This is a genomic window from Butyrivibrio proteoclasticus B316, assembly GCF_000145035.1.
GTDB classification, from domain to species: Bacteria; Bacillota; Clostridia; order Lachnospirales; family Lachnospiraceae; genus Butyrivibrio; species Butyrivibrio proteoclasticus.
The window spans coordinates 1,038,089-1,095,759 of sequence record NC_014387.1 but is presented as its reverse complement, the minus strand read 5'-3'; the positions used below and the strand labels follow the sequence as shown (position 1 = coordinate 1,095,759).

Here is a 57,671-nt window from a genome sequence, read left to right as displayed (position 1 = left end):
AGTACCTGACCGTAAAATCAAATATTTCGTTTCCATCAGGTTCAACATCGTTGACATACTTATTAGCTTTGATCTCAAAAGGAACTATTTCCTCACAGCCCTTATTAGTTACAGTAACTGCAGCAGATGCATCAAGATAAGTTCTGATATCCATCTTATGAATTTCACAGGTCTTGATTACCTGATCGGCTATTACTGTTCCGCTATAGGATCCTGTAAGCTTGACATTTGTCAGCGGAGCAATAAGCGTTCCGGACATAATGTTTGCAGTAATGTCACCTTCATAAGGAACGTAATCACCTGCATAGTTCTTTTGCACAAGATTGACTATTACATGGTTGGCAGCCTGACTCCAATCTCCTGCTCCTTGTCCGTTATATGTGAACTTATCGAGTGTATAATTTGTAGCACCGGTAAGATCTACATTTATAACAAGAAGAGTATTATCATCAAGCTTAAAGCCTGTATTTACTGCATAGTTCCTGGGATCTTTTTCATTCTTGAAGTACTTGGTACTAAGGTCTGTCATCAAATTACCATATGACTTGGTACCAACTATATTAACTACCTGTACTCCATTAGATGATTTTGTATAAGCCAGCTTCTGTGAAGCAGTATAAGCAGCAAGACGCATATTCTGCACGCTTACCGGCATGGAACTATTACTGTAATCAGTTCTGACGTAGTTAGTCCATCCGTAACTTCCGTCAGGCTTCATTCCATAAACCTGATTCTGATAGTACGTAATTCCAACATATGAATTCCATCCTGTAGGATAGTAGATCGTCGCACCATCAACTTTTTCTATAATATCTTCTGCCTTATATCCGTTAAGGCCCACGCTCTCAACATAGTTATCAGCAAAAAATCCAACGGCATCAGCAGGAGCTTCTATAGAATCACCGCCATAGCTTACTGTATATGAACCACAGATTTCACCGTCCATAACAGCCTGCCCCTTCTCATCGAGCTCATAGATATATAATCTTGGATACTGACCGCCTTTTAAAAGATCAGTGTAATTACCAATGTATTTACCCGTACCGGTCTCATCAGTCTTTATGGTAAACTCTGTTCCGGCAATCTTATTTTTACCCTTAACATCTGAGAAGGCTGCGAAGTTAAATGTTCCAACCTTAGGAGATCCCTCAACCTTCTTTTCTACAGAAATAATAAACTCATCAAGACTCTGATAAACCTTAGTGGAAATACCAACTGTGTAATTCTGAATGTTAGAAATACTGCCTACAGCAATATTGGCTTCACTGTGATTATTCTGTCCATCGTAGTGGTTAGCAACAACGCCAAAGTAGGTCGAATCTCCAAGCCACTTTACAATTTCCTTGGCTGTATAAGTCTGATTTCCTTCCCAAGTCTCGTCAGTACTTCGCGTAATTGCTCCATACATTGAGAATGCCTGTGCTTCAAAAGAGATAGTATCTTTATTCTCACCAAGTTCAACGTTGCTATCTCCAAGAACTTCTACAGAAATATCACTGGCTGAAATCTCTGTTGCATCACTTGTAGCATTGACATCCTTCATTACTTCTTCTGAAACAGGAAGGTGTACCAGTGAAACGTCTTCTGAGTCTGTTGTTCCAAGTCCGTCAGAAATCTGATTATTCTTAAAGCTTATAGAAACTGAAACAGTGCCGTCTTTAGGCTCATATTCAATTTCTTTAAGCATAAATGCAATATCAAAAAGAACTACATTGTTCTCATCATATGTTGTCTTTGCTTCATCACCATTTGCCTTGGCGATTTCCTCTGCACTTTCATTAAGAGCATCGATATAAGCACTGTAATTGTATCCGTTTGTGCTCTTATCTACAGTCTTAACTGAAAGCTCTACTCCATCCGGAAGAATTCCCGGTTTGGAAAGCTTGACCATAACAGTCACTTCATCGTTTTGGTATGTAAAGCTCTCCTTGGTATTAGCTGCCGCATAACTAAATGTTATTTCCGCATCTTTTTTGATTTCTATTACTTCACCTTCAGATGTTGTAGCTTCATAATAGGTATAAGCTTTCTCCGTGCCTTCATCAGATGCATCATCGCTTGCAGCGAATGCAGAAGCATCATCTGTACTGCTCTCCTTAGCGCCGGCATCTTCTGAACTATCTTTTCCTGCCTGGTCGGAGACCTGAGCTATTCCGGTCTTTTCTACTATGCTGACAATCTTCTTGTCGTCAAGTCCGGCTTCTAAATAATAGTAGTTCTCAATTACCTTATAATCCTTGTTTAGATCAAGAGATTTCTTATCCTCTGTATTTTGTAAAAGAACTTCTTTTTCCGCTATTTCTTTTCCCTCAGCATCAACATATCTTGCTGTGAGAGTTACATTCTGTATATCATCAAGGCTATCAACCTTGTCCTTGACATTCTTGTCAGATGAGGCGCTTGATGCTGCATCTGCACTTTCTAATGAAGAAGCACTTGTTGAAGCATTGGAACTATCCTCTGATGAAGCACTTCCGGAAGCATTTGACTTATCTTCTGATGAAGCGTTTGAAGAGGCATCTGAAGCTTCCCCGGATGAAGCTGAGTTTGCTTTATCAGCGTTGGCCCCAGTTTCATCCTCCGGAATGACTTCAACAATTTCCTCCCATGTTTTAGATGTATCACTCTTATCCGGGTCCCCGTCACCCAGCTGTGTTACATCTACGGTAGTAACCCCGTCAGATGAATTTTCTACCGCTTTATCTGCTTGAGCATCAGACTCTTTAGTCTTCATCTGCTCAATAAGACCCATTTCATAATCAGAATCTGCTGTTTCCAGGACTAGACCTACCTTTTGGGCTCCATCTTCTGTCATCGCCGTAGCCGGCTTATTCAAAAGATAAAGTGTAACCGTTCCTGTAAAAAGAGAAAGGCACAGCGCAAAAGCAAGCCATCTTTTCTTGTTGCGGTGTTTCTTTATGTAGTTTTGTGCGCGATTCTCATCTGTTATGCGCATGTCAACTCACCTCTAATATTGAAAAATCTATAGACTGCCAAATGTGTCAAATGGAAATACTCTGAAAACAACTTTTCCAATGAGCTGTTCCCTGGTAACACAACCAACTACGCTTGATCTCGAATCAATGGATACACTTCTGTGATCTCCCAGAACGAACCATCTGTTCTCCGGAACCTGATATGGAAATTCTATATCTGTCGGTTCAAGGCTTAAATCAGATGCATATGTTTCTTCAAGTTCAATGCCGTTAACTGAAACTCTTCCATTTGCATCGATGTTAACCCAGTCTCCCGGCGAACCGATAACTCTTTTGACCAAAACCTTATTGTTATAGTAAAAAGCAAGCATCTCTCCAGCCTCAAACTCCTGGCTGTTCTGTGCGATGACTATCTGACCGGTTTCAAGAGTAGGTGTCATACTATCTCCGGTTACCTTGAGTACTGTCACGTAGAAGCTTGAAATCAGTACTGCCAGAGCTGCGACAGACACCACAACAATAAGTGTGTTACGGAGTACATTTCTATATTCTTTTTTCCTGTTCTCTCTCTTAAGTTCCTTCTTAAGTTCATCAACAGAAGGCTTGAAATTGGAAAGATCAGTTTGATTCCTGTTACTCATCTTTTTTCTTTCTGGTTGTGCGTTTCTTGGGTTCTGACTTTTCTACAGACTTATCTTTTTCCGGATCAGAAGTCTCTGAAATGGCTTCATTTCTCACCTGCTCTAAAGTCTTGCCGGATTTATCTGCAATAGCCTGCATTTGAAGCTTTTCAGCTCTCTGTACCCTGAGCTTACTCTTCTCTATGTAGAGCATTAGTTCCTTGTACTCAGCTTCTGCACTCTTCTTGAGTGTATTGACATATAGATCAGCCGCCTTCTGTGCAGATTCCATTATGCCACCAAGCTGTATGGAAGCTTCCGCAAGTGACTGTGAATTTTCTATCTTCATAAGAGAATCATCAACCTGCCGTTGCAGTTCATCTTTCTCTCTTGCAAGCCTTGCCTTGAGTCCCATGATATCCTTGTCAAATTTTTCCTGCATCTGAGCCTTCTGTTCATTGAACTTGGCTCTCATCTGAGCTTTCTCTTCATCAAAACTCTTTAGCATTGCTGCTCTCTCATCAGCAAATTCGTGCTGCATCTGAAGTTTTTCTTTTTCAAGCTCTTCCTTGAGTTCTTTTTCATGCTGTCTCGCTGCTTCAGCCTCTTCTGAAAAAGAGATCATCATTTCCAAAAGCTCCGCTCTGCTGAGCTTCTTGAGATTTATATCTGCCATATCTATTTCCTTATATAATAGAAAAAGTAAAACTATATATTATTGGTTTATCGTTAAACCAATCTCTCCAAAACAAAGGAGGTACTTTGCTCAGCAACCGTTCCTGCGCAAAATACCTCTCAAAATATGTCCAAAGGCAAACGCATAGCTCAGGTAGCAGTAATAATTAGTAATACTCCTTGTACTATGACCGCATAACCTATGCAGTCCGTTCATCCTTGAACTCTCATGTACTTCATTACCAAAAAAAATGACCGTCCGTACTACTCAATAACAGGGCGGCCATACATAGCACTCTCAGTAAGTGCCAGCAACTGGCTGTCTGTCGCATATGCGATTGAGACCCTATAGCTTTGCGTCACCATTTTCCAATGGCTTTGCCTTTATTTGATATGAATCTTAACTAAAATTAGTTAAAATTATTTTATTTAAGTTAAGATTATTATGCCGTGTAGTTATAATATACTTCATCATATATGGAATTACAACTACTTTTTCATAGAATCTTCATAGTTTTTTAATAAATAAGGCTGGACATCAGTCCAGCCATGTGATACAAAATTTCATTTTGAAATTAATTAAATTGGAGTTTCCATTTTTATTCGATAAACGCTATCACATTTTTTAGGATAATCCGTTTATCGCTTCAATCCCTTTAATACTTGTAATAGTTCATCAGATGTCGTAATTACGCGGCTATTTGCCTGAAAGCCTCTCTGGGTAGTGATCATGTCTGTGAACTCTTTGGCCAGGTCAACGTTACTGGCTTCCAGAACACCTGATGACATATAGCCGCCATCTTCAGTAATGTCCATATATATTGGCTCGCCAGAATTAAGAGATGCTTTGTAGACATTATCTCCTGCCTTTTCAAGACCCATAGCATTATTGAATTCAGCTACAACAATCTGTGCAAGCTTAACATCCTGGCCATTGCTATATTTAGCATATATAGAGCCATTGTCAGATATTGTTATTCCATTCATATCTCCATTTGGATATCCTTTGTTAAGGCCATATGTGTCTCCCCTGATAGCAGAGACTGAAGATGAATGAACTCCGTTTGAGCTGGCGTAATTGGATGTATTTGAGAAATCTACGTTTAATGAACCAAGAACATCTGCTTCTCCATTAAACTCAAATCTGTAGCTTGTTCCAGCTGCAACAGGAATTGTAGTATTGGAAATATCAAAGGTTATATCTCCGATTCCATCATAGATTTCAGAAAGGTCAACATTGATTTCTCCGGCATTCTCGCCATCAATTGTCAGAAGATTTCCGCTTTCACTGTCATAATCAATGACTGCCATTGTTTTATTTATATACTGCCTGGTTCCTTCACCTTTTCTTACGTATACTACATTGAAATCATAATCTGCAGTATCTGTCTCTTCCTCGCCTTCCTCAGGAACATGGTGATCGATGGAATAATAGATTGTGTACTGATTACCATCTTTACCTGTCAGTGTTCGGCTAAATTCTGCCTGTCCCATTCTTCCATCCATTGTATAGGTGGTAGATAATACGTTTCCGTCATCATCCAGTTCCTGAACACCATTATCAAGTGTATATATAGGATAAGGAGTAATGCCTGTAAGACGGCCATTAGCATGATCATATGTAAGTGTCAGCTTCTCATTAAGAGTGTTGCTGATTTTGTTACCGTTTTTATCCAATATCTTATCAATCTGAACGCTATAGGTATTGTCTTCATCATCCGCATTGTCTGTAAGCTTGAAGTTGATAGTGTAGACATTGCCATCATTTCCATAGACATCCATCTGAATAGTTCTGCCTTCTACAAGCTGCTTATCATCTCTGTCGATATTTCCCTTGAGGTAAGCTTCAGATGTAGCCTGTCCAGCCATAGTCTTGGTTCTGTCAGAAATAAGCGGCTCGCCGTTTCCAAGGATTCCTTCACCTTCAATAAAGTTCACATACAATCCGTTATTCTGTGTTACAAGACTTCCTTCCGCATCAATTGTAAAGCTACCGTCTCTGGTAAAATATTTTTCCTGATTTGGACTGTTCTGACTCTCAGATACCACAAAGAAAGAGTCTCCTGTGATCATAAGATCAAAAGGATTGTAGGTTGTCTGCGCAGAACCGGGTTTGGTTATATTGATATTAATAGAGCCCATCTTGGCACCGAGTCCGACCTGATCTGCGCTTGTGGAACCTTTAACTCCGTTTCCTGCAGTACCTGTTTTGATGGTCTGATAGAGAACATCCTGAAAACCTGTTGCCTGTGATTTATATGAAGTTGTATTGACATTGGCTATATTGTTACCAATGACGTCCATTTCTAACTGGTGTGTTTGAAGACCGGAAACTGCCGACCAAAGTGATCTCATCATAGGACACGTACCTCCAAGCTATATTCTGATAGCTGTTAGCATTTCTTTTATCTCGTACGTCCGTGTACCTGATGGCAATCCCTTTGCCAGAAAAAAGAATGATATATTACCTCATTCCATTTATCGGCAGAATATAGTACAAAAATTAGTATCCATGAAAACTTTTTTCAGGCTTTTTTTCGCATCCATAGCGGAGCGTTTTTGTTCAATAGAAATTGCAGAGCAATTTCCTATTGAATAAAAAATGCAACTGATTGTTGTCCAATCAGTTGCATTAGTCTTTATATATTCATTCTGCAAAAATCAGTGCCTATCAGTTTGAAGATGCAGCACTTGCGCCAGCATCAGCCTCTGAAGCTTCTGCAGCTCCATCCTCTGTAGATGTTTCTTCTGTGCTCTCAACAGCTGAATCCTCTGCGCCCGCCTCAACAGATACCTCTACAGATGAAGCATCGGCAGCTGCTGAACTAGATCCACCAAAATTGTTCCAAAGGATTCCGCCAACAATTGCTGCAACTATAGCAACAGCTACAATAATGCCTGAAATCTTAGCGATCTTAACTCTCTTTTTATGCTTGGCAATAGCCTGTTTACGTCCTGATTTTTCTTTTTTGTAAGCGTCAATTTTCTCCTGACTCATCCCTGTTCCCCATTTCCTTAGTGTAAAATGCTGCCACTATTCCCTCAGCGACATTACACTAATATTTCGTTTGTTTACTACACAAGAATATATTATACTCCAAATGTGTTGAAAGTGTGATAGATTATTGTGGAATGTTTCCTAATGTTATTTATTATAGTATGTTTTTGTATTTACATTAGGGATTGATTCTTGTATTTTACATTAGTGATTGTTTTTGTATCTTACATTAGTGATTATTTTTTGTGTTTTACATTAGTGATTGAATTCCGCAGTGTTTATATTTTTTGATAGACAAGGACTAATTAATATGAAGTATTACTTTGCACCAATGGAGGGGATTACCCTATATCCACTCAGAAATGTCCACCATGAGATTTTTGGTGGTATCGATAAATACTATACGCCGTTTCTGACTGCGCATCATAACATGCATTTTAAGAAACGCGAAAAAAGAGATGTAATGCCGGAGTTCATCAAGGGCTTCGAGGATTACGGAAATGAGATTGTTCCACAGATCATGTCAAATCGCGTAGATACCTTTGTGTGGGCTGCAAAAGAAATGTGGAATCTTGGGTACAATGAGGTCAATCTTAACCTTGGATGTCCTGCGGCCACAGTGACAAATTCCCACAAAGGATCAGGTCTTTTGACGGATACGGAGTATCTGGATTCTATGCTGGATGGGATATTTGAGGATCTTGGTAATAAGAGCATTTCTATCAAGACAAGGCTTGGATTTAGTGACGAATCCGAAGCTGACAGGCTGATGGAGATTTATGCCAAGTATCCTATCAGTGAGCTCACTATCCACGCAAGAGTCCGGGAAGATTTTTATAAAGGTGAGCCAAGGATTGATGCCTTCAAGAGAGCTGTCGAAGTATACAGAAATGCCGGCGGCAAGGCAGATATTGTATATAATGGGGATATTAATAGCATCGATGATTTGAAAAAGATAGAATCCTTCGATTCGATAGGTTCCTCCATTTCATGCACATCTGTCATGATAGGCCGCGGCCTCTTATCTAACCCTGCCCTAGCAAGGCAGCTTCAGGGTGGTAAGCCTTTGGAAGCAGGAGAACTCAGAGAATACTTGAAGCGTCTCTATGAAGAGTATTCTCTTTTCATCCCGGAAGATAGGAATGTAATCTTCAAGATGCTGGAGCACTGGGCATTTCTCCATGTTCATTTCAAAGATAATGAGAAGTATCTCAAGGCCATCCGTAAATCCCGCAGCAAAGGTGAGTACATGGCTGCAGTAAATAATATATTTGCTTCGTGTGAGTTTATTTAGCTCTAAAACACGAAAATGTTATTTCTCAGCCTATTTTTATCTACATCTCTGCATACTGATACGGCTTCCTGCGGGAACTGACTCTGTAATAAAGGCATTAGCTCCTATAACTGAGCCTTCTCCAATAACTGTTTCACCGCCGAGGATTGATGCACCTGCATAAATAGTGACATTGTCCTCGATTGTGGGATGTCTTTTAACACCCTTTAGGGACTGGCCGCCTCTTGTAGAGAGTCCGCCAATTGTAACGCCCTGATAAATCTTGACATGCTCACCAATTATTGAAGTTTCACCGATAACTATACCGGTTCCATGATCGATCATCAGGTATTTGCCTATAGTTGCACCCGGATGAATATCAATTCCCGTTCTGCTATGAGCATACTCAGTCATCATACGCGGTATAAGCGGCACCTTGAGAAGGTACAGTTCATGTGCAATCCTGTTGATGGTTGTGGCAAGAAGTCCGGGATAAGAAAGAATAATTTCTCCCTTACTGTAAGCCGCAGGATCTCCGTCATAGCAGGCCTGAAGATCAGTATCCACATACTCTCTTATCTTGGGAAGCTGTTTGAAGAATTCGTGAGTTATGCATCTGGCACCGCAGTCAAGTGTTTCATCAGATGCGTTGGCGTAATCCGGGCTATGATGAAATGCAATTGCAATCTGCTTCTGCATATTGTAGATGACATCCTCGATCACAATGGCAATTCTATTGCTGTCATTGTAACTCTTATAGATTTTGTCTCTGGAATAACCTGGATAAATAATTCGAAGAAGCTTGATCACTATGTCTTTTACCGCATCCCTGTCAGGCTGATTAAAGACATCCATCTGATCCACATCGCGACCATTGTCGTAGTCTGCAATTATCAGATCGACTATGTTCTTGATCTCACTCTTTAGCTCATCATTATTATTACGGCCCTTGAAATCCATTTTAGCGCCCTACCTGTTTTCATTAGATTTTAGTATATTCTACCACAAATCTATTTTATAAAAAATGATTGTTTGCGTTGTAATATCTGATATATTTCATTTTATCTTAGAATCTTAATATCACTTAGCCAAATTCCGTTTATCATCTATTTTTGCCTTGAGGGTGTCAAATATAACATGTGCCGCAAGCTTTGAACCTGCAGGTGATGCATGTCTCCTGTCTTCGAAATACAAATCCACAGATGGATCCTCATGTATTCTTTCCCACCACTTCTCACCTACAGGAGCAACCAGGCAGTTATGTCTTTCTCCCAACTTCCTGTATCTTGAGGCCATCTCTTGCTGAAACTGCTCATTATTTTCTTCTGTCCATGTCATGAAGTAGCATGGAATTGCAGATGTCTGTCCTACCCATGACATGATCTTGTCCGCAGCTTCCTGCATCACTTCAAACTCACCCATGGGATGAGCGACATGCTGTAATATTACAAAATCATAATCTCCGAACAATATATTGAACCTAGTTTGCTCATTCTCTGCATGGTAATCAAGGCCCATGCCGCCTTTTGTAAGCATAGTGACCTGCATATCAATCCCATTCTCAGAGCATATTTCCTTAAAAATCGCTGGCATGTCATTGTAATAAGTGTGGCTATTGCCTATAAATAGTGTTCTCATCAGGTATTCCTTTCATCTACTAAATTACGTATATATTACTTTCCTTAATGCCGCGCCAGAGTTTTCATTTGGCAAGATCTTAAAGCCCTGTTTAACGTAGAATCCTTCTTTTCCCAGAGCCGCAATCAGTTGGATACTTGTTCTGCCTCCTTTAGGAATCCCAGCATTTATCTGCTCAACAAGTTTATTGATTATTGCTGAGCCAATCTTCTGTCCCTGGTACTGTGGCTTCACCATAACATCTACTATGGTGTAGTACATACCATCTCCAACAACTCTTCCCATAGCTACAGTACTGTCTCCATCCTTGGCAACAACACAGTAGCAGCTATTATTAAGCGCTTTCTCAGACTGTTCACGGCAAAAAACAGCCCAATCAACAGCAGCTCTTAAATCATGATACGTTTCCACATTCGGTATTTCATCATGATAAGTGATATTCATTATTTACATTCTCCCTTAATCATCAAAAGTGCTCTCTATCAGCATACAATCAAAATCTTACAACAGCTTGTCTTAAAATCCAATTAGTATTTGACTTATTAATATGCTAAAAATCTCCACTTATATCAGAAATTGTTCGACATTTCTATTACTGCACAAATGCAAATACTAACATGGGTGCAGTATTATTTTTCTATTATTGAATTGTCCTGCCAGATTTATTACTGCAGAAAAAAGATATTTAGAGATCTACAGTAAATATTTTTTTCCATTTACTGTAGAAATATGAAAACTAAGATAATTGCAGTAAACACCTTACTGCATAAACATAGTTTTTTACAAGATACAGTATTAAAAGAAAACATCTACTGCACATTTCAGAAAAACATATAATATGCAGTAAAACTCTTACTCTCTACGCTGTTCCAATCGCGTTTTTTACGTTTTTTATAATATGAAATCCGAAGGAATTTCATATTATATAAAAAACCGCTCAGACTGAGCGGTTTTAATCAATCGGAGTGACGTGATTCGAACACGATTGTAAGAATGCCAAAGCCCGCATTGAAAGGAGGTTTGACAACACCGACTGACCTCTTGGTCAAACATTAGGTCAAACAGTTTCCTCGTCATCAATGAATAACTATATTCTTCAATAATCATTGCATCACATATTTAGCTGATCTGGTGAGAAATCTTTATACCTATACAAAACAGTTCTCTCGCCAGTCTCAAGATTTATCTTTTCTTTCCAAAGGGTAGTAAGCTTTACATGTCCTTGCGTTCTATCAAATTCAGGGTTAGCCACAAATGACCTACAGTAGTATTCTTCATCAGATTCTTCGACTCTATCAAGATATACAAAGAACTGTCCATTCTCCAACTCCGAAGTCAGAAACAACTCAGCTTCTATCTTACCACTGCCTTTCATCGATTTTCTGAATCTAAATACTATATTGTCTTCGTCAAATATCCGTTCTAGAAGATAAAGATAATCCACTTTATTCTGAACGCATCCACTTTGGTAAAAATGAGATTTTTTCAGTTCATCTTCTAAAACATCTCCTGCTAAAGCCATATCAAAGGTTCTATTTCCACTTTCACTGTGAATTTTCAAATCACGTAACTGACCAATTCCTTCAAGATGATGAAACTCTTCCTTAGAAAAATGAACTCTGACTTCAAATCCTTTTCCCTTATAACCAAGACAAAAATAATAATCTATACCAAGCAGATTATTGTATGCATCTGCGTTTTTCTTAATCTTATTTACTACTTCCACATATACCTCCATAATTAAAGCCCCGACAGTAACGTCGAGGCTTTAATTATAAGTGTTTTCTTTTCAGCTTACGCCTAACTGGCTCGCGGTTGTCACACTAAACCCGCCCATAGACTCCATGTATCCCCCTGCCAGTAGGGATTTACACTTCATAGTCAACAGATGCTCTAGTCATCTGTTTGTATCATCATAATACATATTTCCTGAGATAAAGTCAATTATTTAACTGCTATATTTTTCTTAAATTTCTGTGTCTACAATCTACTGCTCAGTTTCAATATCTCATTTACATCTTTGGATATAATATCGTCAATATCTGAATTCCTTTGCAAAGGATATTGAGTCGTGTATACAGGTCTCATTATTTCTTCATATTGTGCTTTATACTTATATACTGAGTCCTTATCGTTTATATCAAGTGATTTTATACTATCACGAAGTTTATTAATAAGATCATTGTTTGTAGCAATATCTGTGCTTGCATACTCATTAGTTGATTTTCTTACTTCATTTGGCACATGAACCTCAATGCCAAAGTACTTTCCGGATGCTGAATCATCTTTAGTCTTGGTTTGCTTATTTGCCAGTAGCCGCTCTTGCGTTCTGATTAGGTTATTATTATAGTCTTTCATGGCCTTGCTGATAGCTTTGGCCTGATCTTCATTAAAGCCTTCAGTAGCACATTTATCAACAACCTTCTGCGCAACTTCCATCTTTGCATAATCTCTGTAACTGAGATATCCGTTCTTCAGCTGACTTCCAACGCCTGTTATCAAATCTCTTGCGTCAGATAACTCCTCATCATTAAATGATGCTCCGCCAATTTTATATACACCTTCTGCATTTTTACTTAACGGTATGTCTTTTTCATATAAAGCGCTGACAGGATGATTATTCCAGGAATCTCTTACTTTTTCCAATTCTTCAGCGCCTAAAGCAGAAATAGACAAAGTAGCTGCCGTATCTGAGAAAGCAGTATTTATGTTAGATTTATCACTTAGTTTATCGGCGACAACGTTCTGTAAGCCACTGCTCTCATCCTTGTTCACAGACTTTGACTGCACCTCGTCACGCTGCAACTTTGCAGCATATATTTCCTGACTAATGTCTTTTACCTGTCTGTTCACTGAAGTTATATTGATTCCTGCCATAATCATCTACCTCCTTGTACATGATTTGTGAATATCACAAGGTTTTCTCTTTTTCCTTTCGGCATCAATCCTTTATCAGATAATACTAATGTCACCAATAGCATAATCCATGTCATGAATAGCGTTTTTCTTATATCTGACTGTCAACAGTGCTGCCCTTAACATCATTTGAAAGTAAGCTCAGCTTATTGAGGATATTCGTAATTTCAGAATTAACAGCATTCTGCGTATCCTCCATAGATGCACCCTCAGAAATAATAGTTCTCTGGGCATCCTCTGCTCCCATGCTATCAGCTTCTGCACGTTCTCTTCTTGCAATAGCCCGTTTGGTATCAGCACTGGTACGCAGGGTCTCTTCAGCGTGTTCCTTGATGTTCTCTATCATTTCCTGCTGCATTGCCTCTTTTTCAAGCTTCTTTGCTTCTTCCTTCTTCTCCTCTTTCTTCTTTTCCGCTGCCTCTTTGGCTTCTTCCTCGCGTTCCTTCTGCTCTTCGTCTACATGCTCAACCGCTTCCTGCGTCAAAAGAGCTATAGCCTCTTCGCCCGCTGCTTCCATAATATCTTCAGCTTCATCCTGAGCTTTCAGCATATCCTGTGACTTAGCTCGTTCTCTTTTCATATCTGCAAAACCCTGAACATTTCCCATCTGCTGAGCTTTTGCCCTGTCTATATCAAGAGAGTTCTGCTGATTTGCTGCCACATAATAAATTGCTTTCTGTTGATACTCCGACATTTTACTGATCTCTTCATCAGATAAACCATCTTTGGAATTATTCATCTTGAACGCAAGCTTTGAAAGCTCTTTGCTCTCTTCCCCTTCTGGATCAATACCATATTCTTCCTGAAGCTCTTTTAATTTGGCATCATTCTCCATCGTATCAGCAGTCTTTTCGCTTATCACATCCTGAAGACGCTTTATCTCATCTTTAATGCCCTGCATCTGAGCATCCAGCTTCTTCTCACCGCCAAATGCATCTGACACAACCTTAAGTGCCTGCTTTCTTGCAAAGCCCTGCCTCTGCTGAACAAGGCTTTCCCCTTTCAGATTAGCACCGGATACTGAGGACAGATTGCCACTCTTATGTGCAGACTGCCCTGCACCTGTGGCAGCCCGGGCATTATCCTGATTTTGAAAAGGATTAATTTGAACATCCGTGTTCTGTTGTATTTTCATAAAACACCTCCAAAATGGTCTCCAGTGACTGGGTTAGTGGTTCATTTCATACCAAAGCACTGATCATTTCCTTCATTTCTACATACTCATCCTTATCTATACATATATCGTCACAAAACAATTATCACTTAAGCCCTGACATCAAAAGTACTGCTTTTAGTTTTATTTGAAATTAGCTCTCCACTTATATCAAAAACTGTTCAACATTTCTTTTGATAAGTTCCATATCTAAAGGTCTTTCACGGGTTTCTAGTGTAATGATCAGATTGTCCCCCAGCAAAAGCCCACTCTTTTCATAATCCATCAGCTTGCCCATGTTCCTAATGACATATGCAGCTTCATCCACTTTTCCAAGATGTTCCCAGTATATTGTCTTATTGCTTCTGACATTGAGAAGTACAAAGTCAGGATATACATTTTTTCCTGAAAAAAGAGTAAACTTAGGCTCGCATTGATACGGAATCCCAGCTTCATAAAAATAATCAGCCAGTATTTTCTCAGATTTTGACCTGACAAAATCTCCCCGATTTGTTCTTATATCCGGTTCATCGTCAATTGTATTCATACCACCAGGATGCATTTCCATCCAGGTATTTATTATTGTCTCCTTGTCTGGTCTTATTGGGGTAACCAGTCTTTTACGACCTTCGCACATATTTTCATATATTGCATCTATACTGTTTTCATCATAGTTTTTTATAAAGCGGCTAAGCCTTGCCTTAGTAGTATTCAAATGCTCGTACATCTTTTCATCATATTCACGCTGAGCAAATAATCTCACTTTTTCCTTCTCTATAGCAGGCATATATTTGGGAGAGTTAGTTCCATTCTCCACAAATAGATACTGTATGTTTCCATGACTTGATGTAACTTGCAATTTGCCTTTTTCAAGCCCTTTATATTGCTTCAACCTGCTAGTTTCCTGGGCAATCAAGCTTTCTATTTCCAATAAATGTTGATTTAGTTCCTTTGTTATATTGTTCACTGTAATTCTCCTTTTGTCGTTTTTTCTATTAACTGTTTTCACATATAGGTTTTCACATATATTCCTTTTTGTATTTGCTTACTGCAAAGATTCATATTATTCGCTTTGTGCAGTAAAGAATAATTTCTATTACTGCACAAATGCAAATACTAACATGGGTGCAGTACTATTTTTCTATTATTGAATTGTCCTGCCAGATTTATTACTGCAGGAAAAAGATATTTAGAAATCTACAGTAAATATTTTTTCCATTTACTGTAGAAATATGAAAACTAAGATAATTGCAGTAAACACCTTACTGCATAAATATAGTTTTTTACAAGATACAGTATTAAAAGAAAACATCTACTGCACATTTCAGAAAAACATATAATATGCAGTAAAACTCTTACTCTCTACACTGTTCCAATAGCGTTTTTTATATTAGGAAATCCGAAGGAATTTCATAATACATAAAAAACCGCTCAACTGAGCGGTTTCTAGCAATCGGAGTGACGTGATTCGAACACGCGGCCCCTACCTCCCTAAGATAGTGCTCTACCAACTGAGCCACACCCCGACGACGTTCTCAATTATATAACGGTCAGATAATAAAATCAACCAAAATTTATTATCGTATATAAATCATCAAAATATAATATCTACTGGCTAATCCTTTAGCGCTCCCAAGCACTACCGCGCACAAAGCTGTTACTCTCTTGCCCAATAACACGATAGCTGTTCTATTGAACTAACTATTCTCCACCAAAAGCTCCAGGTCTATATCTTCTACTTAAACATTAGCCCAGACCCTATCTCCTTCTACTAATCATTAGTCCAAGACCTATCGTCCTCTATATAACATTAGTCCAGGCACTATCACCCTCTACTAATCATTAGCCCAAGACCTGTTGCCCTCTACATTACATTAGCCCAGACCATATCACCCTCTGCTACACATCAGGCCTGTTCAATCAATGTCTTCTTCGTCAGTATTAGTGAGACCTGCGATGCTCTCTGCATTATCAATATCTACCTTTACATAATCGCATCCAATGTAATGCTCATTGTCGATGCCCTTAAGGTAATTGATAACTGCATCTGCAGATTTGTGGGACTGAAGAACATAATCATTGTAAACAGTGCCTGCCAGTTTGCCGGCCTTTATCATTTCGATAGCTTCAGGTAACGCGTCAACGCCAACAATATAGACATCTTCGCCAGGAACCAGTCCTGACTTTTCTGCTGCCTTGATAGCTCCAAGTGCCATCGCATCATTGTTGCAAATGATCACCTCAGGTTTAAGCCCGTTCTGGATTCCCTTGCTCACAAGTAGTGAAGCTGTAGTTTCATCCCAGTTTCCAACTTCATCAAGAAGACAATCCATCTCCATTTCAGAATTCTGAAGCGCCGAAACTGAATAAAGGGTTCTATAACCTGCGTCAATATTCTCAGGAGCACCTTCGATCATAAAGTACTGGATCTTGCCATCGCCGTTGTGATCAAGCTTATTCTTGCCAAGAGATAAAAGAATTTCCCCCTGATATATACCGGATTGTCTTGCATCACATCCAACGTAGCAAACATTAAGCTGATACATCTCCCATCTGTTCTCTTCATCGCCGCTTGGTTCTCTATTAATATACACAAGCGGAATGTTCGATGCTGAAGCCATGTCGGTGATAGAATGCGCAACCGAAGAATTGACAGGATTGATAATAAGCGCATTGATCCCGGATGCAATCAGCTCCTCAACCTGAGACAACTGAACATTTTCATCGTTGTTACTGTCATAAAGTATTATATTGTCCTTGGAAAAGCCCCTTGAAACAAGGTATTTAACAAGTTCACTGCTAAATAGGGACATGAAATTGTCGGACTTCTGATAAATACAGACCCCTACTTTGGCATCACTATAAGAACTATATGCTACAGATTCCTGAACAGGTTCGCTCTCCTGTGTATTTGAACATCCTGCCATAAGAGAAAGCGCCAATGCCGCTATAATCATATAGCAGATCATTTTCTTTTTCATCGCATTGCCCCACACAATTATATTAAGTAAAATAAGCTAAATTTAGCAATAGAGTATATACTATCACAAAATCTCCTAAAAAAAAAGATAATATTACGCACAATTCTTGTGAAAATGATCCACTAAAAACCACAGTCCTATAAGGCAGAAAATCCCTGCTATAAGCACATACTGCAGACTTATTGTCGCACTCTTCTTGCTATGATCTATCAGACTCTCCATCCTATCCTGATATAGAATAAGCCCGGAGCTGATCGTATCTGTATTAACCGTCAGCACATCCGCGTCCGGAGTTGAATCCTCAAACAGCTCATATTTTCCCATCTTGTTAGTCAGATAGTAATAGGATCTATCCTCGTTTATCAGATAAAGAGGAATATCCACCTGAATATCTATATCTGACGAAATATCCGAAAGCGGAATGTCTTTTCCATCATCAAAAGACTTAACCGCATCTATATCCACATAAATGCCTTCGTTAAGGTTGCCGAAAATTGCCTCGTTTTCCTCGATGGCAGAGCTATATTCCCCCTGCATCAGCTCATCCTCTGCCTCATCAGAGACAACAAATGAAAAGATGATCTCCGCGTTCTCACCTTTACTGATCCTATCAAGTTCTTTCTGAGTAAAACATGAAGTAACAACCTTAGAATAGTCTCCGAACCTGAACTCCGGCGCCGAGACCTCATTGAGACTGGATGAATCCAGCACGATATCTACAGTTCCTTCTCCATAAGAAATATAGGTAACCTGATGCATATTAAACACCCCTGTGGCATCTATGAAAAGACATCCATTTCTTCACCATAATATTAACACCCTGCGGGCATTCATATATTAACAAAATCTTATAATTTTCTTTACATTTCTTAACATATTTCAGGGTAAAAGAAATAACGAAAAACAGGCATATTTAGTGAATTTACTATTCACTTTCACTCAACGCTTGTACTTCCATCAGAATAAGTGATAACCCAATATCCCTTGCCTGTTCCGCAGTCCTCATGATATTCCTTGTCAATGATCTGCTTCTGCGGTTGTTCCTGTTCCGCATCTTCCTTTACTTTAGCAGCTTTTTCTACAACTACATACTTATCATTTTCAATATTTGATGCCAGTGGTGTTTCTCTGTTTTCCTCATCCTCAAGGTCGACTATAGCTAATGCCCTTGGAGCCTTATCGGATCTCTCGTGGATCATAACATTGCCGGCTTCATCAACCGTAACCGTGGGAATGTCGCTGTTTCCTTCAACTGCAGCTTCAAGTGCATCATGATATGAAGGCACAAAACTGTACATCAAAAGATTTATTACAAATACTGATAAAATCAATCCTGCTATAGAAAATGTAATACCTATAAGTCTTTTCATCTTACCTCCCAAAAAATCATTTACAAAACTGCAAAGAATATTTCGGTCAGATACTTCATTTACCTTAGAGCTAAAATTATTAAATCAAAAGCTCACCTTATAAATCATCTCTGTTTCCAAAGGTCCTGCCGGGTAACTGTCATATGTCTGTTTGTAGTACCCATCTCCCTTGGCATCCTGCATCTCAGCATCAAAAACATACCACCTGCTGCCCACCTTGACTTCTGTCCAGGCGTGGGCTGTTCTTCCTCCAAGAGAAGAGGTAACTGTTCCTGTACATACTCTTGCTTCGTACCCCAGTCCGCTGGCTATATATGCAAAAGCGGCAGCATAGCCATAGCAGTTTGCCTTTCCGGTTAAAAGAGCTTTTTCTGCATATTCTCTGGTCCAGTCCCCTGAAGGAGTATCCATACTTCTTTCATAGGACAGAATCTCCGCCGTATAGTAAAAGCAGTTTTCAAGCTGGTTACTTCTTTTCATGTTGTAGGTTGTGCAATCATTCACAACTGACGCACACATTGCCATTAGGTCAGAATTAGGAACTATGACCGTTCCATCAGCGCATCTCCACTTAACCAAATTGTCTACATGAACGAAGTGAGCTCCCGGGAAATCCATATCTGTCCCATTTTCTGAAGCCTGGCTCTCGACCACGTCCACTATGCTTTTCTTTAGCTTATCAGGCACTCCATAAAGTGCGTATTTTCCAATTGATACAACACTTTCCGGGATATATGCACCTGAAAGATTAGCAGGAAAGCATAAAAGCTCAGTAAAGTCCTTGTCATAGAGGCATCCACTGTAAGAAGCATAGGAAGGATTATTGCTGCTAACAGTGATAGACCTGAGATTGATCAGGTTTCTGAAGGCAGACGAAGAAATCTTACTTACATTACTTCCTATATGGATTGTTGTAATACGATAGTCACTCCCAAAAGTGGACGCATCAATCGTCTCTCCGCCAAATCCGCCATATCCACTTGTAGCCTTTGACGAAACTGTGGTAGTGCAAAAGATAATCAGTATTAAGATTATTGAAATAAAGCCCAAACATCTTTTTCTCATTGTCATTTCCCGGTATTGCTGCTTATATCCCTATCCCATTATTACCATTTATAGTCGTTAGCTGTACCCGTCATAGGATTAGTATTCTTAGGAAGATCCTGAGTACTATAAAGTCCATCGTCAGTAAAAGGAGGTCTTGTATTGATGATCTGCGTCAAAGTAGCAACACTGACATAGGACTGAATATCTTTCTCAACTCCGCCCTGCGTAGGGTGCTTGCCATATCCGGCAATGCCATTTATAGCATCTGCATAGGCTTCATGATTATTACATGCAATCTGGCAGAACTGCAGATTCCAGGTATTTGCATTGACATGTACCCACTTAATTGGAGGTGCATCCGGATAATCCCTATGTATATCAGCATCAAGATAATCCAGGATAAGTCCCAAAGCTCTTGTAGCTCCAGCACTGGTAAACTCATGAGCACAGAAAACTCCATAGGATGTTCTATATACCTTGCTATTAGTGGCAGCAACTTCTTCTCTGGTCAGCTCTTTTCCAGCCTTGCAATAAGCCTGGACAACTCCCGTAGCATATGCCACCATCTGTATCTCATTAATAACCGGCTTCTTTTCTTCCTGGCTACTGCTACTGGAACTGCTGTTTTTATTACTATCTTCCGGGTTATTTGCCAGCATTACAATCTCATAAATGCTGTCTGCCAATTGCTTAGCCACACTTCTGGCCTCGACATCCTGTCGCTTGTTCATTCCGCCATTATTGTGAAGCTGTTCCGGAATAACCGTCATTCCATTACTTTGATTTGAGGTCAGCTGATTGGACGGAACTATATACTCATTACTGCTGCCCCAGGAATGAGCTCCCCTGGTGATCTGTCTATTGGCAACTCTGTTTTCCTTTATTCCAAACAAAGCATAGTGCTCCACAAGCTTGGCAGGATCAGCACCATAAGCAATTCTAAGGTCGTTATAATTCAGGAAATAGTACAGCGGATTGTAGCCATACTTGGCGCCATAGTCCACTCCGTTGTACACCCTGGTTCCCTTTGTAAGAGTATTATAGGTATCTTCAGATATAGAAACTGTATCATCATAAGCTCTGCTCACAACAGGAGAATTAAAAAGAATAACTGCCCCCAAGGCAACACATATAATAGTTTTCCCTATTCTTCTAAGTAATCTTCCAGACATAACCTGCCTCCGTCAAAATTGCACAATCGAGTAGGCTGATTCCTACTCGATTCTGCACACAGACATTCCGCACTTTGTGCTCCATGTCCTTGCGACCGGCAAATGAATTTGTATGCAAGCATCCATTCGCTTGCCGGTCTTGTGCACACAAAAAAGTGCCAACAAGATTTCATACATAAATCTTATCGACACTTTTTAGATAAAATATTATACTTTATTTCGTTTTATTTCTTTTTATTTCAATTATAGATATAAGCATCAGGCACAGCACTATCAGTGCCAGTCTCGCTCCAGCATTCACAGTATAGTCACCTGTATCTGCCCTTCTTGCGCCAAGAACCTGCCCGTCAGCAAAAGCTTTTTTGTCTGAATCAAGTTGTCCGTCCTTAACAGTCTTATCACTGTAAGACATTTTCTTAAAGGAAGCTGTAGCGGTTCCAGTCTTGATGCTATCATTATCATCTCTGCCTGAGCCAAGTGCATGCTGACTGTTACTGATCGTTGTTTCATTCTCATCCCTGACAAGAATTCTTGTCACTGCAGAACCGGTACTGTTATCATCTGCCGCTGATTCTTTACTGTCTACAAGAATGAGCTTTCCCTTCTTAAGAGTAACATCATAATAGGCTGTAGCTTCTCTGCCATTACTATCATAAATATGAATATCAGTTATCTCATTAACGCTCTCTCCGGGACCTGTCTGGCTTCCATTAAAAGTAGCCTCCATTCTATGTCCTTTCATGAGACTTCCATCGGAAACAATTGCTTCTGTATTAGTAAGCGTCTGACCATTATCATTCTGAACAGAAGTACCGGCAGTGACCGTTACCTTGTGTTTCTCTGCAACTCTTGGAACACTGGTCGCACTTGCGAGAGCATTTCCGGCAGCATCTGACACCATAATTTCACCAGGCTTAACTTCGCTTCCCGCAAATAGCAGAGGAATAACCTGAAACTCATCATTTGCCTTCTTAATGTAGGCTGCATCTACATTTACATGAAAAGCCAGGCCGTTATAAGAAAGACTCTTTCCTGCTCCCCAGCTAATTCCAATATCATTTTCCAAAGAAGCATCTATATTGCCGGAACCAGTCTGACTGGCTTCCAGAGGGCTATCCTCAGAAATAAGCTGTCCATTTATTCCAAATACATACTGCGTAAGAAGATTACTATTCTTATCAAGGATTTCTACAACAAATCCTCCTACATATTCTTCTCCATTTCTAACAATGCTCTCTACATTCTTGGAATAGACATTAAAAGAAATATCTTCAGCATCAAATACAGGCTCTTCTACAGGTTTATCACTTTCCGGCTCTCCATTTCCAGGTTCTGTGCTGCCTTCTGATCCTGGTGCCGGGTCAGGCTCATCCTCCTCTTCGCCAGAGCTATGGCATTGCCTGGTCCTGATCACGCCATCCACATGCAGAAAAACATCTGTATTAGGTTCTGCAGTAGAAGCCTTTTTAAACACATACCAAAAGACATACTGACTCTTCGGATCAAACTCCGGATAAACTGTCTTAATTTCGTCCTCTGTAGGAAATCTCATTACACGACTCAGAACTTCGCTCTTAACTGTAAAGCCATCAGATTCAAACTGGCCCGTACTTTCGTCGAAGTTCCGATCATAGACAAATTCGGCTTTCCTAGCGTCATTATTTATTCTGATTGCCGCCGAATAATCTGAAGACGGGTGACTAGCAGGTTCATTAGGAATGTCCGCGTCAGCTTTATTCTTAATAAAGAAACACACGTCGTATCCTAATGAAGCCTCTATGAAGTCCCCTATTATCTCATCTCCTGAATCCCCCTCGGATTCTTCATACACAGGTTGTTCCGGTTCAGCCACGAGCATATTGTCCCCGGCATACTCTTCCGCACGTGAAATGACACTGCTGCTCCCCATTGCAGCTATAAAACTAGCCATTGCACATATTAGTGCAAGAGATTTACCGATTCGCCCAGACATCGCCTTTTAACAACTCCCTAAAAAAAATTACCTACTTATAATACCAAAGAAAAAATCACATCATCAATCATATTAAAAATATTTTTTGTTTTTTAAAAGACAATTATGATCATTCCGCAAGAGTCTTTATATAAGCTTCATAGCATCGGAAACAGATGCTACTCCTATTATTTCTATGCCCTTTGAAGACTTCTTAAGTTTATCCTCAAGCGCTTTTGGCACAATACAGGTCTTAAATCCAAGCTTCTGAGCCTCCATTACTCTAGACTCGCCCATGCTGACAGACCTCACTTCTCCGGAAAGACCAACTTCACCAAAAGCAATCACATCATCGCTTATTGGCTTATTCTTGAAACTTGAAATAATAGCAAGACATATTCCAAGATCAAGCGATGGCTCAGCAACCTTCATTCCACCCGCAAGATTGACATACGCATCAAAATCCCCAAGCTGAAGGCCAATTCTCTTTTCCAGAACTGCCATCAAGAGATTTACTCTGTTGTAGTCAGTTCCATTTGCCTGTCTTCTGGGAAAACCAAAATTAGTATGTGTAACAAGTGCCTGAACTTCTATGAGTATAGGTCTTGTTCCTTCTACAGAGCAGGTAACTACAGAGCCGCTGGCATTTTCAGGTCTTCCATCAAGCATAAACTCAGAAGGATTGGTAACCTCTGCAAGTCCCTTCTCCTGCATTTCAAACACACCAATCTCGTTGGTAGAGCCAAATCTGTTCTTGACTGCTCTTAGAATCCTGTAGGATGCATGTCTATCGCCCTCAAAATAGAGAACAGTATCAACCATGTGCTCTAAAACTCTTGGTCCTGCAACCTGTCCCTCTTTGGTGACATGACCCACAATAAACACAGTAATATTCATGCTCTTGGCAATTCGCATGAGAACAGCTGTAGATTCTCTGACCTGAGAAACACTTCCCGGAGCCGAGGAAACAGATTCATTAGCCATAGTCTGGATTGAGTCGATTATGATAACCTCGGGCTTGGTTCTGACAATGGCCTCCTCAACATTTGACAGATTTGTTTCACACAAAAACTTAAGGCTCTCAGAAAACTTTCCAAGCCTGTTGGCTCTTAGCTTGATCTGTCTGAGTGATTCCTCACCTGATATATATAAAACATCTCTTTTATCACCGGAAAGATTACCTGCGACCTGCAAAAGAAGTGTAGACTTACCGATACCCGGATCTCCGCCCACAAGAATAAGTGATCCCCTTACAAGCCCTCCTCCAAGAACCCTGTTGAATTCGCCTATATGAGTATCCGCTCTTTCCTCATCCCTCATCTCAATCTCTGAGAGGCTCACAGGTTTATTATATTCTCCCGTAGAAAGAGCTGATGATTGCTTGCCCGAAGCCTTACTTGCAGGCTTAACAGTCTCCTCAACAAAGGTATTCCACTCTCTGCATCCAGGGCATTGGCCCATCCACTTGGATGATTCATAGCCACAGCTCTGGCAGAAAAAAACTGTCTTAATCTTAGTTGCCATTTTCCCTCCCAACATCTATATAGAACAATTTCCATTCGTATGCAAGCATCCATTAGCTTGCCGGTCCTGTACAACAAAAAGGAGCTTCCTGGCTCAGCAGAAAGCTCCTTGATAAACAAGATCAATTATTTCTCAACTCTTACTGTAGCTTTACCATTTGCAGAAAGCTCAACGCTGAGATTAAGCTTTCCTCCAAGATTAGTACTCATCTTGCCAATACTGCTACCATTTACAAACACGCTGTATTCTGTGTTTTCCAAAAGCCCCAGTGTGATCTGTGCATCGCTAGCACCCTCTACACTAAACTCAACTCCCTTGTCTGTATCCTTGAATCCTAGTACTGTGGTTCCCGGAACTGACTCATATACGAAATTCTCATTACATTCCAGCTTGGTAATATCCTTGAAAGTCTTAACCTTGAGAAGGTCTCCATTGTGTTCGAAGTTCTCAACCTTCTTTTTCTCTGAAAGCTCATAGTTACCAAAGCTGATGCTACCATCATTCTCGGCGCGGAGTAATTCCTCTACGACTGCCATATCAAACCTCCTGAATGATCAAAATACTTTTATGCCTACGTTGCATAAATGCGCCCGATATATGGCAGGTCCATTTATGCAACTTCATTATAATGCATTACCCTTGTATTTAAAATTAAATATTTTTAAATTTTACTTCTTCTTTTTTACAGTTTTTTTAGCCGGCTTTTTGGTAGAAACACTCACCTTGGCCTTGGCTGTTCTGGAAGTCTTGGTTGTCTTGATATTTGCCTTTTTAACTGATGTTTTACCCTCATTAGTGGTAAAAATGATCTTCTCATCCTTAAGCCCTACAGTAACAGCAGTCTCAGGTTTGATATTACCACGCAGAAGCTCCTCAGCCATAGCATCCTCTATAGTTGACTGAATAGCTCTCTTAAGAGGTCTTGCACCCATCTTGGCATCTGAATGTTTGGCAACAAGATACTTTTTAACCGCAGGTGTGATTGTCAGATCAATTCCCATCTGAGTCTTGCATCTCTTGCTAAGATTCTGAGACAAAAGAGTTACAATATCCATCATCTCTTTTTCAGTCAGAGTATGGAATACCATTATCTCATCAATACGGTTGATGAATTCAGGCTTAAAGAGCTTTTTGACCTCTTCCATAACTCCCGACTTCATGTCCTCGTAATCTTTCTTGGCATCCTGGCCTGCGCCAAAACCGAGCTTCTTGGGGTCCACAATCTTCTGAGCTCCAACATTTGAAGTCATGATAAGAATAGTATTCTTGAAGCTGACCTTTCTACCCTTGGAATCTGTGATATGTCCATCATCAAGAACCTGTAAAAGCACATTGAAGATATCAGGATGTGCCTTCTCAATCTCGTCAAAAAGGATTACTGAATAAGGATGTCTTCTGACCTTCTCAGAAAGCTGTCCTCCATCATCAAATCCAACGTATCCTGGAGGTGATCCGATCATCTTGGATACCGAATGGCCTTCCATATACTCAGACATATCAACTCTGATAAGTGCATTCTCATCGCCGAACATAGCCTCGGCAAGTGCCTTGGAAAGTTCTGTCTTACCTACACCTGTAGGTCCCAAAAACAGGAATGAACCTATAGGTCTGTTAGGATCCTGAAGGCCTACTCTTCCTCTCCTGATAGCCTTGGAAACAGCCTTGACTGCGTCTTCCTGGCCGATCACCCTCTTATGAAGAACAGATTCAAGCTTAAGAAGCTTCTCAGACTCTTTCTCTGCAATCTTCTTAACCGGAATTCTGGTCCACTCAGCAACTACCTCTGCTATATCATTCTCATTAACGATAAAGCCTGCGCTGAGCTGTTTTTTCTTTTCTGCATTCTTGACCCTTGATAACTTGCCAAGAAGCTGATTCTGCTGCTTGTTAAGCTCTCCGGCCCTGATAAAGTCACTGTTCTTGAGAGCATTCTCAATCTCTATATCAGTATTTCTGATAGTTTCCTCGATTTCCTTCACCTTGGGTGAAACGCCCATAGTGCGGAGTCTGACTGCACTTGCAGCCTCATCTATAAGATCAATAGCCTTGTCAGGCAGGTTTCTGTCATTGATATATCTCTCTGAAAGATCTACAGCAGCCTTTATAGCTTCAGGTGTTATAGTAACCTTGTGATGATCCTCATACTTGCTGACGATTCCCTTTAGGATTTCAGTAGCTTCTTCCTTGGTAGGTTCATCTACATTTACAGGCTGGAATCTACGCTCAAGAGCTGCATCCTTCTCAACATATTTGCGATATTCAGTAATAGTCGTTGCACCAATCATCTGAATCTCGCCTCTTGCAAGTGAAGGCTTGAGAATATTGGAAGCATCAATTGCACCCTCTGCTCCGCCTGCTCCGATAAGTGTATGCATCTCATCTACAAAAAGAATAATATTGCCATCCTCGGAAACCTCTTTGATGACCTTCTTGATCCTCTCTTCGAATTCGCCTCTGTACTTGGAACCTGCTATCATTCCTGAAAGGTCCAGAGTTACAAGTCTCTTATTCTGAACAGTAAGCGGAACATCACCGGCTGCAATACGCTGTGCAAGTCCCTCTACTACAGCAGTCTTACCAACACCGGGTTCTCCGATAAGACATGGATTATTCTTGGTACGCCTTGAGAGAATCTGGATAACTCTCTTTATCTCTCTTTCTCTTCCGATAACCGGATCAAGCTTATTCTCAAGAGCAAGTGCAGTCATATCACGGCTATACTGTGCAAGAATTGAAGCCTTCTTGCCGGACTTGGGAGCAGCTTTTTTGCCAAGGTCCTCCTTAACAAGGTTAGGGTCCTCTCCCATGGCAGCAAGTGTCTCTGCGTATATCTTCTGGGCAGGAACATTGAGCGTACTGATAAGTCTGACAGCTACATTCTCACCCTCTCTGATAAGAGCAAGAAGAATATGCTCTGTACCTGTCTTGTCAGCATGGAAACGTTCTGCCATCCTGTGTGCTTCCTCCAAAACCTTCTCAGCTCTTGGAGAAAAACCATCTTTATCAAGGGTACGTACGCTGGAGTCAGGAACGATAAGATCCCTTATCATATCCATCATCCTGTTCTCATCAATTCCATTATCTATAAGGATTCTGGAAGCCACACTTCCATCTTCCAAAATAAGACCCATGAGGATATGCTCTGTACCCACATAATTGAGTTTAAGACTTCTGGCTGTGCGCTTAGCAAGCTTGAGCGCGTCTGCCGCCATTACTGTAAACCTGGATTCCATACATTTATTCCTTTCGTCATTATCTTATGCTATGCGACATATGGCATTCCTACATACTCTGCTCATAATTGTCATACAGCTTGTCCACCAGGGCATGAATATCATCCCTGCCTATTCCCTTACATATAGCTCTTGCAAGCACGACAGCCAGTTCTGACTGGGCCTCCGAAAGAGCCTGCAATCTGTCAATATCTATGGCAATTATAGCGCCACGTCTTCTGTCAATCTTGACAAAGCCTTCCTGCTGCAAAATAGAATACGCCTTGTTGACAGTGTGCATATTGATACCAATTGTCTCAGCCAGCTGTCTCACGCTGGGAAGCTGCTCTCCCTCTCTGAACTGGGATGTTGCAATGCCCAATATGATCTGGTTACACAACTGTACATAAATAGCTTCATCACTGTTAAAATCTATCTCTATGATCATACTGGCCCTCCTTTCTGTGACATCTTTAGTATAACAAATATTACAGTTTATGCAAGGTATCGTTCACAATAGAAAAAGCCTGTGAAAGCATTGCTCTCACAGGCTTAAGACTTCTTTATAAAAATTTATTAAACTTTAGTCATCAAGATCAAGGAACTCAAACTCAAAATCGTCATCGTCTCCAATAAAGTTACGAGCGCGGCGCTTAGGAGCCTCTTCTTTTGCAGAAGCACTCTGTCTGTCCTCAGAAACTCTTCTGGATGGGCGATCATCTGCATCACGCATAGATCTTCTGGATGGTCTCTCCACATCCACATCCTCATTTCTCTCAGTTCTTCTGGATGGACGTGCATCCATATCATCCTCAGGATCTCTTCTGGATGGTCTTACTGTTCTCTCTTCTACTGAACGTCTTGTAGGACGTGCCTCAGAAACATCTCTGTTCTCTCTTCTGACAGGTCTTACTTCACGGTCTCTATCAGCAGATCTTCTGACAGGTCTCTCAGATTCCTCTTCATCCTCATCCCTTGATGGTCTGCGAGCTGGAGAATTATCAGGCTTTCGTCTGTTGTCGTATCTGTCATACTCTTCCTCTTCTTCCTCTTCGTAATAAAGAGAGTCTCTTAACTTAAGAACAAGGAAAAGAACTGCAGCAAGCAGAACTACAGAAAGAGCTCCAAGAGCGATTGCAACCTTCTTGAAAGTGCCAACCTGCTTGCGAAGCTTATTGACAGCCTCTGCGCTCTGAGCAGCTGCAATAAGTTCATCAACTACAACTCGATAGCCACCCTCGTTATCATACAGATACCAAACAGAGTTGCCATCATCGCCTGCAATATACTTAAGTGAATACTTACCATCACCCTGATCCTGACTTACTGCAGGCTGCTGGCTTTCTACGCTTACTTCTTCTGTTGCTTCGCCACCTTCGGCTACTTCTGCATTTTCACCGCCCTCGGCAGGTGCCTCTCCGCCTTCTGTAACTTCAACGGCAACTGCCTCAGATATTTCTACAAGGTCACTTCTGACAAAGCCTTCCTTGCTATTAGCACCAAAAGTAACTTTATACCAGGTTTTATTATCTGTTCCTGTAGCTTCTCCGGTAATAGTTACTGTCTCGCCCTTAGTAGCCTTGCCAACTGAATCATAGCTTGTTCCTGCTCCGCTGCGGACATTAACACTATCTGTGATAATTGTAGCTGACTTCTGCTCAACTGCTGTTACTGCAGTCTCCGGAAGTGAAGCTGCTGAACTGTTGGATGTTGTTCCTGAGCTTGATGATGATCCGCCAGCCTTGCTGACAAGATCACTTCTGACATAGCCAAACTCATTCTTGTTAACATAAATCTTGTACCAAACGTAACCGGATGCATCCTTGGACTCATCAACAATGTCTACAGAATCCCCATTTTTAAGAGATGAAACCTGCTTGGCTGTCGTGCTGGCAGATTCTCTGACTTTTACATTGTCTGATGTTACCTTCCCGGTTGTCTGAGTATAAGCATAAGCATCAAGTGATGTACCTGCAAAAACCGATAAAGCAACCCCTGCAGCAAGCACAAGACCCGCTATTTTCCTGCCCAACTTATTCATATTCATACCTCCTTGGCGTCATCAATAGCCTTTCCTATATCATGACGCATGTACTTATTTTCGAAGTCTACCCACTGGGTAGCTTCATATGCCTTGGCCCTGGCCTCAGCAAGAGTATCGCCCTTAGCAGTTATGCCAAGGACTCTGCCTCCGTTTGTGACAATTCCATCAGCAGTCGCCTTAGTTCCTGCGTGGAAACAATAGTATCCATCCTTACCCTTGAAATTGTCAAGCCCCGTGATAAGCTTGCCCTTCTCGTAGCTGACAGGATAGCCGTCACTTGCAAGAACAACACATACAGCTGCCTTGTCCTCGAAATCCATGTCTATCTCATCAAGCCTGCCATCGATGCAAGCATTCATCACGTCAATTATATCAGTTTTTAGTCTTGGAAGCACTACCTGAGCTTCAGGGTCACCAAATCTTGCATTATACTCTAAAACCTTAGGTCCATCCGGAGTTAACATAAGTCCAAAGAAAATAACTCCCTTAAATTCTCTGCCTTCTGCTGCCATAGCTTCAACGGTCTTGCCATAAATATTCTTACGGCAGAACTCATCTACCTCTTTGGTATAGAAAGGACTTGGAGAGAAATTACCCATTCCTCCTGTGTTAAGGCCTGTATCTCCATCCCCTGCTCTCTTGTGGTCCTGAGCAGATGACATGAGCTTGTAAGTTTTACCATCTACAAAAGACAAAACAGAAACCTCGCGGCCTGTCATAAATTCCTCAATAACCATATGATTTCCGGCATCTCCGAACTTCTTGTCCTCCATGATCTCACGGACGCCGTCCCTAGCCTCTTCAAGGTTCTGACAGATCAGAACTCCCTTGCCAAGTGCAAGTCCGTCAGCCTTTAAAACAATTGGGAACTTGGCATTTTCCAGGTATTCAAGTGCAGCCTGTGGATCATCAAAGGTCTCATAAGCTGCTGTTGGAATGCCATATTTTTTCATAAGATCCTTGGAAAAAGCCTTACTTCCTTCAAGAATGGCTGCATTCTTTCGAGGTCCGAATACTCTAAGTCCCTCTGCTTCAAACACATCTACAATTCCGCCAACAAGCGGATCGTCCATTCCGATTATAGTAAGATCTATCTCTTTTTCCTTGGCAAAAGAAACAAGCTTATCAAACTCCATTGGAGTAATTGGAACGCATTCTGCAAGCTCTGCAATTCCGCCATTTCCCGGAGCGCAGTATATTTTATCAACCTGCTTACTTCTGGATACAGCCTCACAAATTGCATGCTCACGGCCGCCTCCGCCTACAACCAAAACCTTCATACCTTTATCCTCCAAGTTCAAATTCCCTATATTCAAAGATCAAGATCTTCATATCCGTCTATGAAGACCCTCTGCCCCTCTATACGCACTTTATTATTGGCGATAAGGTCTATCGCCATCGGCATGATCTTCCACTCTGCCTCTTCCATGATCCTCTTCTGAAGTGTCTCAGGAGTATCATCCTCTCTTATCATTACAGGCTTCTGTAAGATAATAGGTCCTGTATCCGTTCCTGTATCTACAAAATGAACAGTAGCTCCGGAAACTCTTGCGCCTCTGCTGATAGCCTTCTCATGAACCTTGATCCCATAGTATCCCTGACCGCAGAAGGACGGGATAAGTGATGGATGTATGTTGATGATCCTGTTAGGGAAAGCCTCAACTATCATCTCAGGAATAACAACAAGGCACCCTGCGAGAACTATAAGATCCGGATTAACATCCTGTAAAAGCTGTAAAAGAGCCTTATTAAAATCCTCTCTCTGCTCATAGTCTCTGGGACTGATCACTGTCGTAGGAATTCCGGCTTTCTTGGCCCTCTCTAAGGCATAAGCATTGGAATTATTACTATAAACAAGGCAAATTTCAGTATTTGTGATCTTGCCACTATTAATGTTATCAATAATTGCCTGAAGGTTTGTTCCACCTCCAGAAACCATAACTGCTATTCTCATAACCCGGCTCCCTTGCAATACTGATGAGCTCAAATAAGCTCAACGCCCTTGTCGCCTGAAACACACTTACCTACGACCCAGGCCTTATCACCAGATGCCTTAATAGCATCAAGTGTCTTGTCAACATCAGCAGGATCTACAGCAAGGACCATACCAAGTCCCATGTTATAGGTATTGTACATCATGTGTTCCTCAATCTGTCCCTTCTTTTGCATAAGAGTAAAGATTGGAGGTATATCATAGCTGTTTTTCTCAACAACTGCCTTAATTCCATCAGGAAGCATTCTGGGAATATTCTCATAGAAACCACCGCCGGTAATATGGCTGCAGCCCTTAACCCTTACACCTGCATTCTTGATAGATTTCATCATCTTAACGTAGATTCTCGTAGGAGTTAAAAGAGTTTCTCCAAGAGTAGCACCAAGTTCGTCATAATATGTATCAAGACTCTCCTTGGTCATCTCGAAAACCTTACGAACAAGTGAAAATCCATTGCTGTGAACGCCTGTTGAAGCAACACCAATAAGTACATCACCGTCCTTGATAGTGCTGCCGTCGATCATATCCTTACGATCAACAACGCCAACAGCAAAGCCTGCAACATCGTACTCATCCTCCGGCATAAGATCAGGGTGCTCAGCTGTCTCACCACCGATAAGTGCTGCATCTGACTGCTTGCAGCCCTCGGCAACACCCTTAACAATTGCTGCGATCTTCTCAGGAATATTCTTGCCACATGCAATATAATCCAGGAAGAATAATGGCTCACCACCTGCACACGCAACATCATTAACGCACATAGCAACCGCATCAATTCCGATGGTGTCGTGCTTATCAAGAAGGAATGCCAGCTTAATCTTGGTTCCTACTCCATCAGTTCCAGATAAAAGAACCGGATCCTCCATTTCCTTTATCTTGCTGAGGGAAAAAGCTCCTGAAAATCCGCCAAGTCCTCCAAGTACCTCAGGTCTCATTGTTCCCTTAACGTACTCCTTCATGAGCTCAACAGACTTGTAGCCTGCCTCAATATCAACGCCTGCCTTCTTGTAATCCAATGCCATAATATAACTCCTCCATCACTTAGTGATTAATAATTTTTATATCCGGTTTCCTGTAAGCGCTTGTCTTTCTCTATGACGCTTTCTTTAAGCGTGTTTGTATAACTTTTAAGTTTCTGTAAAAGTGCTGCATCGCTTGTAGCAAGTATCTTGGCTGCAAGAATACCAGCATTTGCACCGCCATTAATGGCAACAGTTGCAACAGGAATTCCTGTTGGCATCTGAACTATACTGTAAAGGGAATCTCTACCACCGAGAGAGGTAGTATGCATAGGAATGCCGATGACCGGCATTGGGAAAATAGCTGCACACATTCCCGGAAGGTGAGCTGCCATACCAGCACCGGCAATGATCACCTTGAAGCCTTTCTCCTCTGCTGTTCTGGCGTACTCAAAGAACTCATCGGGTTCTCTGTGTGCTGAAATAATACGCATCTCATACGAGATACCAAGCTGATCCAGAATGTCTGCGGCCTTGGCCATAACAGGCATATCAGAATCACTCCCCATCACAATTCCTACTTGTGCCATAATATTCCTCCATGATATTTGTTATAATCAAACTCTTGGTCATTAGCATATGAAAATGAATGTCGCTTGCGACATTCACGCGCCGAGCGCGGTTGCATTTTATGCAACATATTCCTAGCGCGCGAGTGCGCATACATAGAGCTTTTTTATAAGATAGGAATTTCCTATCTTATAAAAAAGTCCGTGGTCCAAATATAAAACACATGCCGTGCTCATATATTCAGGACCACGGACTTTATAAATCTTACTTATATATGGTAGTCTTAAATCCCTAGTATCATAACATACCACCAGATTTAGTGCTACCTATATTTTTGCCACAATTTATCAAATTATTCATCCATAGGCTTGTTAAGTTCTTCTGTACCTTCGAGAACAAATCTGCCGTTTTTGATGATGGTTCTGGTCTCACCGTCTTCCCTGACTACTGTGATCTCACCAAGTTCATCATATGGAATTGTGATATCTGTATGGCAACTGAAATATGCCTTGTCCGGATCAGTCTTTCTCTTGATGGAAATCTCATTATCTCTTGCTATGATTGCCTTTCCATCAGGATTGTATGTAATTGTATCCTCTTCATAAGAGTAGCAGGTATCTCCCACAGCGAAGTGAGGTCCTGTCTTCTCGGCAATGAGGATTGGAAGCTTGTCTGCAATGTTGTATTTTCTAGCCACAACATAAGCAGTTGTATTGGTTCCTATAGCAAACTCTCCGATAGGAAGAGTCTTATGGTTAAAGAGAATGTTGTCGTTAATATACTTCTTGCCTTCCTCTGCTGTGTCGAAATTGCTGCAGTTGTAATCTACGATACATCCATCTTCAAATTTGATCTCAAGATTCTTGTAGTAGAGGCCTTCAAGATAAACACCTGTAACATGAAGTGTTCCCTCTGTTCCCTTGAGGACAGGTGATGTAAACACCTCTCCAACAGGAATGTTCACATCTGCAACGCAGTTCTCAAAGTTTGTCTCCTTAGCCTTATCTCTAAGTTCATGGAGCATAACCTTCATCTGAGTGTGGTTATCGCCCATGCCCTTAACTATTACATAGCTTCCTTCATCAAGAACATCGATTATCTTCTGCTGGATTGTCTGATACAGCTTGTAATCAAGAGTATTGATCCTTACTGTCTCATCGAAAATAGTCTTGAAGTTGTCACCAATCTCAGGAACAGGGAACGAAATGATAGTAAAGCTTCTCTCCTTGTTGATGATGTAATTATTCATGATAAGGCTGTTCTGAACTCTATAGTCGCTGAGCATCTTCTGCTGAGCCTTGGAGAGTCTTAATGCCTTTTCATTGGTGCTTGGAGAAAATGGCTTTTCTCCAAATACTTCTATTACCGCAGGACCGCCAAAAAGCCTGGCTTCCTTCTTGTACATCTCACCTGCTGCCCTTGCCGCCTCAAGCTTACGTGTAACATAGTTACTGTCGAGGAAAAGAGCTACATCTTCCTTGTGGTCGTAGTCATACTGCTTGTTAGGAATAGCTCCATAGAATCCGCCTCTTGCAGAAGTTGAAGATATAGCAAAAATACTGCTTGGCGCAAGAGAAATTGTAGACTTAAGGTCAATAGCCTCAAGATTCTCAATCGCTTTTTTGATCATTCTCTCAAAACCAAGATTATAATGAAGACCTGCTGTCTTCTTGATAGTGATATCCTTGCCGGTCATGGCAAAGCCGATGCGATAACCCTCTGTAAAGGTTGTTGCAAGCTTATCTATTTCTTCCTGAGTAAGGCTGTTCAAATGCTGCGCTGTCTTAATCTCATTATCAGTTACATATTCTCCGAATCTGTAAAGATAGCGAAGATCTGTAAGATCCGCACTTGTAACGATATCTCTTACAAAATTGGTATCAGAAACAACCATCTCAGCAAAGCCTATCTGTCTCATTTCCTCAGCGTAGTCGCTTCCATACCAGTAAAGAGTCTTTCTGACTTCCTCATATGCAGGAATTTTTCCGGCCTGGTCTGCAGATACAAACTGGCCATATACTTCAAGGAAAAGTTCAAGCATTGTAGTAAGATTGAACATATCTCCCTTAAATGCATATACTATAAGGCCTCTTACTTCATAGTAAAGAGCTGAGAGAAGATGTCCGAAATCATCTCCAAAAACCTGACAAGCAAAAGTCGGATTTCCATAGCTATTTGCATAATTCTCGGGAAGAATGTCCTGATAAAGCTTCTTGTTCTGAGCAGCAAGCTCGTCCATAGACGCTTTGTCAAATGATCCATCCTGTACGAAACTATAGGCTTCATCCACCATGAGAAGGAAATCTCTGACAAAATGGAAGTACTTGTCATATTTCTCATCTGAAAGATGCTCATCAGCCATGCTGTTTAATCTTTCTACCGCAAGCTGATAACGCTCTGAGAGAACTTCTTTTCCGCTCTCAAATTCATAAATCAATTCTTCGTTATTGCTCATATTAAAACCATTCTTTCTAAAAACTATTATGCTCATCTTGGGCTATTCAAGCCACGAAATTCAGCACTATTAAAAAAACTACAAATGCAACAGCAAGGGAATTAAGAATAATACCCAGGTTTGGAAAAAGTTTAAAAATATCTTTTTCTGTTCTGGACATGATACCAAGTATCAGACCCGCAACAGAAAATATCGCCGCAACAAAACCAGCTGCGGCGTATTGTATTAGAGCCTCTCCACCATTATTGTAAGTGAATAATACAGCAAGAACATATGTGGTCACTGATATACACCCCAAAACGGCACTTATAATGCCTTTTTCAGGGTGTCTGTTATCTGTGAACATGTACTTATCTCTGACAGGTTCAAGTCTCTTAATGTGAAATTTGAATTTACTCTTTTTCTTAGACATATACTAACTACTCCGCGATATACGGATTGTTTTTTGTGCAAGCCCAAAACTGGATTTACTCATTCCTTATATCGCTCAGATGATAATTCTCTTCCTGCTGCCAAGAAGCTTGGCTCCGCTGATGATAAGGAGAACCCCTGTTGCAATTCCGGCAACTATTGAGATAACTCCAAATGCAATGTTAAGTCCGCCTGTTCCACCAAGTACCTTATATGTATGCTCGTCCATTATGATTCCCTCCTGTTTGCAACCTATTTCATCAGATTACTTGGCACCGTACTCACTATAATAAGCATCAATTGCCTTCTTAATATCCTTGTTGATGATAACTTCGCCATCAATAGGTCTGTTATAGAGATAGCTGACAACATCGTCCATAGTAACGATAGCATTAGCGCTAAAGCCATATCTCTCTTTGATTTCATCAAGAGCGCTCATGTCTGTCTCAAGGCCCTTTTCCTGTCTGTTGAGGGATACCATAAGTCCTACGATATCGCAGTCAGCCTGCTCCTGAATAATAGGCACAGTCTCCTCAATAGACTTACCGGATGTTGTTACATCCTCTATGATAAGAACACGGTCGCCATCACGAAGCTTGGAGCCAAGAAGGATACCCTTATCTCCATGATCCTTGATTTCTTTTCTATTGGAACAATATCTGATCTCTCTACCGTAGAGTTCGCTGATAGCTACGCTTGTAACTACAGAAAGTGGAATACCCTTATATGCAGGTCCAAAGAGAACATCAAACTCAAGGCCAAAGGTATCATGAATAGCTCTGGCATAATACTCACCGAGCTTGCGAAGCTGAGAGCCTGTAACATAAGCTCCTGCATTCATAAAGAACGGTGATTTACGTCCGCTCTTAAGTGTAAACTCTCCAAACTTAAGGACATTACTGTCTACCATAAATTCGATAAACTCTTCCTTATATCTCTCCATACCACAAAACCTCCTTTATCCACGACAACAATTTATAAACTATTAAATCTTAAATATGCTTTGTCACCCAATCATTGATTATAATACCTTTTCATTCATAGCACATCAAGTAATATTTTTTGTTACAGGCTGCAACAGGCATCTTTATTTTGGTTCTCATGTGATCTTCCATCTTTTTGTGATGGCCGGAAGCTTCTGCCATTTTATCTTTATGTATCAATTTTTACTGTAAGACACTATCTAGCAATGAACAGCACGCCCAGAGTACCCGGACCACAGTGAGATGAAACAACACTTCCTGCTCTGGTCTCGAGAATTTCGGCAAAAATTCCAAGGCCCTCCAGGTATTCTTTTACATTTTTAACTATATCTCTATCGCATCCGGAGTGGGTTATAAATACTCGCTCCGGTCTTGCATTTCGTAGATCATTTTCCATATCCTTTACATAATCAAGTACATATTTCTTACTTGATCCGCGATATTTCTTTTCCGGATGCATAGCACCGTCAGCTACCGCTATGCGCGGATGAAGCTTAAGTGCAGTACCCAAAAGTGCAGCAAGTCCTGAGCAGCGCCCTCCCCTATGCAAATATACAAGGGTATCTATAACAAAACTGGCACGAACTTTACCTTTAAGAGCCTCTATTTCCGCAACAATCTCTTCTGCAGTTTTTCCCTCTTTTACCAGCTCCGCAGCACGTACCACCAAAAGTCCGATTCCTGTTGAAAGGTTTGCCGAATCAATGACATGAACCCTGTCAGACATATCCATATCTTCTGCGGCGAGCTTCACATTGTTATAGCTTGCTGACATAGAAGAAGAGATAGTAAATATGATGTACTCATCAGAGCTTGCCGGATCCAGATATTTAGAAATATCATCTATGCCAGGTGCAGCCGTCTTGGGCGTCTCACCATGTTCATCAGACCATTTGTAGAGTTGTTCCGGATAAATATTGACTCCATCTAAATATTCAGCATCTCCTAGTCTTACGTAAAGTGGAATTATTCCAATATCGTATTTTTTAATCAATTCCTGCGACAGATCGCACGTACTATCTGACAATACTTTTACCATTTTTCTCCTCCATAGACTTTCTCTGTTCCATTTATACTCCTCTCAATTGAGACGTCTTTTTATCTCATAAAGTTCTTCAATAGTAAATTCAATTGGCCTTGCATTCTCAACAGCAATGGTGTGCGATTGCTCAAACGGAATATTATTGTTCATAGCTATTAAAGTCATAATAACTGCGCCATGAGAAATAATCAAAAGGTTCTGGTCTGAAGAGGTATCATATTGTTCAAGGATATTGTCTAGTGCCTCAAACAGGCCAAGGTTCATCTCTTCCAAACCGTTTACGACCTCAAAGCCTGTGTGGAAGTGCCAGTCAATTATCTGCGCAGTCTGCCTGGCACGAATCTGATAGCTTGTGTAGATCTTGGCAAAAGAAATATGGTTGTCCTGCAGATACTGGCACAGCTCATTAGCCTGAAGCATCCCGGTTTCATTTAGCGGAATATCCGTGGTTCCCTGTACTTTTCTCAGAATATTCCAATCAGTTTGTCCATGTCTGGCAAAATATATTTTCATTATGTCTTCCCTGTTTTTCTCATAGAATACTAACCCCATCCCCTTGGATCATTTTGCTCACTTAAGCAGTTTGTCCAGTTCAACAAGGAGCTTAGCTTTCATCTCCTCAAGTTCTTCGCTTGAAGGTCTGTTAGCATCGGAGTACATTTTTTCAGTTGGATAGCACCAGACTGGGCCTTTGCCGTTACTTCCGTAATTCTCTATATCACCAGTTCTTCTTGGGAAAAGATGCCAGTGAATGTGAGCGCCTCCTTCGCCGTTTCCAAGGCACTCATAATTCATTTTCTCAGCGCCGAAGGCATTCTTAACTGCTTCTGCAACTATTGTCATTTCATGTAAGTGCTTGGCTCTTGTTTCCTCATCAAGGTCAAAGAGCTCTACAACGTGATCTTTATATAAAAATAATGTATACCCCTTAAAATGCTGGAAATCTCCAATAACCACATAGCCGGTTTCAAGTTCTTTTACGAGAAATGGATTCTTGCCCTCTCTTGTTTCCTTAACTCTTTCACATACACCGCACATATATATTCCCCTTTACATTTTATCTAAATATTCAATTACCTCATTCAGGTCATTCAGGATTGTCTCCGCCAGCTCATGCATTTCATCGTTGGCAGGAAGGATATCTGGAACCATGATCGTCCGTAGGCCTCCCGAAGTTGCAGAACGGATTCCGTTATAAGAGTCCTCAATCGCATAAGCATCTTCTGGCTTAACTCCTATTTTCTCACAAGCAAAAAGGTATATCTCAGGATGAGGCTTACTGTGAGTCACCATGTCACCCGTAACAATCTCATCAAAGTATTCTAAAAGCCCAGCTTCACTTAGACGCCTGATAACTGATGTCTTCTTGGTTGAAGTCGCCAAGGCAATCTTCTTGTTAGAACTCTTAAGATAATCAAGGATCTCGCGAACTCCGCTCTTTATTGGGAGCCTGCCGCCATCATATTTAGCGTGGAAAAGAGCTGAAGCCTGCTTATCAAACTCATCAAAAGGAAAGTCCTCTCCATAAGCCTTGAGCATGATTTCTCGTGTCTTCTGAAGATTCACACCGATGCAAGCATGGAAATGTTCTTCCATAAATTCCATGCCCATCTTCTCAGCCTGCTCTATCCAGCATTCCATGATTGCTCTTTCGGAGTCAAAAATAACTCCATCCATATCAAAAACTACTGCATCATAATTTTTCATTTTTATGCCTTTCGATATATTTTACTGTACTCTTGTGTAATACTCATTTTTTAATACCATGTTACACCTGCTCCATGATTCATCTTTGTAAATAAAGGCATTCTCTGTTGTACCACTTTCTTTAAACCCGGCCTTGAAATAGCATCTCTTTGCTCTTTCATTTTCCGGAAACACGCATAGCCAGAGAGATTTTGCTCCTGTTTTCTCAAAAGAATGCTTGGCTATGAGCCGTAGCATTTCTCCTGCTACGCCCTTGCCCCTATACTCAGGATCAACCACAACAGACTTGAGCATTCCCCTGTTTGTCTCGTCATCTTTGGAGTAGCAAAAGAACCCCACTGGCTTGTCATCATCCAAAGCTGCTATATACGCAGTATCTCCGTATTGCGCTTTTTTCGCTGCAAGGACATTAGCAAAATCTTCTTTTTCAGGCGGGTATTGGAAATAGTTTGCGCACCACATAGCATGCGTTCTTTCATCTGTTACCCAGTTTTTAATTACATCATAGTCCCTATCGAGGTTGAATTCTATAAGCTTCATCCTTGTTACACTTTCTTACATTTAAATTGATTGTAAAAACTATCTTTCCTGATTTTAGTGATTATCATAAACTCACTTTTCTATATCTTGGCCGATCTTACGTGAAATTCATCCTTTTTATACTGTATCTCACGTATTTTTCAGGCTTTTTTCAGTAGAATTACGTGAGTTTTACAATCTTCCCAATGTTCCTCACGTATTCAAGCCTGTTTTTATGCAAAAACTACGTGAAATAATAATAGTTATCGATGATACTCACGTAGAAACCCATTTTCCTACTTTTCAAGCTGCAAAACCTCGCGGCATTTGGTAATGGTCCTAGGGGACGGAGTTAGTGGTCCATTTTTGACCACAAACCTTCGTCCCCTGATTCATTAATTCTTACAGACAAATATTCACATTTCCATAAATCAGAATTCTCAGAATTCCAAGTATTATCAGATGAAGCGGATAATAAATATAGAAAAACCACTTCATCCATTTAGCCTTGCCACGCTCGCCGTTGTATAGCTTAAGCACAGGATATACCAGCAGTACGCCTAGCATTACAAAAGCATAAGCCTTGCTCACAAAGAAGTATGATACAAGCGCATAAACTGTAACCCACTGGATAATCTTGAGCATCTGCTTCTCAAGATTGCCGCGGCGAACATACATATCAACGATCGCAAGTACTGCAATACAGCTCCAGTCAGCAGGAAAGGCACTCCATACGAGAATGAACTGAATAATAAACTTCTGCCATGTCTTTAGAACATTGACATGTTCCCCGATATACAGGACAACCACCGCTATAAACAGCGGATACATTACGCTTGTCCTGTTGAAGATGCCACCTTTAAGCGGATTAAGCTCGATTCCGAAGCCAAAGCAATATGCAAAGTGGGATATGATCGCAAAAATACCCAGGCGCAGCATATATTTTTTTACATCTCTTGTATAGTGATAGCCTTCGCAGATAAAGAACCACATGATAGGTGCTGTAAGTCGCCCGATAACATGGAGCGCAACTGGCAATGGCTCTACAGGAAAATTCGGATACAAAAGATCCGTGAAATGATCGATTGTCATAGCAATTATGGCAATCAGTTTTAAGTGATTGGAATTAAGAATTTTCTTGTTCATCCTAAACGCTCCCCAAAAATGGACCACTAACCTCGTCCCAATGTCCACTTTATTCAACATTATACCCATGAAAGAAGCGGTCTACAATCAAATAATGACCGTAAACCGCCTATATTAACACATTTTATATATTATAAATTGTGCAACACCTATTTTTAGCCGTAAAAAAAGAGCCGCAAAACTGCGACTCTTTCGACATTTTTTTATTTAAGTGCATCCGCAATGTCTTTTTTCATATCGAAAGACTGCTGCTCTTGCAGCGTCTCCAACCTGACCATCTGCAAACTGCTTGTAATTCTCGTTCTGCCATGCAGCGATAATGCCGCGGGAAGAATTAACAATTGCACCAAGTCCGTCCTTGTTAAAGAAATGTACGAGATCCTTGCCCTTACCGCCCTGGGCGCCGTAACCGGGAACAAGAATGTATGCATGAGGCATGATTTCTCTCAGAACCTTGCCCATCTCAGGATAAGTAGCACCTACTACCGCACCAACATTACTATAAGAACCGTCCATAGATTCAAGTCCCCATTTTTCGACCTGCTCTCCAACGTGCTCGTAGAGAGGTCTGCCATCTATGATACGATCCTGAAACTCGCCGCTTGAAGGGTTAGATGTCTTGACCAGAACGAAAATACCCTTGTCTTCTCTATTACAAACTGAAATGAAAGGTTTAACACCATCAGATCCAAGGTATGGATTAACTGTAGCAAAGTCTTCATCGAAGCCTCTAAAGGTCTCTTCGCCAATCTTGATGCTTCCAAGATGACCAACAGCGTAGGATTCGGAAGTAGAACCAATGTCGCCTCTTTTGATATCGCCGATAACTATAAGACCCTTTTCCTTACAGTACTCAACTGTCTTCTTGAAAGTAATAAGTCCCGGGATGCCAAGCTCTTCATACATGGCAATCTGTGGTTTAACAGCTGGAACAATGTCATAAATGCTGTCAATAATCTCTTTGTTGTACTGCCAGAAAGCTTCTGCAGCGCCTTCGAGACTAACTCCCTTTTCCTCAAAAGCCTTGTCCTTAATCCTGTCCGGAATAAATGAAAGCTTGGGATCAAGTCCCACTACAATAGGTGCTCCTGTGTCTACAATTCTGTCTACTAACCTGGATATCATTTAGTGTTACCTTCCTTGATGTATTATGTATTTGCTTTTTTGGCCTTTTGATTAAAAAACTCATCAATAGCGCCGGTAAGCTTCTCTTTGGGCATGGACTTAAGGAGGTACTTCTCAGGTTTGAGTGAAACAACCTTCATTACGCTTTCCTTATCATCCTTGGCAGTCAGGAAAATAACAGGTAAATGCTTAATGGCCTGGGTATTTCTGATCTCTTTTAACACCTCAGGACCATTCATGACCGGCATCTCGTAATCCAAAAGGATCAGATCTACCGGGTTCTGCCCCAGGAAAGTAAGAGCAATCTTGCCTGAACTTGCCATGTAAACTCTATACTTAACAGAAAGCCATGTCTTCATCATCCTGAGCATAGCTCCGTCATCATCAATAATAAGGATCTTCTTTTTGAGATTCTCATCAACTGCACTATAATCCACAACAGTATCAAGTGTCTCCGCCAGCATCTTGACATCAAGTGGGCGAAGGTAGGTCTCCTGTATCTTCTCTTTGCCGATCAGAGTAACACCAAGAGAAAGCTCCTCCTGATTACCGATCATATATAAAAGAAATCTCTCAGAATCAATTGCTTCATTGATATACTTAAGAAAATCCGAATCTTCAAGTTTAATATCCCCAAGATATAAAAGATATATCTCAGGCCTGTTCTCTATGGACTTAACTTCACTTTCAGAAAGGCCGCAATTGACCACTTCATAGCCTTCCTTCTCAAGTCCCTTGGCAATAGCATTAACCATAAAACTCTTATGATTGCCAATTAATAATACGCGCTTATCCATTTTTAGTCCTTTCATTTTTGACGCTACTATTAAAGTATATTTAAAAGACCATCTCTGTCAACCGCTGCCATAAGTCTTTTTACTTCTTCGTGTTTTTGCTTGTAAGCAGCAGGAATTCTGTATTCTTCGAGCATTTTCATAATATCATCCGCGCTGTCAAAAAAAGATGCTGAAACAAATTCTTTTATGGAAGCATATGCATTTTCAAGTTCTTCAATATCAATTTCTTCTTTATTTGAATCATCTTCCTGATTTAAAATTTCAAGCTTGGATAAATAGCTTCTGTAAAGTTCCAAAAGCTCAGGCGTCAACTCATGAATTTCATCTGTCAAATTTTCATTTCCGCATTTTTCAAGGTATTCAGCCTGATCGCCGAGCTCAATTGCGCCAATCGCACGGGCTGAGCTCTTAAGACCATGCACATAAATAGTATAATTTTTGATATCTCCCTCTTTTTCATATCTCTCGATAAGGCTTGCCCGCTCATTTATAGCCATATAGAAATCTTTCATTACATCCTTGGCAGCATCTGCAGAGCCGCATCTCTCGATGGCCATCTCAATATCAATTCCAGGAATTCTGAGAAGCTCCTGCAAGGCCTGCTTTTCAGCCTCATCATTTTCTATGGCGTTAGATACAAAGCCCTCATCCCCCGGCCGTATCACCTTTTCCGCAGGAAGATAAGTCAGTATCATCTCTTCTAACTTACCAGGATCCACAGGCTTGGACATGTAGTTATCAAAGCCTTCCTTATAGTACATCTCTCTCGAGCCTGAAATAGCATTGGCTGTAAGTGCGATCACCGGTGTATCTATAGAAGCGTTGTTGTCCATTTCCTTCATGGCATGGAAAGTCTGAATACCATCCATCTCCGGCATTCTGTGATCCAGGAAAATAATGTCATATTTATTATTCCTAACAAGATCAAGAGCTTCAAAGCCGCTGATTGCTGTATCTATTTGGATCTGCGTCTGCTTGAGAAGTCCTACGATAACCGTGAGGTTAGTCTTGGTGTCATCAACAATCAGTATCCTTGCATCCGGAGCGTGGAAGCTCTCACTGTAGCTGTCCATATCCTGTACAGAATTCTTATAGGAATCCGCATAATCACCTATGGGTTCACTGCTGACAACTCTTTGCTTAATGTCAAAAGAAAACTCAGATCCCTCTCCATAAACGCTCTTAACACAAAGCTTTGATCCCATCATTGCAAGAAGGCTGTTTACAATATTGATTCCAAGGCCCGTGCCTTCAATTGTTCTGTTTCTCTTTTCGTCAATTCGTTCGAAGGCTGCAGAGAGTTTTTCTATATCCTCTTCTCTTATGCCGATTCCTGTATCTTTTACCCTGACCTTCAAAAAGATATAGTCATCTATACTAACCTCATCCTCCAAGGTATCATCTGCAGTTCCTTCCGGAGCCTCCTCATAGTCAATGCTCAAGTTTATACTGCCTTCCTCTGTATATTTGACAGCATTAGTCAGGATATTGAGAATACACTGCTTGATCCTCACTTCATCGCCAAACAGCATATGTGGAATATCCTTATTAACATCCACTGTAAATTCCAGCCTTTTCTCTGCTGCCCTCATCTTGGCCATGTTAACAAGGTCATTTATTACAGAGCTAAGTTCATATTCTACAGGGATTATCTCCATCTTCCCGGCTTCTATCTTGGAGAAATCAAGGACATCATTTATAAGCGCCAAAAGAGTTTTACCTGAGCTTTGGATATCTTTGGCATATTCCAGGATAGATTCGTCGCTGCTCTCACGCAGGATCATTTCATCGAAACCAAGAACCGCATTGATAGGGGTTCTGATCTCATGGGAAATATTTGAAAGAAACCTTGATTTAGCCTCGTTTGCTGACTTCTCTATTTCGAGCTGATCCTCAATATTCTGCCTTGTCTTAACAAGCTCGATATATTCCATCAACCTGTAAAAGGTGAGATCTATCGCATGGTACAGCTCTTCAACCTCATCATTGGTGTCTATGTCCAGATTATGAACATCTGAAACCTTTTGATTGATCTCAATATCATTTGAATTATAAATATTTGATACAGCCTTGGACAGACTCCTTATAGGATCAGCAATCCTCCTCTGGGCGTAGCGGTTAACAAATACAGAAAGAGGTATCACAATGATTGAAATGAGCATGGCAAGCTTCACACTGAACTGAGAATTTCTAAAGCCATATCCGTTTAAGTATTCCTCTTCTGAAGCTATTGCACTTTGCGCATCCCTGTTTAACTTAAAACTCACCCTGCTCTCGAGTTTCTCTGCATTATTAATATGGCTGTAGTCTTCTTCTATGACTATGTTGCCTGCCTTATTGGGATTAATATGCTTCATTGTCGGAACCAATGTGTTAGATGCAATCTCTGCAGAAATACCAAGAACAATTGCTTCAAACACTATGATCCTCATAACAACCTTTCCAAGTTTGGAATGACCGTTTAGCTGAAATCTTTCTTCTTCCGTCAGAAGCTCCTCCGGAATGTAATAAATGCCGTTATTTACAAGTCTCTTGTGCTTAACAAGTAAATGCTTGTATAAAAAATATACTGTGACACAGGCTACAACGCTCCCCGGCATCTCATTAAGAAAAAGAAAAACGAGTTTGATCAACGGGATAGTATTAAAAGACTTGCCTGATAACAGCCACAGGATAATCCCCCAGAAAATACCTGTGATTAGCTGGAGCGTAACTATGACAACGGACATTTTAAACCAGGTTTTAAAAAAGCCCCTTCTTGTAAAGTTATCAACAACAATTACAACTATAAGAAATATGAACGTCAGATATGAAAAACTGCTGGAAATAAAGGACTGATAGAAGAAAATGATAAGTACGCTCATCATTCCCGGAACTGCCCCGCCAAGGGCAGTTGCCAGAATGATAGGCACATATTTAAACGCATAGACCACGCCCGCCACAATATAATTAGTATCCGACACATATATTACATGCCTGTTATACATAATTGTAAAAAAGGCGGTCAAAAGAACTATTATCGAATTTATAAGTAATTTCCTTGAATCTTCAAAGGATCCAAATATAGCGAAAGGACTTAGCAGGTTTTGTTTTTTCATAAAGACTTAAGCCTCATATGCTCATCAAATACCCTGATCAACAGTTCGCTTCCCCAAAACTTTACATATGACCATCCCTGTGCATTGAAAATTTATCCATAGGATAGTTCTTGATGTTCTCCAAAACTTTTCTGTCATCCGCCTTGGAAAGCAGCTGCTCCCTTGCCTTAGTAATCTCGCCGATTCCTCTGTGCTTGGATGGACCTCCTACGCAGCCTCCAGGGCAAACCATTCCTTCAATGAAGTCCTCAGGAAGCTTGCCCATCTTGAGAAGAATAAGAGCCTTTTTACACTCAAGGCCTCCATGTGCTGCAAGAAGCTTGATATCCCCTGTTTCCAAGCCTCTCTCCTGCATACACTCGATAACTGCCTTGGCAACTCCGCCGCTTCCGGCAAAGCGTTTGCCCCAGATCGATGATTCCTGATAATCATCAGCTACAGGTTCAAATTTAACTCCCTTAGACCTCATGAGCGCTCGAAGTTCTCCGTAAGTTACAACATAATCTGCATTATCTTTGACTGATTTATCCTGAGCTTCAGACTTCTTGGCAATGCACGGCCCTATAAATACTGTGACACAGCCTGGATGAGTTGCCTTCATATATCTGGAAATTGCGCACATAGGCGATATTGTAGATGACATGTTGTTCTCATATTGCTCAGGGAAGTGCTTTTTTAACATATTGATAAAAGCAGGGCAACAGGAAGTAGTCATCTTCTTGCCTTCCTTGTAAGCCTCAGCCCACTCCTCGGACTCATAGGCAGCTGTCATATCTCCGCCAAGACCTACCTCTATCATATCCGCAAAGCCAAGCTTCTTAAGTCCCTCTCTGATGGATGCCATTGAGATGTCTTCACCAAACTGTCCCTCTGTAGCAGGCGCACACATGGCAATGACCTCTTTTCCCGCTTTAATCTCCTTGATAATATCAACAAGGAAGGTCTTACTGCCAATTGCGGCAAACGGACAGCTGTGGATACAGTGGCCACACTGAATGCACTTATCTTCATCAATCTTGCAGTAGCCATATTCATCGTAGGTGATTGCTCCGACAGGGCAGGCCTTCTTGCAAGGTCTTTCCAGATGAACAATAGCTGAATAAGGACAGGCTGCTGCGCATTTACCACATTCCTTACACTTGGCCGGATCTATGTGCATATGCGTATCACCGGGTGATATAGCTCCAAAAGCACATGAATTAAGGCAGGCCTTACCCATACAGAATCTGCAGTTATCAGTTACTGAATATGCAGAAATAGGACATTCATCACAGGCAGGATCAATAACCTGCACTATGTTATTAGAATCAGGATTGTAAGTCGGATTCTTGGCCATTGCCAGATTAATCCTCTGTCTTACAATTTCCCTTTCCTTATAGATGCAGCATCTATACTCAGGCTTAGGACCCGGTATTGTTTTGAGCACAAGCTGTTCAATGTGCTCCTGGTCGTTATGCCCCTCCCATTCCAGGCGGCATACTTCCTCCATGATCTTGTGTTTGAAGCGGTTCATACTTTCGTCATTCGTTACCATACTAATCTCCCTCTTTTTAAAGAACTGGACGCTAGATTATTCACAGTGTTATGATCCGTGCGAAATCCAGATCAGTTGTATCTCTTGTAAATATCGTCAGCGAGCCCTTGCCCTGAGCGTTTCTGATGTACGGAATAAGTTTGAGCTTAGTCTCGCGATCAATTCCAAGAAATGGCTCATCCATAATGAGAACGTCACTTGGAATAGCACAGGCTCTTATTATCTGTACAATTCTGCGCTGGCTTTCTGACAGCTTTTTTACCGGTACTGTGAGAGCTTCCTCCGGCAGGAATTTAAGAAGCTCTTCCGCCACAGTTTCTCTGAATATTTTCTTGCTGACCATAGTCACATTTGTGATCGCATTCAGGCTCTCAACCAGCCTGTCATCCTGAAAAACAACTCCTGCATTTATAAAAGGGTACTTATAATCCCCCAGTAGCCCAACTTTTCCTGCATCCGGAGTTTCAAGCTTAAGGATAAGCCTCATGAGAGTTGTCTTGCCACATCCCTCTTTTCCTGTGATCACGTAGGAATGCTCATCCTCTATATTCAAGCTGAAGTTATCCAAAACCTTGTTTTCTCCGTAGGCTTTGGAAACTTCCTTAATTTCAATTATCATTTTCTTAATCCCCAACTGTCATTTATTGGCCATCATCTCAGCCTTTATGGAATAAATTCCTGATCTTGTCGCAAAATGCCGGAATGTAAATGTATTTAATAATGCTATCCGTTGACATTCTGTACACCTTGGCAAGCTCTAATAACTCTTTCATACCAAATCTCCCAAACGTTTATTTCTTGTTGATCATGCTGGCAAGGTAGCCTGCCCCAAAGCCATTGTCAATGTTGACAACGCTGACTCCGCTTGCACATGAATTGAGCATCGATAAAAGAGCTGACAATCCGCCAAAAGAAGCACCATAGCCCACACTTGTAGGAACCGCAATAACAGGACAGTCCGCAAGTCCTCCAACTACGCTGGCGAGAGCTCCCTCCATACCTGCTATCGCAATGATAACATTGGCACTCATGATCTCATCCATCGCGTGTTTCTCAAGAAGTCTGTGAATCCCGGCAACACCTACATCGTATAACCTTACGACCTTGTTTCCCATGATTTCCGCAGTCTTGCCGGCTTCCTCTGCAACAGGAATATCGCTCGTTCCGCCTGTAGCTATTACTATCTTGCCAACTCCCTTTTCAGGATCTATCTGCTCTCCCGCAATGCCTATCTTACAATAAGAATCGTAGGTAAACTCAATCTCTTTTTTCTTATTATCCGTAAAATAGTTTGCTGCTTCCTGAGACATTCTGGTGATAAGGACGCTCTTCTGCCCTTTCTCCAAAAGCTTTTCTGCGATCATCAGATTCTGCTCAGGAGTCTTGCCCTGTCCGAAGATGACCTCCGCAGCTCCCTGTCTCAAGCCTCTGTGCGTATCAGGCCTTGCAAAGCCCATATCTTCAAAAGGCGCCTGTCTTAACTTAAGCACTGCATCCTGCACGTTAGTCTCGCCCTTTTTTACTGCTTCTAAAAGCTCTAGTAATTCTTTTTCTTCCATGAAAACCTCTATAATTATTTGTACTATGTTGTATCAGAATTTATTTAGGGTCTATTACAACCCTCAAAAACGTGTATAATGGTTATTGGTTTGTGTTAAAAACACCTTATTTTTGCATACTCATAGCTATTAACATTGTAACATAATTTTACGCAATCTATTTAGATAATATATCTGAAAATTGTATAAACGATAGCAGAAAGGTAGAGATATGAACATTCATTTATGCAAAGGGGACGAGACCCTCGAGCAGGCTCTGGAATACATCAACAACAACGATTCTGAAGGCCGCAAGTATACTTTTGACAAGGAGGCAGACCGCTGTTATATCGGCGATGAAGCCTTTGTAAATGCCCCGGTTCTCATCAATTACAGGAATCAGTACTGGGCTCTTCACATTGTGGAATAATAATTTCTCAGGAAGTCTCAGTATTATCGGTATAAACTATAATTTAAAAAAAGGAATTTATTATGTTAGACTCACTCCAAAAATGGTTTAAAGACTATCTTACACAGAAGGATTTCAAAAAGCGCCTTATCATCATGAATATCGGTGTTTTCTTTATGGGATTCTTTTTATCATTTCTCATCAAGGTTAATCTTGGCACAGATCCATGTACCTTTATGAACCTCACTATATCCAGATTCCTTGGCATCAGCTTTGGTAACTGGCAGCTGCTTCTTAATTCTGTGCTGTTTATAATTGTTATTCTCTTTGGCCGAAAATTTATCGGCTTTGGAACAATTGCCAACATGGTTTTTATAGGTTACATAGCAGATTTCTTCTGCTGGCTTTGGGAAAAGACAATACCAGAGCACTACTTTACTGATATGCCCTCAAGAGCTGTCATCTTCGCACTGGCTCTTTTTCTCTTCATCATATCAGTTTCCTTCTATATCAACGCAAATATGGGAGTTTCACCCTACGATGCAATTCCACAGATATTATCTGTGCGTGTACTCAAAAAGGTCCCCTTCGCAATGATCCGTATAGCTTACGATTTCCTTGTGATCATCCTGGGAGTCCTCTTTGGAGGCATTCCAAACATCGGCATCGTTCTCATGGCACTCTTCCTTGGCCCAATCATCACCATTGTAGGTAAATTCCTCGGAAAACACGTCTTCGGAATGTGAGTAGCCACAAAGCGCTGCAAAAGAGGCTACCACGCAAATGTGGTAGCCTCTTATTATGTTCGCCATATTCAGTTGTAGGAAATATATTATCTAACTTTTACAAAGGCAACTGCCTTCTTGGTCTCAGTGTGCTCAGTCTTGCGAACGATGTTGTCCGTGTACACCTGGTACTCTGATTCGTAGTACTCGTCCTGCATACTGCCAGCTCCCAACATATCCAGAGCCTTAAATTTGCCGTATGATAGGTTCTGCTCCTTTGCCTTGATCGCGTCTGACATGATTTCGATGCAGCTCTGGCTCATGCCTCTTTTAGCCTTAGCGGAACTTCTCATTATTCTATTTCCTCCATCTCATAAGAAATTATTGAATGACTGGCTTGTAAAGGCCTCCTGGCCCCTCAACCGATAACCTTTACAACAAAATTTCATTCAATGGGAACATTATATACTAATGAGAAAGGAAATACTACTGCTTTAGCTTGATAATTCATTAAAATTTTATGAAATATTATTTCTCAGGCATAAAATCGGCATTTCCGACATTCTCGTCACCTAAAATATACGTAACAAAGCACGTTTCACGACAATTAGTTTAGTTCTGTAAGTCCTCTCTGGAACTCTTCTTCCATATCCTTAGTCTTGATAAGTCTTGCAGACTTGATCTCAAGACCGCCATTAGCAAAGTAAAGTTTCAGATAGAAGTTTCCAATAAATGCAGGATATACAGATATCTTGACTGTCTGCCACTCTTTATCCATTCCTGTGAGAGTCACAGTCTTGAGAAGCATCTTGTCCTGGAAAACTGAAAGTGGAAGCTGAGCCACATCAGGCTGATCATCAGCTCTAAGTACAAGCTCAAGATCCATTGTGCATCTTCTTGGAGTAGTCATACAGAATACTGTTGTAGACTTCTTACCAACCTTGATATCTTTGACATCAAGCTCAGTGATATCCTTGTCAGCCACTACATCTATCATTTCCTGAAGTGCCATATCTTCGGCTGATACTGCCTCAGCAAGCTCCTTGTCAAGATCTGACTCATTTCCGAGCATATGCTGGAATGAAGGAGACTTCATAAGGAATCTCAGGATATTGCCAGCGCTCCTTCCAAGCTCGCTTCTCTCAAGCCTTCCATCAGCAAGAGCCTCTGCAAGGTTATCATTATTGGTGTTATCACCTGCACTTGTATTAACCATGTTAAGATCGTTCTGGGCGCGAACCTGAGCAGCCACATTCTGATAACTTCCGGGAGCTCCGGCTTCGTCATTACCCATTGCCCACCAGTCAGTCATGGCAATACCATCAAATCCCCACTCGTTTCGTAAAAGAGTTGTGAGAAGATCATAGCTGCTGGCTGTCCAAATGCCGTTAACAGGGCCATAGGTAGTCATAACTGCTCTTGCATTTCCTTCTCTTACTGCAATTTCAAAGCCCTTTAGATAAATCTCTCTAAGTGCTCTCTCTGAAACCACATTGTTAACAGTGTGTCTCTTAAACTCCTGTGTATTACCTGCAAAATGCTTGATAACACCGGTCACATCATACTTGTGCATTCCCTTGAGCTGGGCAGCCACAAGCTTACCTGTAAGGAATGGATCCTCTGAGAAATACTCAAAGTTTCTGCCATTAAGAGGACTTCTGTGAATATTCATACCAGGTCCAAGAAGGGCATCAATTCTGCATCTTCTAAGATCAAGTCCTTCCCAGGTAAAGAGCTCTTCATTTATTTTCTCGTTAAATGAGCATGCAAGACATGTTCCGTTTGGAAGTGAAAAAGCGTGTGTACCGCAGTCCATACGGATTCCGCTTGGTCCGTCTGAGCAGCTTGCAATAGGAATTCCAAATCCAAGAAGTGAATCTGTAACTGCGCCGTATGCTCCTGCTACGCCAGGAGTTACCTTCGGTGAGCACATTCCCTCACCTCTCATCATTGCGCACAGATCTTCATCGGATAACTGGGCAATAAACTTTTCAAGAGAAACCTTGCCATCAGCAACGTCCTTGAGCTTATAGCCCTTATCACCTGTGTATTTATAAAGAGAAGCCTTAGGAAGCTTATCTTTTCTCTTAGTGTTTGGATCAAGAGTTCTTGTAGGTGCCTTCTCAAACTCTTTTACCACCTTACCGTTCCTGACAACTGCCTTAAGTCTCTCAAAGCTCTCTATAGGAGCGTAAGCCTCTTCGCACTGCCTTACTACTTCTGTCTCATCAAGTACAAATGTGCCGACTTCCTCAGCGCTTCTGACATCACTTCCTGCATATACTGTATACTCACCTTTTTCAAGTACATACGCTGACTTATGGCCTGTAACACCGCTGTCATCATAAGAAGCAAACCAGTACTTAGGAATCTCAAATCTGATATTCTGAGCCTGTCCCTTATCAAGGATATCTGTCTTGTCAAATCCGATAAGAGTTCTTGCAGGCTTACCAAGCTCACCGTTTGGAGTCTTGATGTAGACCTGAACTACCTCTTTACCTGCTGTGTCACCGGTATTTGCCACGTGAACTTCAAAAGAAATGCCATCTTTTTTGTCATAGGCAAACTCACCGGCAGCTATATCAAAGCTTGTGTAGGAAAGTCCATATCCAAAAGGATATAAAACCTTATCCTTATCAAAAGTCTCAAAATAACGATATCCTACATAGATATCTTCTTTCTGGTAGTTCTTGACTTCTGAGCCAAAATTCTCAGAAGATGCATAATCAGAAATATTCTCCGCGATAGTATCTGAAAGCTTACCGGATGGATTAACTGCTCCGCTCAAAACATCAAGAACAGCATTACCGCCCTCCTGGCCGCCCTGCCATACATACAGAACTGCAGATGGATCAACCTCTTTGACCCACTTCATATCGATGATATTTCCAACGTTCAAAAGAACTACCGTCTTTTTGAAGGCCTTGGTAACCTTCTTAAGTGCAGCAACTTCTTCATCAGTCAAAAGATAGCTTCCCTGCTCGTTCTTATTATCCTGATCCTCTCCGGCAGTTCTGCCGATGATGAAAACAGCAACCTCTGACTCTTTGGCAGCACTCTTAACAAATGCATCAGTAAGAGGCATCTCTTTCTGGAACCATGGCTCTGAAGCCCATCCTGCGCCTGAATCAAAAGGATTCTCTTCTACAAACTTCTCATAAGCTTCTCTGACAGTCTGATCAACCTTATAAAGCCCTGAATCAGCAATAGCTTCATAGATTCCGACAACATAGTCAACGTTGACCATTCCGCCTGACCCTGTGCCTGACTTATAATAATTCATCTGGCTGCGGCCAAATATCGCCAGCTTAGTATTCTCTGCAAGAGGAAGAGTCTTTTCATCGTTCTTTAAAAGAACTATTCCCTCTGCGGCAGCTAATCTTGCTGTCGCCTTGAATTTCTCATAATCCCATATTTTTCCCATAATATTCTCCTGTTATAAAAACCTTTAGAGCAGTTCAATGCTGGACATTTCCAAACTCGCCCACGCTGTATTTGGAAACTGCCTCCTGCCCGAGTCTGACTAACTCATGGTCATAATTATGTCTGCATTCGCATTCTTTGTCAAAGACAAATGTTGCTTCATCATTTTCTTTTGACGCAGGCCATTCACTAATCTTGTCGTTATTCGGATCTCCTGTTCTGGCAAAAGACATAACGCAGGCAAAAATCTGCTCCTGAAGCTTGTCAGATACTCCTTCCACATTAGCAGACGGAACCCTTTCTATGTTGTGGAATACAAAAGGAATATCCGAACAGTGCCATGCTATCTTGCCGTTCTGAATCGGAAACTCATAGGCAAACATATAAGAATAGACATTGGCTTCTTTTCTCTTGGATGCCTCAGCAATCAGCTTCATTGTAGGAATTCTGAACATGTAATCCAGTGAAATAAGATCAGTTATCTTCTTGCCCGGATAAGCCTTTTTAAACAGCCTTATCATCTCGTCGGTATATTCGTGATATTTTTCCTGAACAAGAGCTCTCTGCTCATCCTCCGTCATCTCATATTTATTAAAGAAAAGAGGCTGGAAAGCAAATTCACCAATAACTGTTCCAATCATCATAGGAATAGTCCCCGCATGCTCTGTAAAGCCAATGTGATGAGGCTCTCCTAGATAATAGTCATTGACCATAGGAGCCATTCCTCTGTACACAGTCGGATCAGTTATCTTCTCTGCTGCCTTTTCATAGGCACTTACAAGCTCAGGATATGGCAAAGTTTCCAGTTTGGACACATCCTTATCAGTAAGTCCAAGTTCCCTCAGCATTCCTGAAACAATCTCTCTTCCACCGCCCTTTTGCTCGCCAAAACCGTCAAAGTCGAGAACTCCGCTCATTACAAATGCCTTGTGAAAGAGCCCGTCTGCTGCCGGCGTCTGCATAAGAGAAGTAACCTTCATTCCGCCGCCCGACTGTCCAAACAACGTAACGTTGTCAGGGTCTCCACCAAAAGCCGCAATATTCTCATGTACCCACTTAAGAGCTGCAACCAGATCAGCATTTCCACAATTTGCTGAATTCTTGTATTTATCACCAAAAGGTTCAAGGTCCAGATATCCCAGAATATTGAGTCTGTGGTTGACAGTTACTACGACCACATCTCCATTTATAGCCATGGCATCCCCTTCGTAGGCCAGCTGTTCAATCGCAGAACCAGCAAAAAAACCGCCGCCGTGAAGCCATACCATAACCGGCTTCTTGCAATTCTCACCAAGCCCGGTTGTCCATATATTAAGATTCTGGCAGTGCTCAGACATAGGCCAGTAGGCATGTGGCACCATCAGCTCCCCCTGCGGATCATCCTGATGCATGAGGTTGCAGACCATTCCATAGCTGGTCGCATCTGCGACACCCTCCCAGGGCTTAACTTCTGTTGGCTGCATGAACCTCTCAGCTTCAGCATAGTGAACGCCCTTAAATACGTAAACTCCATTATAATAGTACCCCTGCAGTTTACCTGCTCTTGTACTAACTATTGTACTTTCATCACATTTAAACACACTCATGGTTATACCCTCCTTGATACAATTTATAGCTTTTTGCATTTTTTTCCAAGGTGTAATTATTTTATTATGTGTAGAATTTTTATGTAAACAGTAAACAAAAAAGAGTGACTGACTTTTTCAAATCAATCACTCTGACTCTTACTTTTGTACGCTAATTCTCTCATCTCCTGCAAGGTAATGAAGAAGAGCTCTTCGGGCTTTTTCCTTGTCAGTTGCTTCCACGCTCACAGTAAACTGATAAGTGTGTAGCTTGACTTCCTCTTCCTGACTACGGCGCTCAGCTTCCTCAATGGATTTCACCTTGGTATCTTCACTTGCCATCTCCATGATGTCATTGATCGCAAATTTCCTGAACAGCTCCTTATGTCCGGGATCAACAAGATATCTCTCTATCAGGTTAAGAGTGTGCCCAAGATTCAGATAATCCCCATGAAGATACTTCTCCATATCCATGAGTTCTGTCTCCTGCTGCATCAGTTCCTCGTTCCACTCAATCTCCTTGCTCACGATATCATTCTGCTCAGCCTCATGCTCTTTTTGCCAATCAAGAAGATACCATTTCCATATCTGAAATCTCTTCATGTTGACATCTTCATCGCTAAGCTCAGACATCTTCTGGCAGGCATGTCTTACGCCTCTTGAAACAAGTTCATCTGTAGTCCTGTTTATGTCATAGCTCCGCTCTTCTACAAGGGCCTTTTTCTCCTCATTCATTATACGAAGGCCGAGCTCACTGTCAGTTTTTTTCTCAAGATACAATGCGTAGTCACCGTGGCGCGCAATGATAACAGGCCTCTCAGAGAGCAGGGTATCCCTGAACTCTTTAAAAGACTTAAGCACGTCTTCATTTGAAATGTATCTAAAGGTTCTACTCATCTATAAAACTATCCTTTACAAAGCTTTTTTGTACAGGTCAAGTTCCTTGAATTTGTCTATCTTGCAGGGCCTTCCATAATAATAGCCCATAAGGTCCGACACCGGATATTGCTTGGCAACCTGAGCAGTTTCCTCATCCTCGATTCCCGTAAAGCAGGTTCTGATATGAAGCCTGTGGGTAAAAGAGGTAATGCTCTCTATCACATATTTATTGGTAACATTCTTGCCTATATTCTCTGTAAGAGCAGGAACGATATTAACTAAATCTATCGGCAGCTGCCTCACATAATCAAGTGATGCAAAATCGGTAACATCAAGTCCAATCTTGACTCCGCATGCCTTCAAAAATTCAACCTGGCTCTCGAGATGCTCAATAGAAAGCTGTCTGCTGCCGGAAGTAAGTTCAAGGCATAATCCTGTAGAAGGATATCCGGTCTTCCTGAGAATGTCAATAAGTGTTGTTCTAAACTCAGACCTCTCAAGCTGCATAAAGGCCAGATTAACGCTAAGATAGAAATCTTTTAACCTCATCCTGATCTCAAGCGCATCTCTAAGAGCATTTTCAAGTATCCAGTTGCCCAGATTGTAAAAGACCTGATCATTTTCAAGCCACGGAACAAACTCAGCAGGCGAGACACTTCCAAAAGGCTCCTTCTGCCATCTCACAAAGACTTCCATTCCAACCAGCCTTCCGTCCACAGATGAGACTATAGGCTGATACTCCAGATAAAAGCCTTCCATTCCGTTTATTACGCTGTTTCTGATCGCATCAACCATGTCGATGTTGCTCTTTTTATTATCCAGCTCATCGTTATGGAAAATGATCAGATTTCCGTGCCTTTGATGCTTGGAGAAATTAAGTGCATACTTGGCGCTTGTATAAATCGAGTGTTCATCTACTTCAAAATCCGCCGCAAGTATTACGCCACCGCCTATTTCAGCTCCAACTTTTTTACCTCCAATTGCAAGGGCATCTCTGGTAAAAGACCTCATGCGGCCGTAGAATTTCTTGATGTCATCTATAGTCATGGACTCAGATATCAGAGCAAGGGTAGTTCCTTCACCTCTGTACACTTTACCTATATCCTTGGCTTCATCAATAAGCTTTTTAGCTGTAGCTCTCAGGATGTTATTACCAATAGCATAGCCATATCTTCGGTTGATATCACCAAAGTCCATGAAGTTCATCATGAGTATGGCGTACTCTTTTTTCTTGAGCTTGAGCTGCCTCATGTGATTGAGCATCTCATAATGATTTGGTAAAA

51 protein-coding genes, 1 tRNA gene, 1 pseudogene and 1 riboswitch (2 of these 54 running past the window's edge) are annotated in these 57,671 nt (G+C 41.2%); of the genes and pseudogenes, 4 read left to right on the top strand and 49 right to left on the bottom strand.

Annotated features, from left to right (window positions below; genetic code table 11):
• The 5 genes from BPR_RS04585 to BPR_RS04565 all read right to left on the bottom strand — a co-directional run.
• Positions 1 to 2,956 carry the 5' portion of a Spy0128 family protein gene (locus BPR_RS04585; protein WP_013280292.1) on the bottom strand. It extends 2,198 nt beyond the left edge of the window, so the window shows 2,956 of its 5,154 coding nt (coding positions 1-2,956); the start codon lies at positions 2,954 to 2,956; the stop codon falls past the left edge of the window.
• A gap of 27 nt (positions 2,957 to 2,983) precedes the next feature.
• On the bottom strand, positions 2,984 to 3,577 hold the full coding sequence (lepB, locus tag BPR_RS04580; protein ID WP_013280291.1) for a signal peptidase I: 594 nt from the start codon (positions 3,575 to 3,577) through the stop codon (positions 2,984 to 2,986).
• Positions 3,570 to 4,232, bottom strand: a complete 663-nt coding sequence (locus BPR_RS19640) for a hypothetical protein (RefSeq protein WP_013280290.1) — start codon at positions 4,230 to 4,232, stop codon at positions 3,570 to 3,572. The genes lepB and BPR_RS19640 overlap by 8 nt, the downstream gene beginning before the upstream one ends.
• A gap of 306 nt (positions 4,233 to 4,538) precedes the next feature.
• Positions 4,539 to 4,624: riboswitch (cyclic di-GMP riboswitch) on the bottom strand.
• 246 nt (positions 4,625 to 4,870) lie between these two features.
• Positions 4,871 to 6,589 (bottom strand): flagellar hook protein FlgE, encoded by a 1,719-nt coding sequence (locus tag BPR_RS19635; RefSeq protein ID WP_013280289.1) that lies wholly within the window; start codon positions 6,587 to 6,589, stop codon positions 4,871 to 4,873.
• Between the two features lie 313 nt (positions 6,590 to 6,902).
• A complete protein-coding gene (locus BPR_RS04565; RefSeq protein ID WP_013280288.1) occupies positions 6,903 to 7,229 on the bottom strand; it encodes a hypothetical protein in 327 nt (108 codons plus the stop codon).
• 310 nt (positions 7,230 to 7,539) lie between these two features.
• On the opposite strand from BPR_RS04565, the gene BPR_RS04560 reads away from it, so the two are divergent.
• Positions 7,540 to 8,523: a tRNA dihydrouridine synthase gene (locus tag BPR_RS04560; RefSeq protein WP_042256551.1), complete on the top strand. Its 984-nt coding sequence runs from the start codon at positions 7,540 to 7,542 to the stop codon at positions 8,521 to 8,523.
• Positions 8,524 to 8,559: 36 nt separating this feature from the next.
• Here BPR_RS04560 and epsC read toward each other — a convergent pair whose 3' ends face one another.
• The 27 genes from epsC to pyrE form a co-directional block, all read right to left on the bottom strand.
• Positions 8,560 to 9,462, bottom strand: coding sequence for a serine O-acetyltransferase EpsC (gene epsC / locus BPR_RS04555; RefSeq protein ID WP_013280286.1), 903 nt, complete (start codon positions 9,460 to 9,462; stop codon positions 8,560 to 8,562).
• Between the two features lie 120 nt (positions 9,463 to 9,582).
• The gene (locus tag BPR_RS04550) at positions 9,583 to 10,140 is read right to left on the bottom strand and encodes a hypothetical protein (protein ID WP_013280285.1); all 558 of its coding nucleotides are present in this window, start codon (positions 10,138 to 10,140) and stop codon (positions 9,583 to 9,585) included.
• 24 nt (positions 10,141 to 10,164) lie between these two features.
• Positions 10,165 to 10,584 carry a GNAT family N-acetyltransferase gene (locus tag BPR_RS04545; protein ID WP_013280284.1) on the bottom strand — a complete coding sequence of 140 codons (420 nt, stop codon included), beginning with the start codon at positions 10,582 to 10,584 and terminating at the stop codon, positions 10,165 to 10,167.
• A 667-nt stretch (positions 10,585 to 11,251) separates the two neighbouring features.
• Positions 11,252 to 11,866 (bottom strand): PBECR4 domain-containing protein, encoded by a 615-nt coding sequence (locus BPR_RS04540; protein WP_143754263.1) that lies wholly within the window; start codon positions 11,864 to 11,866, stop codon positions 11,252 to 11,254.
• Between the two features lie 254 nt (positions 11,867 to 12,120).
• Positions 12,121 to 13,017 (bottom strand): hypothetical protein, encoded by an 897-nt coding sequence (locus BPR_RS04535; protein ID WP_042256548.1) that lies wholly within the window; start codon positions 13,015 to 13,017, stop codon positions 12,121 to 12,123.
• A gap of 130 nt (positions 13,018 to 13,147) precedes the next feature.
• The gene (locus BPR_RS04530) at positions 13,148 to 14,191 is read right to left on the bottom strand and encodes a hypothetical protein (protein WP_013280281.1); all 1,044 of its coding nucleotides are present in this window, start codon (positions 14,189 to 14,191) and stop codon (positions 13,148 to 13,150) included.
• A gap of 184 nt (positions 14,192 to 14,375) precedes the next feature.
• Positions 14,376 to 15,176 (bottom strand): hypothetical protein, encoded by an 801-nt coding sequence (locus BPR_RS19630; protein ID WP_052301795.1) that lies wholly within the window; start codon positions 15,174 to 15,176, stop codon positions 14,376 to 14,378.
• Between the two features lie 486 nt (positions 15,177 to 15,662).
• Positions 15,663 to 15,735: transfer RNA gene (locus tag BPR_RS04520), tRNA-Pro, on the bottom strand.
• Positions 15,736 to 16,125: 390 nt separating this feature from the next.
• Entirely contained in the window at positions 16,126 to 17,190 is a 1,065-nt protein-coding gene (locus BPR_RS04515; protein WP_013280279.1) for a substrate-binding domain-containing protein, read from the bottom strand.
• Between the two features lie 93 nt (positions 17,191 to 17,283).
• Positions 17,284 to 17,949 (bottom strand): hypothetical protein, encoded by a 666-nt coding sequence (locus BPR_RS04510; RefSeq protein WP_042256546.1) that lies wholly within the window; start codon positions 17,947 to 17,949, stop codon positions 17,284 to 17,286.
• Positions 17,950 to 18,125: 176 nt separating this feature from the next.
• Complete coding sequence (locus BPR_RS04505; RefSeq protein WP_013280277.1) at positions 18,126 to 18,560, bottom strand: hypothetical protein; 435 nt, start codon at positions 18,558 to 18,560, stop codon at positions 18,126 to 18,128.
• An 84-nt stretch (positions 18,561 to 18,644) separates the two neighbouring features.
• Complete coding sequence (locus BPR_RS04500; protein ID WP_042256544.1) at positions 18,645 to 19,625, bottom strand: transglutaminase domain-containing protein; 981 nt, start codon at positions 19,623 to 19,625, stop codon at positions 18,645 to 18,647.
• A gap of 41 nt (positions 19,626 to 19,666) precedes the next feature.
• The gene (locus BPR_RS04495; protein WP_013280275.1) at positions 19,667 to 20,779 is read right to left on the bottom strand and encodes a hypothetical protein; all 1,113 of its coding nucleotides are present in this window, start codon (positions 20,777 to 20,779) and stop codon (positions 19,667 to 19,669) included.
• Between the two features lie 214 nt (positions 20,780 to 20,993).
• On the bottom strand, positions 20,994 to 22,751 hold the full coding sequence (locus BPR_RS04490) for a hypothetical protein (protein WP_013280274.1): 1,758 nt from the start codon (positions 22,749 to 22,751) through the stop codon (positions 20,994 to 20,996).
• A 126-nt stretch (positions 22,752 to 22,877) separates the two neighbouring features.
• The gene (gene radA / locus BPR_RS04485) at positions 22,878 to 24,254 is read right to left on the bottom strand and encodes a DNA repair protein RadA (protein ID WP_042256541.1); all 1,377 of its coding nucleotides are present in this window, start codon (positions 24,252 to 24,254) and stop codon (positions 22,878 to 22,880) included.
• 125 nt (positions 24,255 to 24,379) lie between these two features.
• Positions 24,380 to 24,790: a hypothetical protein gene (locus BPR_RS04480; RefSeq protein WP_013280272.1), complete on the bottom strand. Its 411-nt coding sequence runs from the start codon at positions 24,788 to 24,790 to the stop codon at positions 24,380 to 24,382.
• A 132-nt stretch (positions 24,791 to 24,922) separates the two neighbouring features.
• Positions 24,923 to 27,487 carry an ATP-dependent Clp protease ATP-binding subunit gene (locus tag BPR_RS04475; RefSeq protein WP_013280271.1) on the bottom strand — a complete coding sequence of 855 codons (2,565 nt, stop codon included), beginning with the start codon at positions 27,485 to 27,487 and terminating at the stop codon, positions 24,923 to 24,925.
• 49 nt (positions 27,488 to 27,536) lie between these two features.
• On the bottom strand, positions 27,537 to 27,914 hold the full coding sequence (locus BPR_RS04470; protein WP_013280270.1) for a GntR family transcriptional regulator: 378 nt from the start codon (positions 27,912 to 27,914) through the stop codon (positions 27,537 to 27,539).
• 135 nt (positions 27,915 to 28,049) lie between these two features.
• The gene (locus BPR_RS04465; RefSeq protein WP_042256538.1) at positions 28,050 to 29,507 is read right to left on the bottom strand and encodes an SH3 domain-containing protein; all 1,458 of its coding nucleotides are present in this window, start codon (positions 29,505 to 29,507) and stop codon (positions 28,050 to 28,052) included.
• 2 nt (positions 29,508 to 29,509) lie between these two features.
• Positions 29,510 to 30,790 (bottom strand): phosphoribosylamine--glycine ligase, encoded by a 1,281-nt coding sequence (gene purD / locus BPR_RS04460; RefSeq protein WP_013280268.1) that lies wholly within the window; start codon positions 30,788 to 30,790, stop codon positions 29,510 to 29,512.
• A gap of 32 nt (positions 30,791 to 30,822) precedes the next feature.
• A complete protein-coding gene (purN, locus tag BPR_RS04455) occupies positions 30,823 to 31,464 on the bottom strand; it encodes a phosphoribosylglycinamide formyltransferase (RefSeq protein WP_013280267.1) in 642 nt (213 codons plus the stop codon).
• A 29-nt stretch (positions 31,465 to 31,493) separates the two neighbouring features.
• Entirely contained in the window at positions 31,494 to 32,519 is a 1,026-nt protein-coding gene (gene purM, locus BPR_RS04450; protein ID WP_042257605.1) for a phosphoribosylformylglycinamidine cyclo-ligase, read from the bottom strand.
• 32 nt (positions 32,520 to 32,551) lie between these two features.
• A complete protein-coding gene (gene purE / locus BPR_RS04445; RefSeq protein ID WP_013280265.1) occupies positions 32,552 to 33,052 on the bottom strand; it encodes a 5-(carboxyamino)imidazole ribonucleotide mutase in 501 nt (166 codons plus the stop codon).
• Positions 33,053 to 33,384: 332 nt separating this feature from the next.
• Positions 33,385 to 35,487 carry an aminopeptidase gene (locus BPR_RS04440; protein ID WP_042257603.1) on the bottom strand — a complete coding sequence of 701 codons (2,103 nt, stop codon included), beginning with the start codon at positions 35,485 to 35,487 and terminating at the stop codon, positions 33,385 to 33,387.
• A 46-nt stretch (positions 35,488 to 35,533) separates the two neighbouring features.
• Positions 35,534 to 35,899, bottom strand: coding sequence for a DUF6142 family protein (locus tag BPR_RS04435; protein WP_013280263.1), 366 nt, complete (start codon positions 35,897 to 35,899; stop codon positions 35,534 to 35,536).
• A 75-nt stretch (positions 35,900 to 35,974) separates the two neighbouring features.
• Positions 35,975 to 36,127, bottom strand: a complete 153-nt coding sequence (locus tag BPR_RS20950) for a hypothetical protein (protein WP_013280262.1) — start codon at positions 36,125 to 36,127, stop codon at positions 35,975 to 35,977.
• A gap of 36 nt (positions 36,128 to 36,163) precedes the next feature.
• Positions 36,164 to 36,841: an orotate phosphoribosyltransferase gene (gene pyrE, locus BPR_RS04425; protein ID WP_013280261.1), complete on the bottom strand. Its 678-nt coding sequence runs from the start codon at positions 36,839 to 36,841 to the stop codon at positions 36,164 to 36,166.
• A 133-nt stretch (positions 36,842 to 36,974) separates the two neighbouring features.
• On the opposite strand from pyrE, the pseudogene BPR_RS21605 reads away from it, so the two are divergent.
• Positions 36,975 to 37,073, top strand: a pseudogene (locus BPR_RS21605) (PAQR family membrane homeostasis protein TrhA); the annotation flags it as partial.
• A gap of 4 nt (positions 37,074 to 37,077) precedes the next feature.
• Here the strand turns inward: BPR_RS21605 and BPR_RS04420 are convergent.
• The 12 genes from BPR_RS04420 to larB all read right to left on the bottom strand — a co-directional run bounded on the left by BPR_RS04420 (position 37,078) and on the right by larB (position 49,408).
• Positions 37,078 to 37,920: a DegV family protein gene (locus BPR_RS04420; RefSeq protein ID WP_013280260.1), complete on the bottom strand. Its 843-nt coding sequence runs from the start codon at positions 37,918 to 37,920 to the stop codon at positions 37,078 to 37,080.
• A gap of 42 nt (positions 37,921 to 37,962) precedes the next feature.
• Entirely contained in the window at positions 37,963 to 38,436 is a 474-nt protein-coding gene (locus BPR_RS19625) for a phosphoglycerate mutase family protein (protein WP_052301794.1), read from the bottom strand.
• A 57-nt stretch (positions 38,437 to 38,493) separates the two neighbouring features.
• A complete protein-coding gene (locus BPR_RS04410; protein WP_013280258.1) occupies positions 38,494 to 38,961 on the bottom strand; it encodes an HIT family protein in 468 nt (155 codons plus the stop codon).
• Positions 38,962 to 38,973: 12 nt separating this feature from the next.
• Positions 38,974 to 39,630, bottom strand: coding sequence for an HAD family hydrolase (locus BPR_RS04405; protein WP_013280257.1), 657 nt, complete (start codon positions 39,628 to 39,630; stop codon positions 38,974 to 38,976).
• Between the two features lie 21 nt (positions 39,631 to 39,651).
• Complete coding sequence (locus BPR_RS04400; protein ID WP_013280256.1) at positions 39,652 to 40,170, bottom strand: GNAT family N-acetyltransferase; 519 nt, start codon at positions 40,168 to 40,170, stop codon at positions 39,652 to 39,654.
• Positions 40,171 to 40,551: 381 nt separating this feature from the next.
• Positions 40,552 to 41,295, bottom strand: coding sequence for a TraX family protein (locus BPR_RS04395; protein ID WP_042256535.1), 744 nt, complete (start codon positions 41,293 to 41,295; stop codon positions 40,552 to 40,554).
• A 207-nt stretch (positions 41,296 to 41,502) separates the two neighbouring features.
• Positions 41,503 to 42,420 (bottom strand): orotidine-5'-phosphate decarboxylase, encoded by a 918-nt coding sequence (gene pyrF / locus BPR_RS04390; protein ID WP_013280254.1) that lies wholly within the window; start codon positions 42,418 to 42,420, stop codon positions 41,503 to 41,505.
• 23 nt (positions 42,421 to 42,443) lie between these two features.
• On the bottom strand, positions 42,444 to 43,232 hold the full coding sequence (locus tag BPR_RS04385) for a response regulator (protein WP_013280253.1): 789 nt from the start codon (positions 43,230 to 43,232) through the stop codon (positions 42,444 to 42,446).
• 14 nt (positions 43,233 to 43,246) lie between these two features.
• Positions 43,247 to 46,315 carry a response regulator gene (locus tag BPR_RS19620; RefSeq protein ID WP_013280252.1) on the bottom strand — a complete coding sequence of 1,023 codons (3,069 nt, stop codon included), beginning with the start codon at positions 46,313 to 46,315 and terminating at the stop codon, positions 43,247 to 43,249.
• Positions 46,316 to 46,376: 61 nt separating this feature from the next.
• Positions 46,377 to 47,849: a 4Fe-4S dicluster domain-containing protein gene (locus tag BPR_RS04375; RefSeq protein WP_013280251.1), complete on the bottom strand. Its 1,473-nt coding sequence runs from the start codon at positions 47,847 to 47,849 to the stop codon at positions 46,377 to 46,379.
• Positions 47,850 to 47,889: 40 nt separating this feature from the next.
• Positions 47,890 to 48,468 (bottom strand): ABC transporter ATP-binding protein, encoded by a 579-nt coding sequence (locus BPR_RS04370; protein ID WP_013280250.1) that lies wholly within the window; start codon positions 48,466 to 48,468, stop codon positions 47,890 to 47,892.
• A gap of 172 nt (positions 48,469 to 48,640) precedes the next feature.
• Entirely contained in the window at positions 48,641 to 49,408 is a 768-nt protein-coding gene (larB, locus tag BPR_RS04365; protein WP_013280249.1) for a nickel pincer cofactor biosynthesis protein LarB, read from the bottom strand.
• Positions 49,409 to 49,619: 211 nt separating this feature from the next.
• Here larB and BPR_RS04360 point away from each other — a divergent pair, with 211 nt between their 5' ends.
• Together BPR_RS04360 and BPR_RS04355 are read left to right on the top strand one after the other, a co-directional pair.
• Positions 49,620 to 49,817 carry a hypothetical protein gene (locus BPR_RS04360; RefSeq protein ID WP_013280248.1) on the top strand — a complete coding sequence of 66 codons (198 nt, stop codon included), beginning with the start codon at positions 49,620 to 49,622 and terminating at the stop codon, positions 49,815 to 49,817.
• Positions 49,818 to 49,879: 62 nt separating this feature from the next.
• Complete coding sequence (locus tag BPR_RS04355; protein WP_013280247.1) at positions 49,880 to 50,542, top strand: YczE/YyaS/YitT family protein; 663 nt, start codon at positions 49,880 to 49,882, stop codon at positions 50,540 to 50,542.
• Between the two features lie 86 nt (positions 50,543 to 50,628).
• Here the strand turns inward: BPR_RS04355 and BPR_RS04350 are convergent, their stop codons facing one another.
• The 5 genes from BPR_RS04350 to BPR_RS04330 form a co-directional block, all read right to left on the bottom strand.
• Complete coding sequence (locus BPR_RS04350; RefSeq protein WP_013280246.1) at positions 50,629 to 50,874, bottom strand: hypothetical protein; 246 nt, start codon at positions 50,872 to 50,874, stop codon at positions 50,629 to 50,631.
• 254 nt (positions 50,875 to 51,128) lie between these two features.
• Positions 51,129 to 53,945, bottom strand: coding sequence for a glycoside hydrolase family 3 protein (locus BPR_RS04345; protein ID WP_013280245.1), 2,817 nt, complete (start codon positions 53,943 to 53,945; stop codon positions 51,129 to 51,131).
• Positions 53,946 to 53,979: 34 nt separating this feature from the next.
• The gene (locus BPR_RS04340; RefSeq protein WP_042256532.1) at positions 53,980 to 55,530 is read right to left on the bottom strand and encodes a carboxylesterase/lipase family protein; all 1,551 of its coding nucleotides are present in this window, start codon (positions 55,528 to 55,530) and stop codon (positions 53,980 to 53,982) included.
• Between the two features lie 138 nt (positions 55,531 to 55,668).
• Positions 55,669 to 56,406, bottom strand: a complete 738-nt coding sequence (locus BPR_RS04335; RefSeq protein ID WP_013280243.1) for a hypothetical protein — start codon at positions 56,404 to 56,406, stop codon at positions 55,669 to 55,671.
• 15 nt (positions 56,407 to 56,421) lie between these two features.
• Positions 56,422 to 57,671: the 3' portion of a sensor domain-containing phosphodiesterase gene (locus tag BPR_RS04330; protein ID WP_013280242.1), read on the bottom strand. The gene runs 409 nt beyond the window's last position; the window shows 1,250 of its 1,659 coding nt (coding positions 410-1,659); its start codon lies off the right edge, out of view; it ends in the stop codon at positions 56,422 to 56,424.

Excerpts from the sequence above, each read along its gene's own strand:
- larB (WP_013280249.1), bottom strand. The coding sequence starts at position 49,408 with ATGGAAGAAAAAGAATTACTAGAGCTTTTAGAAGCAGTAAAAAAGGGC.
- BPR_RS04440 (WP_042257603.1), bottom strand. The coding sequence starts at position 35,487 with ATGAGCAATAACGAAGAATTGATTTATGAATTTGAGAGCGGAAAAGAA.
- BPR_RS04470 (WP_013280270.1), bottom strand. The coding sequence starts at position 27,914 with ATGATCATAGAGATAGATTTTAACAGTGATGAAGCTATTTATGTACAG.
- BPR_RS04505 (WP_013280277.1), bottom strand. The coding sequence starts at position 18,560 with ATGAAAAGACTTATAGGTATTACATTTTCTATAGCAGGATTGATTTTA.
- BPR_RS04500 (WP_042256544.1), bottom strand. The coding sequence starts at position 19,625 with ATGAGAAAAAGATGTTTGGGCTTTATTTCAATAATCTTAATACTGATT.
- BPR_RS04545 (WP_013280284.1), bottom strand. The coding sequence starts at position 10,584 with ATGAATATCACTTATCATGATGAAATACCGAATGTGGAAACGTATCAT.
- BPR_RS04395 (WP_042256535.1), bottom strand. The coding sequence starts at position 41,295 with ATGAACAAGAAAATTCTTAATTCCAATCACTTAAAACTGATTGCCATA.
- BPR_RS04495 (WP_013280275.1), bottom strand. The coding sequence starts at position 20,779 with ATGTCTGGAAGATTACTTAGAAGAATAGGGAAAACTATTATATGTGTT.
- radA (WP_042256541.1), bottom strand. The coding sequence starts at position 24,254 with ATGGCAACTAAGATTAAGACAGTTTTTTTCTGCCAGAGCTGTGGCTAT.
- BPR_RS04435 (WP_013280263.1), bottom strand. The coding sequence starts at position 35,899 with ATGTCTAAGAAAAAGAGTAAATTCAAATTTCACATTAAGAGACTTGAA.
- BPR_RS04515 (WP_013280279.1), bottom strand. The coding sequence starts at position 17,190 with ATGAAAAAGAAAATGATCTGCTATATGATTATAGCGGCATTGGCGCTT.
- purD (WP_013280268.1), bottom strand. The coding sequence starts at position 30,790 with ATGAAGGTTTTGGTTGTAGGCGGAGGCGGCCGTGAGCATGCAATTTGT.
- purE (WP_013280265.1), bottom strand. The coding sequence starts at position 33,052 with ATGGCACAAGTAGGAATTGTGATGGGGAGTGATTCTGATATGCCTGTT.
- pyrE (WP_013280261.1), bottom strand. The coding sequence starts at position 36,841 with ATGGAGAGATATAAGGAAGAGTTTATCGAATTTATGGTAGACAGTAAT.
- BPR_RS19620 (WP_013280252.1), bottom strand. The coding sequence starts at position 46,315 with ATGAAAAAACAAAACCTGCTAAGTCCTTTCGCTATATTTGGATCCTTT.
- BPR_RS04490 (WP_013280274.1), bottom strand. The coding sequence starts at position 22,751 with ATGTCTGGGCGAATCGGTAAATCTCTTGCACTAATATGTGCAATGGCT.
- BPR_RS04560 (WP_042256551.1), top strand. The coding sequence starts at position 7,540 with ATGAAGTATTACTTTGCACCAATGGAGGGGATTACCCTATATCCACTC.
- purN (WP_013280267.1), bottom strand. The coding sequence starts at position 31,464 with ATGAGAATAGCAGTTATGGTTTCTGGAGGTGGAACAAACCTTCAGGCA.
- BPR_RS04480 (WP_013280272.1), bottom strand. The coding sequence starts at position 24,790 with ATGGCAGTCGTAGAGGAATTACTCCGCGCCGAGAATGATGGTAGCATC.
- BPR_RS04465 (WP_042256538.1), bottom strand. The coding sequence starts at position 29,507 with ATGAATAAGTTGGGCAGGAAAATAGCGGGTCTTGTGCTTGCTGCAGGG.
- BPR_RS04510 (WP_042256546.1), bottom strand. The coding sequence starts at position 17,949 with ATGCATCAGGTTACCTATATTTCTTATGGAGAAGGAACTGTAGATATC.
- BPR_RS04400 (WP_013280256.1), bottom strand. The coding sequence starts at position 40,170 with ATGAAGCTTATAGAATTCAACCTCGATAGGGACTATGATGTAATTAAA.
- BPR_RS04535 (WP_042256548.1), bottom strand. The coding sequence starts at position 13,017 with ATGGCAGGAATCAATATAACTTCAGTGAACAGACAGGTAAAAGACATT.
- BPR_RS04405 (WP_013280257.1), bottom strand. The coding sequence starts at position 39,630 with ATGAAAAATTATGATGCAGTAGTTTTTGATATGGATGGAGTTATTTTT.
- BPR_RS04420 (WP_013280260.1), bottom strand. The coding sequence starts at position 37,920 with ATGGTAAAAGTATTGTCAGATAGTACGTGCGATCTGTCGCAGGAATTG.
- BPR_RS04475 (WP_013280271.1), bottom strand. The coding sequence starts at position 27,487 with ATGGAATCCAGGTTTACAGTAATGGCGGCAGACGCGCTCAAGCTTGCT.
- BPR_RS19625 (WP_052301794.1), bottom strand. The coding sequence starts at position 38,436 with ATGAAAATATATTTTGCCAGACATGGACAAACTGATTGGAATATTCTG.
- BPR_RS04360 (WP_013280248.1), top strand. The coding sequence starts at position 49,620 with ATGAACATTCATTTATGCAAAGGGGACGAGACCCTCGAGCAGGCTCTG.
- BPR_RS04335 (WP_013280243.1), bottom strand. The coding sequence starts at position 56,406 with ATGAGTAGAACCTTTAGATACATTTCAAATGAAGACGTGCTTAAGTCT.
- lepB (WP_013280291.1), bottom strand. The coding sequence starts at position 3,577 with ATGAGTAACAGGAATCAAACTGATCTTTCCAATTTCAAGCCTTCTGTT.
- BPR_RS19635 (WP_013280289.1), bottom strand. The coding sequence starts at position 6,589 with ATGATGAGATCACTTTGGTCGGCAGTTTCCGGTCTTCAAACACACCAG.
- pyrF (WP_013280254.1), bottom strand. The coding sequence starts at position 42,420 with ATGATATCCAGGTTAGTAGACAGAATTGTAGACACAGGAGCACCTATT.
- BPR_RS04370 (WP_013280250.1), bottom strand. The coding sequence starts at position 48,468 with ATGATAATTGAAATTAAGGAAGTTTCCAAAGCCTACGGAGAAAACAAG.
- BPR_RS04530 (WP_013280281.1), bottom strand. The coding sequence starts at position 14,191 with ATGAAAATACAACAGAACACGGATGTTCAAATTAATCCTTTTCAAAAT.
- BPR_RS04345 (WP_013280245.1), bottom strand. The coding sequence starts at position 53,945 with ATGGGAAAAATATGGGATTATGAGAAATTCAAGGCGACAGCAAGATTA.
- BPR_RS04350 (WP_013280246.1), bottom strand. The coding sequence starts at position 50,874 with ATGAGAAGTTCCGCTAAGGCTAAAAGAGGCATGAGCCAGAGCTGCATC.
- BPR_RS19640 (WP_013280290.1), bottom strand. The coding sequence starts at position 4,232 with ATGGCAGATATAAATCTCAAGAAGCTCAGCAGAGCGGAGCTTTTGGAA.
- BPR_RS20950 (WP_013280262.1), bottom strand. The coding sequence starts at position 36,127 with ATGGACGAGCATACATATAAGGTACTTGGTGGAACAGGCGGACTTAAC.
- BPR_RS04565 (WP_013280288.1), bottom strand. The coding sequence starts at position 7,229 with ATGAGTCAGGAGAAAATTGACGCTTACAAAAAAGAAAAATCAGGACGT.
- epsC (WP_013280286.1), bottom strand. The coding sequence starts at position 9,462 with ATGGATTTCAAGGGCCGTAATAATAATGATGAGCTAAAGAGTGAGATC.
- BPR_RS04385 (WP_013280253.1), bottom strand. The coding sequence starts at position 43,232 with ATGAAAGGACTAAAAATGGATAAGCGCGTATTATTAATTGGCAATCAT.
- BPR_RS04410 (WP_013280258.1), bottom strand. The coding sequence starts at position 38,961 with ATGTGCGGTGTATGTGAAAGAGTTAAGGAAACAAGAGAGGGCAAGAAT.
- BPR_RS04550 (WP_013280285.1), bottom strand. The coding sequence starts at position 10,140 with ATGAGAACACTATTTATAGGCAATAGCCACACTTATTACAATGACATG.
- BPR_RS04355 (WP_013280247.1), top strand. The coding sequence starts at position 49,880 with ATGTTAGACTCACTCCAAAAATGGTTTAAAGACTATCTTACACAGAAG.
- BPR_RS04340 (WP_042256532.1), bottom strand. The coding sequence starts at position 55,530 with ATGAGTGTGTTTAAATGTGATGAAAGTACAATAGTTAGTACAAGAGCA.
- BPR_RS04375 (WP_013280251.1), bottom strand. The coding sequence starts at position 47,849 with ATGGTAACGAATGACGAAAGTATGAACCGCTTCAAACACAAGATCATG.